The following is a 57,671-nucleotide window of genomic DNA, read 5'->3' on the forward strand; positions in this document are numbered from 1 at the left end:
TGATGCCCGGCGTTTTACGCTCGCTGCGGCTGAGGGTGTAGCTCACCCAACCTGTCGTTTTGCCCGCTTCTTTTTTAGCGTACAGTTCCAAACCATAAGCGCGGCCGGTAGAAGATAACAGGTCGGCTTCAATATACTTATTCAGCTCCAGGCTGGCGTTATCGATATAATCCAGCTGGTTGTCCATGTTTTTGTAGAATGCCTCGGCCGATACTTCAAACGTACCACCCGGTGCGTTGTAGAAGTAACCTAACGCAAACTGGTCAGCGATCTGCGGCTTCACGTTGTTCGACGATGGCGTCCATATGTCCAGCGGGGTAGGAGAAGCGGTGTTAGACAACTGGTGCATGTACTGGGTGGTACGTGCATACGATGCCTTGATCGCACTGGTGCTGTTCAGTTTATATTTGGCAGATACACGCGGTTCCAGGTTGTAGTAATCTTTGATCGTTTCACCTGCGCCAAAGTGTTTTTCTGACACCAACCGTCTGCGGATATTCGGTGTCGTATCATTATAGTAGTAAGCAGTACCCTCGCCCATGAAGTTAAAGCCGGATACACGCAGCCCGTACTGTATGCCAAACGCATCGCCCAGCTTCAGCTCGTGATCGAGATATACAGCGCTTTCCAGTGCATGTTTATTGTCGACTACGATGGAGCTTTTGTTTTCTCCCTCAGCGCTGATACCGGTGCCTGGTTTAAAGGTGTAATAGATGCCCTGCACACCAAAGTGTAAGGTACTGTTGCTGTTCAAATACCAGGTGAACGAAGGTTTCACGCCGTAGTTAATGATGTTGGATTTCCAGCTAAATAGTTGACTTTCTTCATTTTCTTCGTTGCTCGTAAACTTCAGGCTGTAGTCGTATTTGCTGTAGTAGGTGGAAAGGTTCATGAACAACTTGCTGTTAAACACATGGTTCCAGCGGATGGACGTAGTCGTGTTGCCCCAGTTGATATTGGCTTCTTTTCCGAAACCGAATACATCCCGGCCAAAGTAACCGCTGGCGAACAGGGTGTTTTTTGCATTCAGTTTAAAGTTCACTTTCGCAGTAAGATCGTAGAAGTATACTTTACTTTCTTTCATATCCCCTTTCAGGAAAGGTTTCATCAGTACGTCGATATAAGAGCGGCGACCGGCTACGATGAACGAAGATTTGTCTTTCTGAATAGGCGCTTCAATAGAGAGGCGGCTGAAGATGTTGCTGATGCCACCGTTCAGCTGTAGTTTCTGGTTGTTACCATCTTTCATGCGGATGTCGAGTACAGAAGCGGTACGACCACCGTATTCAGCCGGAAAACTACCTTTATAGAGATTGATGTTCTTCACTGCGTCGGGGTTAAATACGGAGAAGAAACCCATGAGGTGCGTAGAGTTATAAACAGGCGCCTCGTCCATCAGGATAAGGTTTTCGTCGCTGTTGCCGCCGCGTACGTTAAAGCCGGATGCGCCTTCGCCTACGGTGGTCACGCCTGGCAGGGTTTGGATAGCTCGTAACACATCAACTTCACCCATTAATGTCGGCAGTTTCTTCAGCTCCTGGATGTCCATTTTGGCTACGCTGGTGCTGATGGTATTGATGCTTTTCTGTTGCTCTTTACCGGTAATCACTACTTCACTCAACTGGCTGTCCGTACGTTTCATTTTTACGTCGATCGTCTTGTTGGAAGTGAGGTTGACGGTGATTTTGTTCATGGTGTAACCCATGTAGGAGTACTGTAATTCATGGGTGCCGGCGGGCAACGTCAATGAATAAAATCCATATTCGTTAGTCACGGTGCCGATGCTGGTTCCGGGTTTACCTATAGAAATGCCTATCAGGGTTTCGCCCGACTGATCGTCTTTAACATAGCCACTTACCGTGTAGCGCTGTTGCTGTGCGTTTACAAACTGTACCTGCAATAACAGCAGGGTAAAGATCGCAAGCAGAACTGCTTTCGTTTTCATTGATTCCAGGTTTAACTAATTTTCTTGTCTGAATATAGGACGTATGGAAAAACATTTCCCCCTATCGGAGGTTAAATATTTTGAAAGAAGGGAGCGGGGCCGGGGTTAATCAAGATAATTGAGTGGGGTACGATAAACGGAGCCGACGGGTCATTACTCCAACGGCGAGCAATGAAAGCCAAGCTGTTGCACGAAATCGGCGATATGGCTTTCCGGCATCGGCAGGCATTCTATACGTAATACTTTGTCACAATCTTCGAGGTCCACCGTGCAGGCAGTAGCATTAAACTTAGCGGTTAACGCCTGCAATACCTGATTTTTATCATGTGGTGAATCGATATTTGTTTTGAATATGCCAATCATGTGATATTTGTTTAGTGATTTCAGGATACTTTTGCAAAGTTGATTGCTTTCCTTTTGGGATACTTATATTTAAGGGAGTAATTTTTATATAAAACGGATTATTATGGCGATCGTCATCCGCAATACCGCCTACGATGTAATTTATGAGGACCATAAGCCTTTTATGTCCCGCCAGCCTGGGCTCCAGCTGATAGAAGAGGATATTACGGTGAACGAGTCCTTTGGAAGGGCTTCCATTAAAGATATCCAGTTCGATGGTATGACCTTCGGTTATGGCAATATCGATGTGTTGCAGGATATACATGTTGAATCCGAAGACATTCATGCGGCGGTGGCGCTATTCTATACACTTAAAGGCGATTTCGACATGTACCTTAAAACGGGGGAAAAGATGTCGCTGCCATTGTATAGCAATAACCTGATGTTCAACCCCTCCACGGCCGAAACCATTACTCTGCGTAAGATGCAGGGCATTGAAGTGATCGGGATCAATTTTGATACGGATAAGTTTGTGGAACTGGCAGCTAACAGCAGCCGGGCTATGGACCGGTATGTGAATGCCGTATTAAACCGGCAGGCGATATTCCAGAAGCGTCCCGGAAGATTGACGCCGCAAATGTTACAGGTCATCCAGGAGATCAAACACTGCCGGTTTACAGGTGGTACCAAAAAGCTGTTCCTGCAATCTAAAGGGATTGAGTTGCTTGCCCTGCAAAGTGAGCAGATGGAACAGGCGGCGGGCCGCGATGTAAAGACGAGTAAACTGACTGCTGCCGACCGTGACCGCATCCAGTATGCGCGCCAGGTGTTGTTGCAGCATGCCCAAAACCCCTTATCGCTGTACGAATTGGCGAAGGCGGCAGGCATTAACGAGTTCAAACTAAAAACAGGATTTAAAGAGATGTTCGATAACACGGTGTTCGGCTACCTGAACGACCATCGTTTAACACAGGCCCAGCAAATGCTCCGGCAGGATGTATCGCTCAGCCACATTGCCGACGAGCTGGGATATTCGTCACTGCAGCACTTCAGCCAGGCGTTCCGTAAGAAGTTTGGCTTAAGTCCTATGCAGATGCGCAAAGCCTAGCGCAGTAGGGCTTACTTCAGTGAAGCGTATGAAGGTAAAATGGTCATCACGTTTGCTTTCTCCGGGCATATTTGCAGGCACAGGCTCCCGACCTGATCGAAAGCCCGTCGAATGGCGCTCCCTCTAAAGATATTCAAACATAAGGCTCACGTGTAAGCCGAAAATTAACTAAAAAAGCCCCCGAACTTCGGGGGCTTTTTTAGTTATTTAGCAGAGCGCACCTGCGCTACCTGTTCTGTCGGAGCTTTCTTTTTAGCCGATGATTTATGATCTGAATTACCATGTAATCCCGCCAGGGTAGGCGCAATTACCAGCGATACGATCGACATCAGTTTGATGAGGATGTTCATCGAAGGACCAGAAGTATCTTTAAACGGATCACCTACTGTATCGCCTGTTACAGACGCCTTGTGTGGTTCCGATTTTTTGTAGTATACTTCTCCATTGATCTCTACACCCTTTTCGAACGACTTTTTCGCGTTATCCCAGGCGCCACCGGCGTTGTTCTGGAACATACCCATTAACACACCCGAAACCGTAGCACCGGCCAGGAAACCGCCCAATACTTCCGGACCGAGCAGGAAACCGATAATAATAGGGGACAGGATCGCAATGGCACCGGGCACCATCATTTTACGGATAGAAGCCTCAGTAGATATTGCCACACACTTGTCGTACTCAGGTTTGCCTGTACCTTCCATAATGCCTGGAATAGTGCGGAACTGGCGGCGTACTTCCTCCACCATGGCCATCGCTGCTTCACCTACTGCACGAATGGCGAGGGAGGAGAAGATGAACGGGATCATACCGCCGATAAAGAGGCCTGCCAGTACATCTGCTTTATAAATGTTGATACCGTCCATATCGTAACCATTCGCGCCAACTACGCCTACGTACGCTGCAAACAGCGCCAGCGCCGTCAGTGCTGCAGAAGCGATCGCGAAACCTTTACCCGTGGCCGCCGTGGTGTTGCCTACTGCATCCAGGATGTCAGTTTTCTCACGTACGTCTTTAGGCAGCTCGCTCATTTCGGCAATGCCTCCTGCGTTATCCGCAATTGGTCCGAACGCGTCGATTGCCAGCTGCATGGCTGTTGTGGCCATCATACCTGCGGCAGCAATCGCCACGCCGTACAGGCCTGCAAAGGCGTAAGAACCATAAATACCACCTGCCAGTACAATGGTAGGTAACAGGGTCGATTCCATGCCTACTGCAAGACCACCAATGATATTGGTCGCGTGCCCGGTGGCAGACTGGCGGATGATGCTCATCACCGGGCGTTTGCCCATCGCTGTATAATATTCAGTAATGATACTCATAAGTGTACCCACGATAAGGCCCACGATGATCGCGCCGAATACGCCACCTTTTGTGAACTCGTAGCCGCGCAGCACCAATGTTTCAGGCAGTATCCAGTTTACCAGAAACCAGGCCACCACGGCGGTGAGTACGATAGAGCCCCAGTTACCGAGGTTCAATGCTTTTTGTACAGCCGCTGTGCTTAAACCTGCGTTCTCGCTGATGCGTACGAAAAAGGTACCGATGATGGACAATACGATACCAATACCCGCGATGAGCATAGGCAGTAACACAGGAGCGAGGCCACCGAAGTTATCGTTGGCGCTCACGGTTTCCACACCTAATACCATCGTTGCTAATACGGTAGCCACGTACGATCCGAACAGGTCGGCACCCATACCGGCTACGTCGCCTACGTTATCGCCTACGTTATCGGCAATGGTGGCGGGGTTACGCGGATCATCCTCCGGGATGCCCGCTTCTACCTTACCTACCAGGTCCGCACCTACGTCGGCTGCTTTGGTATAAATACCGCCTCCCACACGGGCGAACAGCGCAATGCTTTCCGCACCCAGTGAGAAACCGGTGAGTACTTCAATGGTTTTGATCATTTCATCTGTACCTGCTTCGGCACCAAAGTAGGCCTTAAGTACGATGAACAGTCCGCCCAAACCCAGTACGGCCAGTCCCGCTACGCCCATGCCCATCACAGAGCCGCCCGTAAACGATACTTTCAGTGCTTTGGACAGGCTGGTACGCGCCGCCTGTGCGGTACGTACATTCGCTTTGGTCGCGATGCGCATCCCGATAAACCCTGCCAGCGCCGAAAAGATAGCGCCAATCACAAACGCAACGGCGATGGTCCAGTCCGAGTTTTCGTGGCTGGCACCCATATACCCCAGCAGCAAGGCTGCAATAATCACGAAGTAAGTGAGGATCTTGTATTCAGCTTTCAGAAAGGCCATGGCGCCTTCGGCAATGTGCCGGGCTATCTCAGTCATTTTTTCATTTCCGGCGTCCTGGCGGCTTACCCAGGCGCTTTGTACCGCGGTAAATAACAGTGCAATCAGTCCAAATAGTGGAATCAGGTAGACAATACTCATTTTGGTTCTTTTATTAAAAATTAGGGTATCGACTAAAAATAATGTATTAAAATTATTTTTACTAGTGAACGAATATATTGATTTTAAATGGGATTTTCTGCCTGATTTGCAAGGCTTTGTAGAGGGGTATATAAACGTCTTAAATACGCTTATCTGGGCTTAAACGGATAAATACCTGTCCGAGGCTGTCTATGATGTCTTCCGGCAACAGGGCTTCTTCAGACAAACGGGCCGCTGCCTGGTCGCCGGCCGAACCGTGCAGCCAGACCCCGAAAACTATAGCCGCCTTGGGGCTGTAACCCTGTGCCAGCAAAGAGGTCAGGATGCCCGTCAGCACATCGCCGCTACCACCCGTGGCCATACCGGGGTTGCCGGTCGTATTGAAATAGACAGCCCCGTCCGGACAGGCGATCGCGGTATAGCGCCCTTTGAGCAGGATGTACAACTGTAATTCCACCGCCTTTTTACCTAATAATGACAGCCGTTCGAAGTCATCGCTCGTAGCACCGAACAGCCGCTCGAACTCTTTCGGATGTGGCGTTAGCAGGGAGTTTTTAGGCACCTTTTGCAGTAACGCCGGGTAAGTGCCTATGATATTCAGCGCGTCCGCATCCAGCACCATGGGTGCTTTTACGGCTTCGAGCAGCCGCTCCAGGGAGCGGGCAGTGGCGGTTTCGGTACCTATACCGGGGCCAACGCCAATGCATTTGTACGCGGGGTTTAATCCCTCGTGAAAGTGAATGCTGTATTGCTCCTCCACTTCCGCCACACACATAGCTGCCGGCACGGTGCTCTGGATGATCTCATACCCGCAACGTGGCACGTGCAGTGTGAGCAGCCCTACACCTGCACGCAAACAGGCTTTTGCAGCCAGTACTGCCGCCCCCATCTTCCCGAAACTGCCTGCAATGAGTAACGCATGCCCGAATGTTCCTTTATGTGAAAACGGCTTGCGTGGCTGGTAAATGGTGCGTATCGTCTGCTCGTCGATGATGTGGTAAGGCGTTGTGGTTTGCGCGATATAGGTGGGGTGCAGACCGATGGGTAAAATGTGCAACTCGCCCACCCGTTCTGCGTTCTCTGGTAGCAGGAAGGCCAGTTTGTAAAACTCAAAACTGAGTGTATAACGCGCATGCACACACGGTGCATGTAAGGAGCTGCCATCGGCCATGACGCCCGAAGGCATGTCGATCGCCACAATAGTATGTCGGTCCTTTAGTTCGCTGATGCTGTGCAGGATGCCCGCCACCCAGCCATCCACCGGCCGTGATAGCCCCGTACCGAATATAGCGTCGATCACCAGTGCGCCGGGTGCTAATGTGGGAAAGTCATGCCGGGCATGGATGTGATGTAGCAGGTGGGGATGTTCTTTTTCGAGCAACGTGTAGTTAGCGGCACGGTCGGCCGATGTTTTATCGCTGTTGTGCACGACATATACTTCCACATTGTACCCCCGCAACAATAGCAGCCGTGCGATCACGAGTCCATCGCCGCCGTTGTTGCCTTTGCCGCAGAAGATGTACAGCGGCGTATCGGCCATAAATCTTGCCCGCAGCCAGCCTGCACAGGCAGCGGCGGCCCGCTCCATCAGCATCGCGCTGCTCACAGGTTCGTGCGCAATGGTGTAGGCATCTGCCTCGCGTATTTGTGCGGCGGAAAAGATTTTCATGGAAATGAATTTAGCCAATTCCAGCAAATATGATGCAAAGCGGTGGTAACTGGTAATATCCTACCAACATCCTCCGTAGATCCTTGCTGCTTCTTAGGTTCATCCTAGGCTCAACCTTCGTTCAACCTTCGTTCAACCTACGTTCATGTGCCTAGGATGAACCTAAGATGAACGTAACTTAAACCTAAGATGAACCTAGGCAGTAGCAAGGATGCAGCATGGATGCAGCTTCTCAGTCATAAGGTTGCTTGTATGATGGGTTAGGGACGTTTAAATTTGAAATAGATGGGTGGTGTTATTTTAACAGTTTCCGGGAGGAGGAGGGTGTTGTGGCTGAAGTGAGTGACACAACGGGGGCTGAAGAGGGGAGAGAAAGATGGTTAACAAAAAAAATCCCGGCCATGCTGACCGGGATGAAAGATATAATCGGAACGACGACTATTTGAAGGTGTAGCGAACGGACATGCCGCCGATTTGCCTGCCGAAGAAGTCGTTGTCGCCATTAAAATGGAAGTAAGGTTTGAGGTCGGCGCTCAGGTTCAGCGGGATCTTGGAGAAGGTATACTCCAGGCCGAAGATGCCGTCCAGACCGGGCATTGCATCAGAACCATCGTTGTGCCAGCGGCCGTTATCGTAGTAGCGGCGTTCCCATATCGCGAGGTGCGCACCACCGCCTGCATACATGTTAAATTCAGAAACACCGAAAACGTTCCAGTGGTATTCGTAAAGTCCGGTAATGGTTACGTTGTTAATGTTGTCGCCACCGTTGAAATAGTGATGTACAATGCCTTCCAGCGCATGCGGACCTTTCAGGAAACCTTTAGCGGTGAAGCCTACGATCCACGGGTTAAATCTAACACCCAGGCCTACTTTGTAATCTGCGGGATTACTCATTCTCTGCGCATTTGCTCCGAGTGACAGCGCTGCAAGCATGCCACAGAGTAACACGATTTTTTTCATAATACTTGTTATTGGTTAGAAAAACTTAATCTCTCTTTTTGCCGCCGAACCGGTATCGTGCGGAAAGGCCAAAGTCCGCAAGTTCGGAGGAGGTGGTGAAGTGAATCGCGGGTTTCCAGTCGAGACTGATGTTTAGCGGAATAGTGGGGAAGTTATAATTCGCTCCTGCAATTCCGTCGATACCCGCGAGAAACTTGTTGCGCCCGTCAATTTGCCTGTTACCCAGGTGAGCGCCGCCCCCGGCATACCAGCCAAAACCTTCTGTAGTAAGTGCGGAAAGATCGAAGTGGAACTCGCCTAAAGCAGTAAGGGAAACCGTGCGGTTATAAAGCCCTACGATCGCTTCTGCTGCAAACTTATCGCTGATATAGTACCTGGCCGTTGGTCCTAATGGCAAACCTATTCTCACACCTGCTTCCAACTGACCTGCTGATTGTCCCTTCGCTTTAATTGCCAAACTACTGATGATTGCTACCAGTATGATGCGATACTTCATGGAGGAGGAATTTACAATAACAATGCCAAACAGGATTGTTTAGCTCCTTATGAAACGCAAATAAGCAAATCCAAGTATGCCGGAGATGAGAGAAGCGGCAATTACAGAAATGATAGCGATAACTTGTATGTGCTGATGACTGGCATCAAGATAAGCAAGAGAGGCGATGAAGATCGACATGGTGAAGCCAATACCGGCCACCATGCCTACGCCCAGCAATTGCGACCACCTGGTACCAGCGGGCAATGCAGCCAGTTTTAGTTTCGTGGCTAAAAAAGAAAAGCCAAATATGCCGAGCGGTTTGCCGATCACTAACCCGGCGATAATGCCGTAACTCACCGTGCTTGTAAGCGCCTGTTGTATGTTCGCCGGAAATATGATTGCCGTATTTGCCAGTGCGAATAGTGGCATGATGAGGAAGTTGACAGGCATGTGCAGCTTATGTTCCAGGCTGCTCACTTTATCGAGCGGGATGCAGAAGGCGAGCAGCACACCTGCGATCGTTGCATGAATGCCTGAATTGAAGATGCAGTACCATAATGCGATGCCCGGTATCAAATACCACCATAAGCCTTTAACACCAAGTCGGTTGAACAGGGCGAGCATTAACAGGATGCCGCCGCCGGCTAACAGGTAATTGATGCTGAGGTGATCGGTGTAAAATACGGCGATTACCAGTATGGCACCAAGATCGTCGATGATGGCGAGGGCTGTAAGAAATATCTTGAGCGGGAGAGGAACGCGGCTGCCTAAAAGGGATAGTACGCCTAATGAAAACGCAATATCGGTCGCCATAGGAATGCCCCAGCCATGCAGGTATTCGCTGCTGTGGTTAAAGCTGTAAAAGATAAGTGCGGGCACCAGCATGCCTCCTAACGCAGCCAATACGGGTAATAAAGATTTTTTTACAGAGGATAACTCACCGATCGTGAGTTCGCGTTTGATTTCCATCCCTACGAGAAAGAAGAACAGCACCATCAGCACGTCGTTGATCCATAACAGGGGAGAATTGGGAAGATGTAAGCCCGCTGCATTAAAATGATGTTCGCCATGCGGATCAAAAAGGTGATTCCAACCCGCTGTGTAAGATGCGCCTGCGCCGCTGTTAGCGATCAGCATGGATACTAAAGTACAGGCGATGAGGATGATACCGATCGACCGACTGTCAGGAACGCCAATATGGGAGAAAGCAGTTTTTTTTTCAGCACAGATGCGGCCATTCTCTAAGACATTTAGTTACCAATAAGCGAGTACCTGGATTTAGGCCTGCGGTTACCTTCCCATTTGAAGTTGGATAAAGTGCGCTGATCGATCGGGAATTGCGTAAACGGATAAATGCCGCCTTCGTGGTCCTTGATGTTCACGATGTATTCCAGTTCGCCATCCACGAAGTGCATGTCGATAATCGCGCAGGTAGAGCGTTGTACGTTGGTAAATGCGCTGTCCTGGTCCTGCTGGAACACGATGCTTTCGGCATTGCCGTAAATGCGCATGTAATACAACTTGCTTTCCCTGAAATACCCGGTGATGGTGTTGCCTTTGATCTGGTTATAGAAGCCGGGCGTTACTTCGCTGGCGAGCAGGCCGGATTGGTCGAGCAGCATCCTGTCGGCCTTTTTATCCTTCGTAAACAGGTATACCGTGTCGCCGGACATCTGCAGTTCCTTTACCCAGATCACGGGTTCTTTGAACATGCGGAATACGGAGTCCACGCTGCTGTAATACGCGCTGTCGCATACGGCCTGTAAAGAGTCGGAGAAGATGCGTACGTTATGATAAGCTTTGATGTATCGCTTTTCAGTAGTGTCTTTAGGCGTGGCGGCCGAGTCGGAGGGAAGCGAATCTGTTTTGAAAGTGATCGCCCCTGGCATGTCCATCGTGCGTTTCAGCGGCAGCGAATCGCGTTGCGGGCGCATTGCCGTAACTTTTGGCAACGAGTCTTTTCGCACAGCTATTGTTGCATCCACCCGTTGCCGGATGGAATCCCTGGCGGCATCTATCTGTTTGGGGATAGCATCACTGGCTGCCGCTATTTGTTTGGGTATGGAATCTCTCGCGGCGTCTATCCGTTTGGCGACGGAATCCATGCCCGCATTCACCCGTCGCGGGATGGAATCCCTGCCTGCTATGGCTGCATCCGCACGTTGGCGGAAGGCGTTAGGTACGGAGTCGATTGCTGCATCTGCCCGGTCGCGGAAGGCATCCGCAGCGGAGTCGGTTGACTGTACCAGCGAGTCTGCCTCCATATCCGGCGCATGTACGCTGAGTAGTGAGTCCTTCGGAAATACCTTCGCTGTATCCGGCAAAATTACGCCGGAGAACATGGTGTCGCCAGTCATGAAGAGTGAATCTTTCTCACTATAAGTGATGGCTACCGGCCTTTGGGTAGCTAGTACGGAGCGGTCGGTCTGGTTTACCTGGCCGTAGTTGCCCAGCAAAATGATCTTGTTCACCGTGTCGCGCCACACCATGTTACCGATGGCGATTGCTACACCGTTCATTTTATCGACGTTGATGCGATCAGCGGTGAAGTCGCCTGTGCTGTCGGTGATGAGCGGCCTGCCTTCAAAGTCGCCTTGCCCTGTATTTGTATTGTAGTAGCCGGAGGTCACGTAGGTAATACGTTTCCCATCGTTGATGGTGGTAGGGGCTACGATGGTGGCTATTTTAGTTTCGGTATTGTATAACAGCGTATCGGTGGAAAGTGTGTAATCGGGATTTACGAGAACTACATTCCCCCGGAAATAAACGTCCCTGGGCTCTGTATAATAAAAAGCTTCGCGGCTGGTAAGCGTCGAGCCCTCGTTCACCAGCTTACCACCGTTAATGTAGCTGCCTATCTTGGCATTCATGTCATAGATCATTTCGGGGCTGGTAATGACTACCCCGCCCTGCACCAGTCTGGCGTTGCCTCTGAGCGTTGCTATCTTGGTATTACCATCGAAATTTACAATATCGGAGTAAGTATGTACACTGTCATTGTTGTTGATATGTACATGACCATATGCGTCTATCTTGTTTTCGTTATTGCTACGGATGGCGCTGTCGGCATAAAGGAGCGTAGTACCATGCGAAAACTCTGCCTGTATAATTTTTCCGTTTACGGTATCGCTGTACACCCGGGTCAGACCTTCTCTCACCAGCACGTTCAATCTGCCGGAGCGTACGAGGTTGATGGTATCCTGGGCGTTGGCATAGAGATGACCGGCCATTCCTATCAACGTAATAAGAATAAACCTGTATAGAAAACGGATGTGCATAGTGTTGTTTATTGTGCCGTATCAGAAGGGATCGCCTTCACCTTGTCTTTTTTGCCGAAGAGCGAGAAGTGCACATACCTTTTCGGGTTATAGCGCAGATCTTCCAGCAGTTTATTCAGGCTGGCCAGGGTAGACTGAAGGTTGTTATATACTTTTTTATCGTTCAGGAGCAGGCCGGCGGTGCCGTCGGTCGTGTTCAGCTTCGCAATAGTGGTATTGAGGCTGGATGACATTTCCTGCAGGGATTTAAGTGTTTGTTCCAGTTCGCCGTTCGCCAGGGTGCCCATAGTTTTGTCGGCATTATCGAGGATACCTGCGATTTTTTCGTTGTTAGCTTTCAGGTTAGCCGTAACAGCTTCCAGGTTTTTGAAAGTACCGTTTACAGAGCCATTCCTGTCCAGCATACCGGTAAGTGAATTGGTAGCGGTAGATAAATGTCCCATGGTGCCATTCAGGTGGTTGATGGCAGAACGCAGGTTGCTTTTGGCCGTGGTGTCAAATACAGAGTTTACGGTCATCAGCAGGGAGTCTACCTGTCCGAGAGTACCTTCCAGTTTGGATACCAGTGGGTTGAGCTGCTCTTTCAGGGCATCGGTGATGGAACCATCTACCGCTGCATAGATCGTGTCGCCGTTACCGAGATAGTCGGTGGCATCGCCGAAGTCAAGTTCCACTTTTTTGGTGCCCAGCAGTTCGCTGCTGATGCGGGCCACGGAGTTTCGTGGTATTTCTATGTCTTTTGAAATGGAAAGCGTTACGAGGATGCGGCCGGCGTGTTTGTCCATTACCTTGAGGTCGGTCACATTACCTACAATGAGGCCGTTTACCTGTACGCTGTTAGATGGCTGCAAGCCGTTTACTTGTGTGTAAACAGCATAAATCTCTTTCTTTGAGGAAAACAGGCTGTTGCCCTTCAGGAAGTTAAATCCCAGGACCAATAAAGCAATTCCTGCGGCAGACAGTATGCCTACTTTAGTTTCGTTAGATATTTTCATCCAGTTTTATTGTGTATATGGTTTTGCCAGTCAGCAAAAATAACAAAATACAAAAGTGAGCAGTTGCAGGAAGGTATTATGCGGGTAAAGATAGGATATTATCTTACATGAGCGAATTAACCCTTACTCCATTTTTATAGGGTACCAGGAATGCATCCGGGAAACCCTGCTTCTGCGCTTTGTACATCGCCGCATGGGCTTCGGCTTCCGAACGGAAGGGGCCCATGAGGTATTTGTATTTTTTCTTTCTGTCTATCAAAACCTGTTCCCTTTCTATTTTGCTGGACCCAAGTTTCTTAAAGATGGATGAACTTTCCGTATATACTTTATCGGTAATGCAAAGCTGAACCCTGTATTCCTCGCCGGTTACAGGCACTGGCGGGAGGGGTTGCTCGTTCCGCACGCTGGCAGGTGTACCCTGTACCGGTTTTTCCACAGGAGCGGGCGCCGGGGCCGGGGTGTTGTCTGAAGCATCGGTGTTTTCACCATACTTTTCCAGGTGATCTTTATAACGTTTGGTGGCTTTGAAGATAGACATGGCCGTTTCGTTCTGGCCGGCAGCGGAGTTGAGGTATTCTTCTTCCTCAGGATTACTGATAAACCCAAGTTCGATCAGCACACTCGGCATGGCTGTGGCCTGCAGTACCCAAATCCCTTTTTCATTACGCTGACGGGCGCCACGGTTAATACGACCTACCTGTTCAAACTCATCCTGCACGAAGTTAGACAGGCGAACGCTGTTTTCGAAAAACACGTTTTGCATCGTATTACGCATAATCATGGTCGCCGGGTCATTGGCACCTATCATCTGTTTGCTTTCTTCGGAATTAGCATCCAGTACGATTACCGAGTTGCTGCGAAGTGATTCGCTCTTGGCCTCGTTTCTGTCGGTTGCCCAAATGTAAGTTTCGGTGCCCTTTGCAGCGCTGGGCACATTCTTATAGATAGGAATTTTCTTTTTGCCTTTGCCTTTACGGTACCCCACCACTTTACGGCCATAAGCCGCATTACAGTGGATAGATATGAACAGGTCGCCGGAAGCATCGTTGGCGATACGTGCTTTCTCCCTCGGATCGTCGAAACGGTCCGTTTTGCGCGTATACACTACTTTTACATCGGGCATTTTTTCTTCGATCAGTTTACCCAGCTTAAGGGCAACGGCCAGGGATATTTCTTTCTCGGTGGAAAAGGTACCTTTTGCACCACTGTCATGACCACCATGGCCAGCATCAATCACAATCACCTTAATCGGCTTGTCCTGCTGCAGGGGAGCCACTTTAGCCCTTATGAATAAAATCGAAACTAACGCAATACCCAGTCCTGTTGTCAACGGTCTTGTCCAACGCATGTTGCTTATCTATTTTGTTTTAATGGGTTAGTTTATCTTAAAATATTTGTAAAGTTTTCTATCTTCTCGCAATGATAGTGCCTGTTTACATGGCTTTTCACACAATCGTGTAGGCCTGTCCCGGGAACCATCATGTCGTAATTTGTATAAAAACTTGTAGGTTTGTGCCCGCTTGACACATGTACCCTTTCTGCAAAAATAGTTATAAAAAGTTTTTCAGGCAGTCGCAATTGCCTTTGATAGCAGTTTTGTTGCTGTCATCGCCTGTCATATTAGACGGTATTGCCCGTGCGTCCGGTGCGGCGCTTCCCTCTTTTAACAAAAAATTAGCACAGCAAACCCTGCCGGGACTGGATACGGTGCCCGATACTGTACCCAATCAAAAAAGTCCTTTACAGGATTCGCTGATACGCCAGCGTATTAAAATGGCGCAGGCGGATAGCGCGGCTATTGTCGACAGCATCCCGTCGATCGACTCCCTCGGCCCCCGCCCGAACGACACGCTGAACCTGGCCAAGATCTCCAACGACTCCCTGGAGGCCCCGATCTTCTTTAAGGTAAAGGACTCCTCTGTAACGTATATTAAGCGGAAGGAAGTATACATGTACGGCTCCGCCGATGTAAAATATAAAGAGATTGCCGTTACGGGCGACCGTATGCAGATCGATCAGGAAAGGGGATTGCTGAAAGTGACGCCTTCTATTGACTCCGCCGGTAAAAAGACAGGCCTTCCCGTATTCAGCGACGGCTCCCAAACCACTGACCAGGATAGCATCGTTTACAGCATTACTTCTCAGAAAGCATTGATCTACAATACCCGCGCGCAATATGGCGAGGGCTACATCGTGAGCCAGAAGGTGAAAAAGGCGCCCGATAATACGGTGTTCGGCTTTAAGAATGGATATACTACCTGTAACCTCGATACGCCGCACTTCGCCTTTCGCGCCCGTAAAATCAAGGTGATTCCCAACAAACTGATCATATCCGGTCCGGCTAACCTGGAGATCCAGGGGATTCCGACACCATTATATATTCCTTTTGCCATTTTCCCGATTACAAGTGGACAGCGCTCAGGTATCCTGGTGCCGCAGTACACGGTGAACCAGCAAAAGGGGATAGGCCTGGAAAATGGCGGTTATTATATTGGTTTGGGTGAATACCTCGACCTTACCGTGCGAGGCAACGTGTATTCTTACGGTAGCTGGGGTACTACTTTTAGTCCCACCTACCGGAAACGGTACCGCTATAACGGGGGGCTGAACATCTCCCTGGCCAACACCCGCTTCGGCGACCCGGAAGTGAAAGAGGATTTTTCCGTATCGCGCGACTTTAACGTCACCTGGAACCATAGTATGGACAGTAAAGCGCGGCCGGGAACGAACTTTAGCGCGAACGTACACTTTGGTACATCTAACTATAACTCTTACAACGTAACAGATTATCAAACCAGGCTGAATAACATCCTCACCTCGTCTATCGCCTACAGCAAAAGCTGGCAGGGTAAGCCTTACAACCTGACGCTTTCCCTCAACCACTCGCAGAATAACGCCACGCGCGATGTAACGATCACTGCGCCGGAGGCGGCATTCACCGTGAATACGATATATCCTTTCCAGCGCGACGGTGGTTCGGGCATGGGCAAATGGTACGAGAAGATCGGTATCAGCTACACCGGTAACCTTCGCAATACCACGACCTTTAAAGACAGCACTTTCGGCAAGCCCGCCATGTGGGAACGCCTGCAAACGGGCATGCAACACCAGATACCGCTCAGCTTTTCCATCCCCCTGGGTAAAAACTTTACCCTGTCGCCCAGTGTAAGTTATTCGGAGAAGTGGTACACAAAACGGTTGAACCGTACCTGGAACGAAGACGAGTATAAGATAGATACTGTATATGAAAACGGTTTCTATTCCATGCGCGAGGTGAGCACGGGTATGTCTGTCGCCACGGCATTGTATGGTATGTACACCTTCAAAAAAGGGTCTAAGGTAGATGCGATCCGTCACGTGATACGGCCGACGGCGAGCATTAGCTACAAACCTGATCTGGCTGAACAATTTTATTATAACCTGCGATATGATACCGGCATGAACGCCATCCAGCGCGTGTCTTACTTCGATGGCTCCGTGTTTGGTCCACCCTCCGCGGGTACCTTTGGTGGTGTTAGCTTTAGCATCGATAACAACCTGGAGATGCGGATGAAGTCCAAGAAAGACAGTACCGGGTTCAAGAAGGTGAAGCTGCTCGACGGTTTCGGTATCAATGGTAGTTACAACCTGGTAGCCGATTCGTTTAACCTGTCGACGTTCAGCATTTACGCCCGTACCAACCTGTTCGATAAAGTGAACATCTCCGCCAACGGTACTATCGATCCTTACCAGCTTGACTCCATCGGCCGGCGGTTGGATAAGTACGCCTGGCAGGGGATGGGCACGACCAAACTGGGACGATTAACCAGTATGAACGTGGCCATCAGTACCTCGTTCCAATCGCAGGACAAAAAGAGTAAAGAAAAAGAGCAGCAGAAAGATAACATCATCGAGAACGAAACCACCGTGCCCAGCTGGAAGCGCAGCGCCGCCAACTGGAAATGACCCGTGCGAACCCGGGTGAGTATGTGGATTTCGATATTCCGTGGCGTATTGATCTTTCGTACAGCTTAAACTTCTCGAAGACCCGTACTGCCGATTACAGGCGCGATACCACCGTATTTACCCAGTACCTCAGCTTCAACGGCGACTTTAGCCTTACGCCCAACTGGAAGATTGGTATGAGCAGCGGTTACGACTTCCGTTTGAACCAGATCTCGTATACCACCATGTACGTATCGCGCGATCTGCACTGTTGGCAGATGTCGATCAATCTGGTGCCATTCGGTTCCTACCGATCTTTCAGCATCACCATCAGCCCGAAAGCCGGTATTCTGCGTGATTTGCGGGTGAACAGGACGCGGCAGTTCTATGATTTGTAGCGGATAGCATGTTATTTAAGGAGGGCCGTTGCGGGAGCAGCGGCTTTTTTTATGACCCGGATTGGATTAGGATCGATGACCCACTGCTTAGAAGGCAGTAGATCTGTAACTCCGTTCAGATGCAGATCCAAAGTGAAGACCTGAGGTTCGAAGCGGATTCGAACCACGTCAGGAATGTTCGCAATAATACTTCCACATCAAAGTAAACACTTTTTCCTTTAACGTCGGCAAATCCTGCCGCGTTAACCCTTCTGTCGGAATAGGCGGCAGGAAGTGAAACTCGATGGGATGTGGCCAGGCCCAAAATGAAGTGCCGGCAGCGGGCAGTATTTTACGCGTGTTGAACAGCAGCGCCGGGATCATTGGCTTTTGCGTATCGATAGCCAGCGCAAAGGCGCCATCATAAAAGCTTTTTATCGGAAAGTCCGTTTTATTACGCGTGCCTTCGGGGTATAACAATACATGCATGCCTTTGGCGAGGGCCTCTTTCATTTGCACCACGCTGTTTTTACGGCTTTGCTCGTCTTTACGGTCCACCATGATACCAGGAATGCGGTACATGATCCCGAATAGGGGAATCTTACCCATTTCCGCCTTAGCGAGCGTTTTGCTCACCCCAGGAATAGCAGAAGTGGTGACAGGTACATCTATCATTGAATTGTGATTGCACACCACTACATAGGATTCGCTTTTTTTGAAGTAATGCACCCCTTTGCGTTTTACCGGGCAGCCGATTAACGGCATATAGAAAAACATCCAAACGCGGCCCATCTGCTGGAATAAGCGTGTGCCCGCCGGGTCTTTCAGCCGCGAGGCCACCAGCACGATAGGGAACACAATAAGCATGGTGAGTACGAACAGGAGTAGTCCGTACACCGCATATATACGCCCCAAAACATTGCGGAACCAATTCATGCAACAATCAATTAGCGGGTTTACAGTCGCCAGTCGATAGGCTCCAGGCCCTCTTTTACCAGCAGTTCGTTTGTTTTGGAAAAATGCCTGCAACCGAAGAAGCCTTTGTCAGCACTGAACGGCGAAGGATGCGCCGCCTTTAAGATATGATGTTTGGTGGCGTCGATGAGAATTTGTTTCTCCTGGGCAAAGCGTCCCCAGAGTATAAATACTACCCCCTGCTTTTTATCCGAGATTTTCTGGATGACTGCATCCGTGAAGTTTTCCCAACCGATTTTGCTGTGGGAAGCCGGTTCGTTGGCGCGTACCGTGAGCATCGCATTCAGCATAAGCACACCATTTTGCGCCCAGGGAGTCAGGTCGCCCGTTTCGGGAATAGGCAGTCCCAGGTCTTTATTGATTTCTTTGTAAATATTCACGAGCGATGGCGGCGGTTTTACCCCTTTCTGCACCGAGAAGCACAGTCCGTGCGCTTGTCCGGGATTATGGTATGGGTCCTGCCCAAGTAAAACCACCTTTAATTTATCGAATGGAGTTTGATCAAATGCGTTGAAAATGAGGCCGCCCGGCGGATAGATCGTTTTGCCGGAAGCCTTTTCCAGCTTCAGGTGCATGGCAATCTGTTCGAAATAGGCTTTATGAAATTCGTCTTTAAGTATTTCCTTCCAGCTGTCTTCTATTTTAACCTCCATAGTATCTTTTCTTTGCTTTTAAACAACAGAATTTGATTTATTGAATGAAAATTGTATAAATTTGCACTCCCAAAAGATAAATGTAATTATTTATTTTTGAATGGGAGATGACTCGGTAGCTCAGCTGGATAGAGCAACTGCCTTCTAAGCAGTAGGTCATTGGTTCGAATCCAATCCGGGTCACTTAGAGCCCTCGCAATTGCGGGGGCTTCCTTATTTAGGTGCTGCCTGCGCATTAAAAAAGGCGCGTCGTGAGACGCGCCTTTTTTATCTTTTTGCAAGTAGATATTACCATTTAAAGGACTTCACCTTTTGCAGGTAAGCCTTGGCTAGTTCATGTCTTTTAGGAAAAAGTACCCTGTCTTTCAGTTTTTCAGAAACGTAAGCCAGCAATTCTTTTTCTGACATTTTTGCCACTTTTTCGTTGCTTTTTTCGTTATGTTCCATAATACGAATTTACTTATTTTTTTTTACAAAAGATGGTATCGTAAGTTTTTCCTGGTCGATATCGTTCCACGTCAATTTCCCCGGCAGCGTCTGTTACACCGCCATAGAAGACATAATCCAGCTTCAGGTCCTCGAAGTTTTTGTTAACAAAACCCAGGTAGGTAGCAATACGTCGCCCGACGTTCTTACATAGTATGTCACATTTTTTGCGGCAGGTTTGCCTGCATATCGCGGGGTATTCCGGATCCGAGTCGCTGCCCTGCACCATAATCAACGCATCTGCCTTTTCTTTGAAAAATTCGGGTACCGTACTTAATACTGTGTGGAACACGGTGTAGGTATCGCCGTTTCCGCTCATGACCATGTCTGACAACGTGGCCGTATCCACATCGTATTCGCCGAAGGCGAGGTTATACACCGGGGTGCCGAACATTTGCTGAATGTACTTGTACTCTATCGCTTTCTGGATTGTTCGAGGCCCGTTACTGGAGAAGATGAATTTTAACGAATCCGGCCGGATCGTGGCAGTCGTTTCATAAGTGTTTTTGTAAGCCATTCGGTTGGTTGATGCATAAGATGGCCGCTATAATGTGGTTAACAGCAATGCCGGCCAAGTGAAAAGATTAGTTAACAAACTATAGTTTGTTAAACCCACTCACTTGGGTGAATCAAGCTAAATATTTTTTCCTCACCCCACCACATACCCATCATCTTCCTCTTCCGCCGGTAAACTCACCAAAAATATCGTTCCTTCGCCTTCTACGCTGCTCACCACCAACTCGCCGCCGTTCTGCTCGGCAAATTCCCTGCAAAGCATCAGTCCGAGGCCTGTACCGCGTTCGCCGCGGGTGCCGTAGCCAGGTTCGGAGCGGATGGAGAACAGGCTGCCCAGTTGCTCAACGCTCATGCCTACACCCTCGTCTTGCACTTCGATATATACCAGGTTTTCCTGCTGGTAGGAGCGTAGCCCGATGCGGCCGCCGGGGTGACTAAACTTTAAGGCATTGCTGATCAGGTTGCGGAGGATAACAGCTACCTGGTCGCGGTCGGCGTACACACTGCTGGCGATATCGGTCTTGTCGTCGATGACGAGATTTTTTTGCTTGAGCGCGGGGTCGAGCAGGTCAAGAACTTCCTGCAATACGGGTGTGAGATCAAACTCGACGGGGTTGCTGCGAATGCCTTTCATCTGGCTGATGCTCCAGCGTAGCAGGTTATCGAGGGTGCTGCTGAGCGGACCAATTTTTTTACGCAGCACTTCTGCTCCTTCGCGCATCTCTGCTTCCGTATATTCGCCTACGTTAAACATGTCGAGTAGGCCTTCGAGGGTGGCAAGCGGACTGCGGATATCGTGGGCAACAATGGAGAACATTTTTTCTTTATCGCGATTCATGGAGGCCAGGGTTTTGCGCTGGTTCTCGGTGATCTGTTGGTAATCGGTATGCAGCTGTTTGAAGTAGCTGAGGGCAATGGGGATGAATATCAACGCCATGCCCACATTTGCCCATTGTCGGCGAACCGGTACGGCCACATAGGCATCCTGCGGTAAAAAGTGAATCACCATAAAGCAGGTCAGCGTCAGTAACGCGATTGACCAGCGTATCCAGGTGGTGTCGTATACCAGCAGGGTAATAATGAGGATATTCAGTAGAAAGAACTCCGCACCGTTATGGAAGTAAGCGCCCGAAAAGGTGTACAATACAATACTGTACAGGATGATAAATAACCGCGCGCTCAGGTAGCGATGCGCCCTGTGCAGGAACAACACGGCGAAATTACCGGCCAGTGTCAACAGGTTTACCGTGGCCAGTACGTACCTGTCCTGGCTAAAGTTCACGGTCGCGAAAAATACCATGAAAGGGATGGTGGGCAGGGCAATAAGATTGAGTAGCCGGGTACGCCGGGCCTCAATAAAGGACATTCCGGGCCGTACGCCCATTCCAAGAATGGTGTGCCACCAGGTTAAGAACTTCCCGTAAAGCTGCATTACTAGCCCATCAGACATAGGTACTCAAATATAAACACGACTTTTCAGCGGTGCAAATTAAAAGGACGGTAGCGCACTACCTACATAATTTTCGTTCATATATGTCTCAATTATGATACCAGCTATGGTTGGGATATTAAGGGCCTTTGGCAGGGGAAGTTAAAAAATAGTGATAATTTTAGGGTTGAATTGGCCTTTGGAGTATGACGGTAGTCCCGCTTGTTAATGAGAATGCATTATTTCGGCAGATCGCTGCCGGGGACGAAGAAGCATTCCGGGAAATTTATTACCACTACTACCCGAAACTGTACGGATTTATCAACAGTCTGACCAAAGTGACCGCCACTACTGAGGAAATTCTCCAGGAAACGTTTACCCGCCTTTGGGAGCATCGCGAAAGTGTGGCGGGTAAAGGGTATTCGGCACCCTGGTTATTCCGCGTGGCCTCCAACTTAGCTTACGACCATCTGAAAAACAGCGCCAGCCGCTTACGCTTGTACGAGCGCATCCAGCGGGAACAGGCTGCCCCCTCATCCAATAATGTAACCGACCATATTAACGAAAGGCAGCACGCGGGTTTGTTAGAAGAAGCCATCCGCCAATTGCCTGAGCAACGGCAAATCATCTTCCGCCTGTCGCGGGAGGAGGGTTTGAGCCACCAGGAGATTGCCGACCGGTTACAGATTTCGCCTAATACCGTGAAAAACCAGATGGTAAAGGCCTTAAAATCAGTGCGATCGTTTATGGAAAGCGCCTCCCGTATTTTGCTTACTATCCTGTGGTGATTCCCGTGACGGGCCGTTGAAAGCGCCTCCCGCATTTTGCTTACTATCCTGGGGTGATTCCCGTGACAGGACGTTGAAAGCGCCTCCCGCATTTTGCTTACTATCCTCAACTAAAATTTTTTTTCAGCCGGATAGTCCTATCTCCTTATTCAATCGTTACTACCTGTAGAGGGCTATGCCGGCCCGCCATGATATTATTTATATGACCGACAATACACCAGCGCAGCGCATCGCCTATCTGCTGGAACAATATAGCAAAAGTCTTTCCTCCGAAGCAGAAGCTGCGGAGCTGGAAGCCGTATTGCAGGACGATCAGCGCCGCAACCTGGTGATAGATGTCCTTACTGATATGGCCGGCCGTACGGAAACGCACGCGCCACTGTCGCCCGCGCAGCTGGAAACAGGACTGCAAAGTATCCTGAACAAGCCCCGTCTGAGGGTCGCCAGCCGCAAATGGTTAGTTGCCGCCAGCATCGCACTGCTGCTCACCGCCGGCGGCGCCACTTACTTTTTAGTAAACCGTTCAACACCGACAGCACCGCCTGTAGTCAAAGCCCACCAGATCGTACCAGGCCACAACGGGGCGGTATTAACACTCGCGAATGGCGAACAGGTGGTGCTGGACAGCCTGGGCAACGGGGTAGTGGCCATGCAGGGTAACTCGGCTATCAACAAACAGAACGGACAACTGGTATATGGCGAAGGCGGCGACGTTAAAGCGCTTAATACCATCAGCACGCCCAGGGGCCGCCGTTTTAGCATTGTATTGCCCGATGGCACCAAGGTGTGGCTGAACGCCGCATCCTCTCTTCGTTTCCCGACAGCATTCGCAGCAGGGGGTAGGGAAGTGGATGTAACGGGTGAAGCGTACTTCGAAGTGGCGAAGCAGGCTGCGTCACCGTTCAGGGTGCGCATCAACCCAAAAACAAAAGTAGAGGTACTGGGCACTGCCTTTAACATCAGCGCCTATGCCGACGACAAAGAGATTCGTACCACACTGGTACAGGGAGCTGTGAAACTAAACGATGAAGTGTTGAAACCAGGTGAGCAGGCGCGTATCAACGATGCCGGCACTGTCAACATCGTAGCCAATGCCGATATAGAAGCAGTAACCGCCTGGAAGAACGGCACTTTCCTGTTCCGCAACCGCACACCATTAACAGAAGTAATGCGCCAGCTCGCACGCTGGTATGATATAGAAGTGATTTATCCGCAGGGAGAACCGACCATGGTATTTACCGGTGAAATGCAGCAGGACCTCAGCTTTGATCAGGCGATGAAGGGACTGGCAGCCATGGGCGTCAACTTTAGTATTGAGGGAAAAAAAGTTTATGTGCATGTAAAATAGGGATACGGGTCAAAGGCCGGACATAAAAAACCGGGTGTGCTCGATACACGCCCGGAAAGTGGTTCCGGTCAATCTCATAACACAAGTAGCTGCAACGCTTACTTATTATTTCATCAACCAATAACCGTTACAAAAGTATGTTTTTTTACACTTTTCGTAACCGGAACGGCCGTGCCATGTCAGGCAGCGCCGAAGTTGTCCCGCAAGGAGAAGGGACCCGGTTTACAACCAAAATTATGCGTGTGGTGCGACTGAATGCTTTTTTTATGCTCGCCTTTTGTTTACACATCAGTGCTAAGAGCGTGTCCCAGACCGTCAACTATTCGGCCAGTAATGTGCCGCTGGAAAAGGTCTTTTCGGTGATCAAGCAGCAAACAGGGTATGTGGTGATGTACAATCCTGACCTCCTGCAAAATAGTAAACCGGTGACCGTAGCGGCACGCCAGATGCCGCTGGAAACATTCCTGAAAACGGTGCTGGACGGGCAGCTTGGTTATACGATCGAAGCTAAAACTATCTTCATAAAACCGGTATACAAAGCACCTGCCGCCCTGCAAATGGGGCAGGTGCAGGATAAACGGGTGCCCAAAATATCCGGTACGATCACCGGTCCGGACGGAGCACCGCTGCCCGTCGTGAACATCGCTGTCAAAGGCAGCGGACGCGGTGCCATTTCTGACGAAGACGGCAAATTCGTACTCTCGAACGTACCGCAGGATGCCATGCTGCTCATACAACTCATGGGCTTTAAACCGATAGAAGTATCTGTAGCCGCCTGCTGCATGCGTATGCCTGGCCTGCAACACGTGGCCAGTGCGATGAACGAAGACGGCTCCCTGCAACTCTACATCCGTATGGAGCCAACAATACAGGCGCTGGAAGGAGTGTCGGTGATGAACACAGGTTTCCAGACGTTGTCGAAAGAACGTGCAACCGGTGCATTTACCAAGGTAGATAGTGCCGACCTTAATGCACACCTGAACGTAAACCTCGTTGCTGCACTGGAAGGTAAAGTAGCCGGCCTAAGCATGTATCGCGGGGAACCGATCGTACGCGGTGTGGGCACGTTCTCCGCCAACGTAACCACCAGGCCGCTGCTGGTCATCGACGGACTTATTACCGAAGGTGCACTGGAAGATGTAAACCCTTACGATATCGAATCTGTAACGGTGTTGAAAGATGCGGCTGCCTCGTCTATTTACGGTGCCCGCGCGGCTAACGGTGTAATCGTACTCACCACCAAAGAAGGTAAGAAAGGGCAGACGACGGTGACGGCTAACGTAGATTATTTCATCAACACCAAACCCGACCTGAATAAAATGAACTACGCGTCCACCAGCGATATGATCGACTACGAAACGGACGTGTTCAATTACCAGCGCAGCAGGTATACGAGTAATACCGATTTCTATAATTACTATGGAGATATCGGCAATGCCATTACCCGTTACTACTCACCGCTGTACCAGCTGTACCGCGATCAGGCCGATGGCAAGGTGTCTGCCGACCAGGTAGCGACTACCCTCAATCAATGGCGCAACAATAACTATTACAACCAATACCGCGATCACGTTTGGCAAAACGAGGTGCGCAACCGTTACAACCTGTCTATTGCAGGTGGTGGCGATAAGGTAAGCACGTATATGTCGATCAATTACGACAAAAACCAGATGCGTGTAAAAGAAAACAGCAGCGACAACCTGAACCTGTACTTCAAATCTACCTTCAAACACCAGGACTGGTTTACGTTTACGGTAGGCGGTAACATGGGTTATGCGAAAGAAGTAAGCACGGCCAGCGAATACGGCGATTACCTGAATATGCCGGTGTACACGAACATAGTGGACGACAACGGAAATAAGGTATACCAGGACTGGGTAAACATCCAGGACGGTTATAGCACTTCCGACGCAATCAACGGTCAGATGGCTGCAAAGATTGCGGCGAACAGCACATACAAGTCGTTAAAATTTAATATCCTCGATGAGCTGGGTTATGGTCATACCACTACCGAACAGATGCGCCTGCGTGGTTTTACCGATATGGGTATTAAGCTGATGAAGGGCCTGAAATACAGTATGAAGTTCCAGTACGAAACAACTAACAATGGACGTAAAACGTACGATGAAGCGGCTTCTTACAAAATGCGTTACCTGTACAATGCAATGACTTCCATTAATAGCACCAGCGGTGTGATTACGCGCTACGTACCGGAAGGCGACCGTTTGTTCCAGCTTAATGCGAAGACCAACAACTACTCTTTCCGTAACCAGGTAGATTATGATAACATCTTCCATTGGGGCGGCAAATCGCATAACATCACTGCACTCGCAGGTTTCGAAATCCGCGAGATCTTTACACCGGTGGCCAATCCTTCTTTGAAGTATGGATTTAACCCGGTTACCTTAACGGACGTATTGCCTAACTGGAATACACTCACGGAATCCGGTATCATCAGTTCCCTGTTCGGTAATACAACACTGAGCTACACGCCAGGCACGCGTTCTTCGGAAGTGCGCCACCGCTTTGCTTCTGCTTATGCGAACTTTGGCTATACCTATGAAGGCAAATACAATTTGTCCGGTAGTGTACGTGTAGACCAGGCCGACCTGTTCGGATCCGATCCCAAATATCGTTACCGTCCGTTATGGTCTATCGGTGGCGGCTGGAACGTGATGAGCGAAAACTTTATGAAGGACATCATGTGGCTCGATTACCTGAAAGTACGCGCCACATACGGTATCGGTGGTAACGTGGATCAAAGTTCATCTCCTTTTATCACCGCTTTGCTGAAGTCAGACAACCTGTATACGAACCTGCAGTACATCGACATCAGCACGATGCCTAACCCGAAACTGCGCTGGGAAAAAACAGCTACGCTCAACTTCGGTATCGACTTCGTATTGCTGAAAGGTTTGTTGCGTGGCAGCCTCGATCACTATCGTAAAAACAGTACCGACCTGCTGGTGCAGACAGACCTCGATCCGACAGTGGGCGCCAGCTCGCAAACGATTAACAATGGTGCAATGAGCAACCGTGGTATTGAATTAAGCCTGAGCAGCGACTGGTTAAAAAAGAAAGACTTCTCCGCAACTACTGCCATCACATTGGCATATAATAAAAACCAGATCGGGAAGGTGACCAGGATGCCCACAAGCGCCTATTCTATGATCTCTTCACCAGAATACTATTTCTTATCCAACACGCCTTATAACTCTATGTACGCTTACAGGTATGGTGGTATGACAAATGGTTATCCTTATGTGATCGATCAAACGGGTAAGGCCAATGTGACTTTTGATGCCAACGGTGTTCCAATCGCAGTAGCACAGGTAAATGGTACTGAAGCTATCTATCGCGTAGGCACGCTTATTCCACCGGTAAGCGGCTCGTTCCGCCAGTCCTTTAGCTATAAAGGCATCCAGCTGAGTGCATTATTCGCCTTCTATGCAGGTCATAAACTGCGTAAAGATGCAATGGACTTCAGCGGTGTGACGCAGATAGATGAAGACATTACCAAACGTTACCGCGATGGTTTTACCAGCACAACGGTGCCGCGCCTGGAGATCGATTACCCGGCGAGCCTATTGTCGCACGTAGGTACACTGAGCACGTTGTATCGTTATTCAGATATAAACGTGGCAGATGCATCTTCTGTAAGATTGCGCAACCTCTCGCTGTCGTATGCCCTGCCTGCATCGGCTACGCGTTTCTTACATATGCGTGGATTGAAACTGACGGCCCAGGCCAATAACTTGTGGATGTGGACGGCGGCCGGCGATAATATCGACCCGGAAACGTTCAATCTCAAGTCCGGTACCCGGAACCTGCCAGCACCGAAGTCGTTCCTATTCGGCGCAGCGCTTAATTTCTAATCGACCAAAAAACAGTAACAGATCATGAAGACATCAAGCATATATACACTCGGACTGTCGCTTTTATTGGGCCTTACGTCCTGCGACAAGTTCCTGGACCTTACGCCGAAAGGGCAGATCGTGGTGGAGAAAACGGAGGATTTCTACTCCCTGGTAAGCTACCCGAACCGGGGATACCCGATCAATAACTTCCAGTACCTGGTCGATGATCAGTGGATCAAAGAGTCTAACATCATAGGTGTTTCGAAACGGATCGACGTCATTAACTTTTATTTTGACGATAGCGAAAGCCGCGTGAATTACATGACCTCGTCCACGCTGTACAATCGTACCTACACGTACATCAATCGCTGGAACATGATCATCACCTTAATTGATGAAAGTAAAGGCGCCGATTCACTGAAAGTATTAGGCAAAGCTGAAGCGAAAGTATACCGTGCATACGATCACTTCCTGCTGGTGAATACCTTCGCTAAAAGCTACGTGAAAGAAACTGCCAACACAGACGGCGGCATCTGTATCATGGATAAGTACGACCTGGAAGCCAAGCCCACCAAAGCTACCGTGGAAGAGGTGTACAACTTCATCCTGAAAGATCTCGATGAAGCCATACCAGACTTGCAGACTACCCCCATCGATGTATACCATCCTTCATTGGCCTTTGCCCTGGCGTTTAAAGCGAAAGTGCTGCTCTTTAAAAAAGAATATGCACTGGCGGAAGAAGCGGCCAGGCAGTCACTGGCACTGAACGATTTTATATTTGATATGGTGACTTACACCACGCAGGGCGGACCTACAAGGGTACCTATGCCGGCGGGTGCGAACAAAGAGGTGATGAGTTATATGTATATGACCGGCCGTAATGAGCTCAACTTCGGGTACAGCTACATCATCAGCCCGGAACTGGTGCAGCTGTTCGGCAAGAACGACGCCCGTTACAACCTGTTCTTCAATTCTACCAACGCCTCTTTCCTGGACATTGGCTCGGGTACCGCTTACTGGGTGACCAGGTTTACCGACTACTTTTACCCGACCGTGGGTATGCGCAGCCCGGAAACACATCTTATCCTGGCCGAATGCCTGGCCCGCCAGAACAGCATTGGTCCCGCGATGGACGTGATCAATAATCTCCGCCGCAAACGTATTACCCTGGCCTCTGAAGCGACGTTGCCCACACCGGCGACGATCAAAGAAACCATGGATATTATTATTGCAGAACGCAGGAAAGAACTGCTCTTCGGATTCAACCGCTTCTTCGATCTGAAGCGTTATAACACCGAGCCGGAATATGCCAAAACGATTGTACGTAAATTCCCGCTGGTGCGCACCACGGTGCCACAGCAAACGTACACGCTGCCGCCGGATTCCAAATTATACATTATACCTTTTGCACAGGACGTGCTGAAGCTAAATACAACATTAACGGTCAACTCGGGCGAAACACTTCCATGGTAAGGAAAGTACCAACCATTACACCGTGTAGCGCATCTGCGCTGCGCGGTTGCCCTTTTTTTAAACAGCTTTATTTCGATCAATGAGGAAACATGTTATGTTGGCCCTCGCCGTACTCGCAGCATTGCAGGCGACAGGCCAGGAAAAGAAGGATTCAACAGAAAAGAAGGATTCGACAGAAAAGACGAAACAGGTGGCGTACGAAAAGGTCATCACGAAAAACGCCGTATCCCGCCGGGGAATGTTCACCGTGCATGTGGTGGACAACAAGTACTATTTCGAGATCCCGGATTCGCTGTATGGCCGCGATATACTGGCCGTTACACGCTACGTGGCCACGCCCGAAAATGTGCGTGTATACGGTGGCGAACGGGCGAACGAAACAACGATCTACTTCGAAAAAGGTCCGCAGCAAAAGGTGTTCGTGCGCCAGAATGTAGTAAAGGCAGAAGCGAAAGACGAAACGCAGGCCTTGTACAAAGCAGTGCAAAATACAACCGTTCGCCCGATCGCAGCGGTGTTCGATATTAAGACGACTAACCCGGCTAACGGCCAGGTGGTAATCGATGTAACGGACTTCTTTCGCAAAGAAAACCCAGTAGTATCGATGGCGCAGTCCTCCAAAACGGAACTGAAGCTGGGCGGACTGGCGGACGATCGTACGTTCATCACGAGCATCAGGACCTACCCGATCAATATAGAAGTAAAAACATTGAAGACCTACACCGTACAGGCAGCACCAGCCGGTGCTTCCACACTGGAAATGAATACTTCCCTGGTGTTACTGCCCAAAGAACCGATGCGCCGCCGCCTGTTCGACGAAAGGGTAGGGTACTTCGCGAACAGCTATGTACTGTTCGACGACAATAAGCAATCCACCGAAAACTATTCCATCATCCAGCGCTACCGCCTGGAGCCGAAAGACGAGGACATCGCTAAATACAAAAAAGGCAAGCTGGTAGAGCCGAAAAAACAGATCGTTTATTACATTGATCCTGCTACCCCGAAAAAGTGGCGCCCTTACCTGATGGCCGGTATTAATGACTGGCAGAAGGCCTTTGAGCAAGCCGGTTTCAAAAACGCCATCATTGCAAAAGAATGGCCGGAAAACGACACCACCATGAGTATGGAAGACGCCCGTTTCTCCGTGGTGCGTTACTTCGCTTCCGACATCCCGAATGCTTACGGTCCGCGCATCAGCGACCCCCGCAGCGGTGAAATTATCGAAAGCCATGTTGGCTGGTATCATAACGTGATGAAACTGGTACACGACTGGTACATGATCCAGGTAGGTCCCAACGATCCCCGCGCCCGTAAAATGGAGTTTGATGATGAACTGATGGGCGACCTTATCCGCTTCGTATCCTCTCATGAAATCGGCCACACGCTGGGCCTGCGCCACAACATGGGCTCCAGCAGCCAGACGCCGGTGGAACTATTGCGTAACAAAAAGTGGGTAGAGGCAAACGGTCATACCGCTTCCATCATGGACTATGCCCGCTTTAACTACGTGGCGCAGCCGGAAGATAAGATCGGTAAAGACGGTCTGTACCCGCGCATCGGCATCTATGATAAATGGGCCATCCAATGGGGTTACAAACAGATCTTCGACACAAAAGATGAATATGAAGACCGTAAGATCCTGAACAAATGGGTGATCGACAGCCTGAACGCTAACCCACGCCTGTGGTTTGGCGGCGAAGGCAAAGACGATGATCCCCGCAGCCAGACCGAAGACCTGGGGGACGATAACATAAAAGCCAATGATTACGGCATCGCTAACCTGAAAAGGGTAGTGCCGCAGCTGATCAACTGGACCAAAGAGGAAGGCGATATGTACGACAACCTGAAGCGTATGCACAAGGCCGCCGTGAGCCAGTACAACCGTTATCTCTATCATGTGATGAAGAATACCAACCAGTATTACACCACCTTCAAAAGCAGTGACCAGAAAGGAGATGTGTACACAGAGGTGCCTAAGGCCCGTATCAGGTCGGCTATCGACTATGTGGGCCGCCAGTTAATGGAGCCACCTTTATGGCTGTATCCTGATGAGCTGACAGGCAAACTGCGCTTTAACACCATGACCGAGATTTCGGACATGCAGCAGAACATCCTGAACACCCTGCTCAGCCCGGGTATGCTGTACAACATCGCCCAGCGTAGTTATGATTATCCTGTATCAGCTTACCTGCTGGATATTAAGAATGCCGCCTGGAAGCCCCTGGCCGGCAATAAAACGCTGGATGTTTACTACCGCAACACCCACCGCATGTACATCGAGCGCATCCGTATGATCCTGAAACAGCCGAAAGATAAGATGCTAACCAACGCCGAGCGCAGCGACGCCCGCCTGTACGTGCAGCAACACCTGCTGGCCCTGAAAAAAGAATTGCAGTCTACTACGGACAGCAATGCCCTTAACCAACTGCACTACGCCGAGCTCGTAAAAGAAATCGACAAAGTGTTGAAGGGCGATGAAGAATAAACTATAGATGGCGAAATAGACCCTCTTTGCCCTTCCGGGAACGCGAAAGCGGAAACGGAGGGGCAATTTGATTATCAACACATTATGCAGGATTTTCCCCTTGGGTCCTACCGACCCGTCCCATTTTTTTCCGCATTGCGTAAGTCTTTTTCCCGATTACATAAACCGGTCCGTCCACCCGCCCCGTACCTTTGCGGCCTGTTTTAACATTTATTTAATACTCCCATGCGTACTCAACTTAACCGAGTTGCCAGGTTTATAGCCCTCAGCCTTTCTGCTATAGCCTTTATATTACCTGCCCTCGCGGCAGACGTGGAACCGCTTTCTGCCATCAGGGGAAAGGTGGTGACCAGCGACGGATCACCCGCAGCTTTCGTTAGCGTGCAGTTGAAAGAAAAGAACCGCGGTACTACCACGAACGAAAAGGGAGAGTTTGTATTCCGCAGGCTCCAGGCCGGCCGTTATACGGTACAGGTGTACCTGATCGGTTATAAAATGACTGCCCAGGAAGTGGAAGTGAAGCAGGATGAAGTAACCGCCGTGAGCATCCAGCTGGAAGCGACCGACGCCCAGCTGAAAGAAGTGGTAATCAATGGCGAAAAGAATAAATATAAAATGGACAACGTTTCTGGCTCCCTTCGCCTGCAAACGCCTATCCTGAACGTACCCCAGAACATCCAGGTGGTGTCTGCCGAGTTGCTGGCCGACCAGCAGGTGTTCGACATCGTGGACGGTATCACCCGTAACGTGAGCGGCGCTACCCGTGTAGGTCACTGGGATAACCAATATGCCCAGATCCGTATGAGGGGTTCTAAGATCCCGGCTTTCCGTAATGGAATGAACATCGAAGCCAGCTGGGGACCTACGAAAGAGGACGCGGCGGTGATCGACCGTATCGAGTTCGTAAAAGGTCCTGCAGGCTTTATGCTGGCTGCCGGCGAACCTGGCGGTTCTTACAACGTAGTGACCAAAAAGCCAACCGGACAAACGCGCCAGTCTGCCAGCCTGAGCATGGGTAGCTTCTCTACCTACCGCGCTGCGCTCGACTTCGACGGTAAACTGAGCAAAGATGCCAAATGGCTCTACCGCCTCAACGTTGCGCTGCAAGACAACGACTACTACACCAAATACAACTACAGCAAACGTTTTATGATCGCCCCGGTATTAAAATACCTGGTGGACGACCGCACATCTGTTACACTTGAATATACTTACCAAACCTCTACCTACCTCGGTAACGGTAACTACCAGTTCTCTAATAAAGGGCTGCTCGACGAGGGTATCGGCAACGATTTCTTCTACCAGGACCCTGCTTTGGAGCCAAGCTGGCTGAAAGACCACAGCGTTTACGTTTATCTCGATCATCAGATCAACGACAAATGGAAAGCACACGCACAGGTAGCTTACTTCAACTTCGCCATGGAAGGTAACAGCATGTGGGCACCTGCCAAAGGCGTATCTGCCAACGGCGACATGCTCCGCTACTACAGCCTCGGCGACGAAGCCGGTGAAAACACTTTCGGCCAGGTTTCCCTATCTGGCGAAGAGTTTACCGGTGGTATCCGTCACCGCATCCTGGGTGGTGTGGATATGGGCACCAAGAAGTTCTGGGGCGATTTCCGTACCCTGGCTAATGACGTAAGACTGGCGGGTGGCGCGATCTTTAACGTGTACAACCCACAGTACGGCATTCCTTTCGAAAACCTGCCTACGTTAGATCGTACCAGAAGCGTTCGTCAGCGTGCTGCTAACTCTAACTACATTTCTTCTGTCAATTACTTCTCTTTCTACCTGCAGGATGAGCTGGCCTTTTTCAACGACGCATTGCGCCTGACATTGGCAGGTCGTTACACGAAAGCCCAGGTTACTTCCAGGACCAAAGCTGCTGATAAAAATGATGACGTAGTAACTCCCCGCGTTGGTCTGAGCTACTCTATCACCAAAAACACCAGCATCTACGGTTTGTATGATCAGTCTTTCGTTCCGGTTACCGGCCTGGATTCCAGCCTGAAACCATTCGATCCGCTGAAAGGTAATAACCTCGAGTTCGGTGTGAAAAGAGAGTGGCTGAGTGGCCGTGTTACTACAACCTTCGCAGCATACCGCATTAAACGTGTAGGCGACAAAGTGAACATGAACATCAAAGACAGCCGTGGTGCAGATGTATTCGAGCAGCTGGGTGAAACTACTTCTAAAGGTCTGGAGCTGGACATTACTGGTCAGATAGTGAAAGGTCTGAACGTAACCGTGAACGGTGCGATCACTGATTCCAAAATCACGAAGGAATCGCCTAACGTGGTAGCTGGTAAAGAAACCGTAGGTAACATTACACCTAACACCGCCAAGTACCTCATGAACAGCTGGGTAAACTACAATGTACAACAAGGCTTCCTGAAAAACTTCGGTATACAGGCTGGTACACAATGGCAGGCAGAACGTTCAGTTGGTGCTACCAAAACGTCTAACATCCCGAACTACTTCCGTGTAGATGGTGGTCTGAACTACCACACCGGCAAGATGAGCATCGGCTTCCTGGTGAACAACCTGCTGGATAACCGCAAACTGCTGACTGCAGCATCAATGGCGGCTACTCCTACAGACTTTTACTCTTACATCGTAGAAGCCCGTCGCAACTTCCGTATGACGGTTACTTACCGCTTCTAGGCGATTATTGATACAGATATTGAAAACCGGCGGGTCGAGAGATCAGCCGGTTTTTTTTATGCAGTTATTGCTTGCAAAATGGTGACGCCCGATCACCTATATTAGGGCCTTACTCACGCGCCGGTATGCTTTGATATACTTATTAAAACGCGCCACGTCCTTTTCCTTCATCTCCGGTATACGTCTTACATCCATATTATCGGTAAGGTCATTGAGCTTAATCGCACAGGCAAGGCGGTTAGGCAGGATGCGATCGATGAAGTGATCGTAATCTTCGTCATCGGATAGTTTTGTTACACAACGCAGCGCCTCAATAATCGTGGTGCTGAATCCTTCGGCGGCCAGTTGCTCAAATGTCCAGGGGGTATCTTCTACGACATCATGTAGGGCACCACCGATCTTCTCTTCCTCAGTATTACCCATATTGGCTACGCGCATCACGTGCAGGATGTAAGGGGCGCCATACTTATCGGTTTGCTGTGCATGAGCGGAAATAGCGATTTCTATTGCTTTCTGGAGTGTCATGTATCAAATGTAAGATTTTCTGTAACGCTGCCGTTAGTAACGATGGTTTCATCGGTCAAATAGTCTTGTTAGCAGAAATTAACCCGTTTCTGGTGCCGAAAGGTAAAATCTGCATATAAATGGTTAATTTATTTTGGCTGAGTCAGGCTAAATAAAAATAGTTTTGATGGAGAGTAAATGAGTGTAAGGTTGACAAGTAACAACATGAGAAAAGAAACAAGGTGAACAGGCGTTATGATATGTAATAATCTATGCAAACATTAGATCTACCGTATCTGTAAAAGGTTTTGTTAAAAAATGAGAAAAGCGCTGTTAAAGCAAGTATTCAACCAGTAATCAAATAAAAAACGAGCGTAATTCCGCGGTGAAGGCCACGCGGCGGAAAACTGCAACCGTAATCTTCCAAACATACGATCCGACGTTATCAAATACGGGCGCCCATGCGCCGGTCGGGCCGAACTATTCTTTACTCAAAACACAATTGCAATGCAACTGTCTCCAAACTCGCAGACATTACGAAAATACGCGCCGTGTTTTTTAATGTTGTTTATGATGTGCTGTTCCGTCGCGGCTATGGCGCAACAAAAGGCCATCCGGGGTAAAATTACAGATACGAACGGCAGTCCTGTACCCGGTGTAACGATCCGTGAAAAAGGGGGCACCACCGCAACGGTGTCCGCCGCCGATGGTACGTTCCAGATCAATGTGACAGAAAACACGATACTGCTTTTGTCCAGCGTTGGCTTCGACAGCCAGGAAGTGGCGGTAGCGGGCAGAACGGATTTCAATATCAGCTTAACGGGTAGCGCGGTAGCACTTACAGATGTAGTGGTAACGGCATTAGGTGTGAAGCGCGAAAAACGTACCCTTACCTACAGCACGCAGCAACTCAGCGGGGTAGAGATCGCCAAAACGAAGGAACCTAACCTGGTGAACACGCTGGCAGGTAAAATACCGGGTGTGCAGATCACCAGTTCTTCCGGTACGGCCGGTGCTTCCGCAGCGATCGTGATCAGGGGTATGACGTCTGTAAACGGTAGCAACCAGGCGCTGTTTGTGGTAGACGGGGTGCCTATCAATAATGATGAAACGGGCCAGATAGCCGCCGGTTCCGGTAGCAACCGCGTGGTCGACATCGACCCCGCTACCATCGAAAGTGTGAACGTATTAAAAGGAGCCGCAGCTACTACGCTGTACGGCTCCGCAGGCGCCAGGGGCGTGGTGTTCATCACGACCAAGAACGGCGGACATAAAGATCCGACTGTCACTTTATCTTCCGAACTTTCTTTTGAAAAGCCCTGGCTGCCGGAAAGACAAACGAAATACGCACAAGGTACGAACGGTATTTACTTCGATGGCGAAACGAATAAAAGCAGCCTGTCATGGGGGCCACTCATGGACACCTTGTTCGTGAATGGCGTGAAGGCAAAGAAGTATGACCCGTACGACTTTTTCCGTACCGGTGTCACCACGAACAGTAATATTTCGGTAGATGGTGGCAATTCAAATTCCAGCTACTTTGCCAGCTATTCTTATTTCGATCAGAAAAGTGTGATGCCGGAGAACTTCTTCAAACGCCACTCGTTTTTCGTGAAATACAATACGAAGATGGGACAATATTTCAACTCCACCTTCCAGTTCAACTACGCCAACTCCGAACAAAACAGGCTGCCGGAAGGCGCCAGTAACGGACCTTTGTTCGTTATGTTAGGTCAGCCCATCTCCTGGAACCCTTTCCCGGTGCTGAATCCAGACGGTACGCAGCGAGGCTACCGCTTGTCGCGTAACATGCCTTACTGGACGATCGACAACATCAGTAACAACACAAGAGTGAATCGTTTCATTCCTGTGTACACGTTAAACGTTACGCCTACGAAGTGGCTCACCATCACCGAAAGGCTGGGAGCGGATCTTTACATGGAAGAAGTAAAGTACACGGAACGTCCCAGTCCGCAGATCGGTCTTACCGGGCAGATCCACCACATCAACACGAACTTCCGCCAGTTCAACAACGACCTGATGATCAACACACATCACTCGTTTGGCGACTTTAATCTGGATGTGCTGTTCGGCAATAATATTTACTCGCAGTACTCCGAAGCGATGAACACGACGGGTACAGGGCTTACGATCGATGAGTTCAACAACATCTCTGGCGCCAGTGCCTTCAGTTCCGCCCAATACCAATACCTTACGCGTAAGGTGGGTTTCTACGCACAGGCGAACTTAGAATATAACCGTTTTATCAGTCTCGCCCTTACCGGCCGTTATGATGGGAGCTCGGTGCTGGCTGCTGAGAAACAATTTTATCCATATGGTTCTGTGGCCACCAGTTTTGTGTTCTCAGAGCTGTTCGGCGAAGGCTTCCGCAGGACCATGAACTTCGGTAAACTACGGTTGTCGTATGCCACGGTGGGTAACGACGGTGTAGGTCCGTATGCGTTAAACACGCCCTACGTAAGGGCCGGCAGGAATACGAATGCAGGTTATTTCGAGTTTCCTTTCCAGGGCCAATCAGGCTTCCTGCTGAGCACGACACTCGGTAACCCGAACCTCACGAATGAGCGCCTGAATGAGTATGAAGCAGGGTTGGAAATGAACTTCTTCAAAGACAGGTTGACGTTTGAAGGCTCGTATTTCTATCGTAAATCCGTGAATGGTATCATCCCTGGCGCGCTTATTTCCAGTGCTACCGGCTTTACCGGCACCACGATCAACAGCGCGGAAATAGAGAACAAGGGTATTGAATTACTGGTAGGTGCAACGCCTGTTAAAACGAGCAACTTCACCTGGAGAGCGACTGCAAACTTCAGCCGTATCAGGAATAAAGTGTTGGCACTGGCTCCCGGCATCGACCAGCTGGGCCGCCTGATCGTTGGGCAACCCTACAACATTTTCTATGGCAATCGTTACGAGCGCACTCCAGACGGGCAACTGCTCATCGGCGCTAACGGCCTGCCTATCGTAGCTTCTACACAAGGCATCGTCGGCAACGCCAATCCCGATTTTATGATGGGGCTCAATAACGCGTTCAGCTACAAACAGTTTTCACTCAGCTTCTTCTTCGACTGGAAACGTGGGGGAGATGTGCAGAATGATGTAAATGCATATGGCTACACGTATGGAACGGTGAAAGCAACGGAAGACCGCGGCCAGCTGGTGATTCCGGGCATCAGTGATGTGGATGACAAGCCGAACACGGTGCCTGTGGCGGGACAAACTTACTGGCAGTCCAGGCAGTACGAAAGCACGATACAAGACGGTACATTTATCAAGTTGCGTAACGTTTCGCTGAGCTATGATCTGAATCGTTCGTTGTTGAACAGAACGCCATTTAAATCGGCTTCTTTATCGGTAACGGGCCGCAACCTTTGGATCTATGCACCGCACTTCGACGGTGGTGATCCGGAAGTGAGTTCTTATGGTACAGGCAACGGCGTACAGTCAGTTTATGCCTTTACTACGCCTACTTCCCGTTCGTTCAACGTAGCGCTTAAGATCGGATTCTAGTTGTACCCTTCAAATCAAATCAACATGAAAAAAGTAATTTCCATCATATCATTATCCGCGCTGCTGTTAGGTGGTTGCAAGAAGTTCCTGGATGTAAACAAGGACCCGAACAATCCTACAGATGTACAGGAATCGTTGCTGCTGGCGCCGATAGAAATGAATATTTCTGATAACATTGCAGGCGGGTTTGGAGCACTGCTCGTACAAAACTACCTGCAGAACATCGCGCCGAACCAGGCTAATCCCGGCATTGCGAACTACCAGTTGTTTAGCGTAGACGTGAATGGCGACTGGACGATGTACTACGTAAACTGCCTGAACAACCTGAAAATACTCAATCAGAAAGCGGAATCGGAAAACCACTGGAACTACGCTGCCATTGCGAAAATACTGTCGGCCTATGTGTTGGGCAACGCCACCGATTTGTGGGGCGATATTCCGTACTCACAGGCGTTTAACAGGAACAGTTTCCTGGTGCCTTACGACAAGCAGGAGGATATTTATAAATCCATCCAATCGCTGTTGAACAATGCCATTGCCGACATCAGCAAAGGCGATGCGTTAAAGCCCAAAGGCGACGATTACTATTACAAAGGCAATATGGATGCCTGGCGCAAAGTGGCGTATTCATTAAAAGCGCGTTACTTCATGCATCTGACCAAGGCGCCTGGCTACACAGCAGCCGTGCAGGCCGATAGCGCATTGCTGGCATTGCAGAACGGTATGACCGCGAATGCTGACGATTGGAAGTTCGTTTACGAAGGAGCGGCATCCACCGAAAATATCTGGTATTATACCTTTCTGCCGGTAACGACTTATGTGTTAAACGAAACGATCATAGAAACGCTGAAAGGCCGTAATGATCCCCGTTTACCGGTGATCGCAAAACCGGCTGTATTGTCGGGTAACTATGTGGGCAGGAGAGTGGGTACATTGCCTGCGGGCAACCTGGCTGCATATTCTTATCTGAATAACTTCTACGGTGCTGCGGCATCGTCCAACTACATCTATAATTATTCAGAAGCCGTGTTCCTGAAAGCGGAAGCCGTGTTGCTGAAGTCGGGCTTTGCGGCAGCGCAGCCCGTATACAGGCATGGCATCAATTCTCACTTATTTAAATTGGGGATTGATACAACTTCCGTTGCAGCGACGACGTACGTAAACAGTCGCGCACTAACCGCCGGTAACGCTTTGCAGCGCATTATGGAAGAAAAGGCAGTAGCGAACTTCCTGAACCTGGAAACGTTTAATGACTGGCGGCGTACGGGCTTCCCTGCGTTGACGCCTGTAGACGGTGCCCTGTCTGCTATTCCACGCAGGCTGCTATATCCTGAAAGCGAATTACAGAGTAACGAACAGCCGCAGCAATCCGGCGTCACCTTAACAAGCAGGGTTTGGTGGGATGTGCAGTAAGCATGTCCTACACCCGCATATAATCACCCTGCCAGTCTTTGATCGCCTTCTTAATATCGGTAGGCGACATCCGCTCCTTAATAGCGCGGGTTACAAGGGCTGGCAGTTCTAAATCAGATGCAAAACGTAAGGCCAGTATCTGCGGCAGGGAGAGTTGTGGTTCCAGTATCTCGAAGCGCGTTTGCGTGAGGGTATAATAACGGAAGCGTACTTCCTGCCGCACGATGCGGTCTTGCAGGGTGAGCGCATAATGTTGGCGCATCATGAAACCCAGCCAGCCGGCGAGTACGAACAACAAACATACAAATAGCCATTCCAGCGCGCCCTGGCGGGTATACGCGATAATGCTTAATACGATGCCTGCCAGTACAACAGGATAAAATACGAAGTGATGAGGGGGATAATAGCGAACGTGATTTTTGAAGTGTTGTGCCTGCATTTTTTTTAGTTGAAGTTCTTACATGAATAATGCCATGCGCCACCGAATGTAAGTCTTTTTTACGCCCGCCTGCCCGCTTTATCCGTAGGTGTTGATAGCCAGAGATTTACTGTTTCTCGGGCAGCAGCAAATAGAAGCTGGCCCCTTTACCCGATTCACTCTCCGCCCATATATCGCCGCCGTGCGACAATACGATCTTGCGGCATAAAGCCAGACCAATACCCGTTCCCTCATACTGTTCCCGGGTATTTAACCGCTGAAAGATCGTAAAGATCTTCTCCTTCAGGAAGTCGTCAAACCCAATACCATTGTCGGTTACCGTGATCAGGTGCCAGGTTTTGCCGGTGGATTTATGGTGCGCTGTCAGCAGTGCGTCATCGGCCTGCCGGCAACTGATGCCGATTTCAGGCGCTTTACCCGGTGGGGTGAACTTGAGGGCATTACCCATCAGGTTGTAGAACAATTGGTTCATCTGCAGCGGTATGGCAGCAATCGTCGGTAATGGCTCGCTGGTAATGATGGCCTGCTTCTGTTCTATCAGCAGTTCAAAATCGTGGATCACATTGGCCAGTACATAGTCCAGCTGCACCGTGGTAAACAGTTCTTCTTTTGCAGATACGCGGGAGAAGTCCAGCAAATCTTTGATCAGCAGGCTCATTCGAGCTGCCGAAGCGCTGATCTTATCGATATAGGTCTGGATCGTTACCAGTCCGCTCAGCTCCTTGTTATCCTTCAACATGCTGGAGAACATGCGGATCTTCCGCAGCGGCTCCTGTAAGTCATGGGAGGCTACATAGGCGTATTGCTCCAGTTCTTCGTTCGTTTGTTTCAGCTGGATGTTGGCCAGCTGTAATTCACGGGTACGTTGTTGCACCCGGTCCTCCATCTCCTGGGCTTGCATCTTTTGCCGGGTAATGTCGCGCACAACACCGGTAAGCATCAACGGCTCCTGCTGCTCTCCAAATATCACTTTAGCCGATGGCCGCACGATGCGCACCTCGCCGGTTTGTAAACTGATTACGCGGTATTCGTCCTCATAGTTGCCTCCGGACTCGAAGGTGAGGGCCTTTTCCATCGCAGCGATTGCACGTTCACGATCTTCTTCATGAATGGCTTTAAATCCATCGTGCATATTGATGTTGGCGCCGGTAAAGCCGTACCACTCACGGGCACGCGCCGAAAAGTTGACCTCCCCGGTCTGCAGGTTGATGTTCCAGGTAGCGATTTCCGCGGATTCGACAGCCAACCTTAGCCGTTCTTCTGCCTCTGTCAATTGCTTGCGGGCCAGTACCAGGTCGGTTACGTCCGTGGCGGTATTGATTACACCGTATACATCGCCATTGCCGTCGAACAACGGTTTATAAGTAAAGTTGAAGTAATGGGTTTTAAGGCTGCCATGCACGAACAGGTCAACCTTCGCCTCGTTGGCCGTATAAGGAACGCCTGTAGTATATACATCGTCCAGTAATTGGTGAAAGTGCAGGCCTTCCAGTTCCGGCAAGGCCTCGCGGAAGGTTTTACCCACAACGGAGGCGTCGCGGTCCCAGGTTTTGAGAATGGCCTCGTTCACAGTTTGGATGCGCATTTCGCGACCAATGTACACGCCAATAGGGGTGGGTGCGTTGGTCACAAAATTGCGGAAGCGCTCCTCGCTTGCTTCCAGTTCTTTTTTGATCTTTACCTGGCCGGTTACTTCGGATGCGAGTATCTGCACGCCGGTGATTTTACCTGCTTCGCGGAACGGCGCGTAGATGAAGTTGAAGTACTTCGTGATCAGCGCACCTTCGGGGCCCAGATTTGCCGGGGTTTCAAACCCGTAATGAGCAAGGCCTGTAGTATATACCTGTTCGATCAGTGCGAGGAACGGCTGGTCGCGCAGTTCAGGCAAAGCTTCTGCAAGCGGGAGGTTCATAACACTGCGGTCCCGGCCCCACAGGCCCAACAGGGCATCGTTGGCCGTTTCCACGATCATTTGTTCGCCCCGGAGCACACCAATAGCTACGGGCGCCTGTTCCACCATGGAACGGAACCGTTGCTCACTTTCCTTCAGGGCTTTGTTGAAGGCTTTTTCCTGCCGCAGGTCGCGGGAGATGGTCGCGCGGCCGAATGGTGCGCCGGTTATTTCGTCGTATACCAGCATGGTATGACCATACACAGGGATCTCTTCCCCTGTTTTAAAATGCCTGTACAGTATTTCGCCCATCCAGCGGCCGTTCTCAAATAGCCCTTTATTCACCTCGTTTTTCAGCCGCTCAATTTCACTGGCCGGAAGGTAATTACTGTTATGTACTTCCAGTTCCTCCTGGCTCTCGATGCCCAGCATGCGCCGGCCGGCTTCGTTTACATAGTTCACGTTGCCTTCCAGGTCGGAGAGGCTTACGAAGTCGGAGCTCTTTTCCAAGAGGGCGATAAGTTTCTGTTGTTCCTTCTGCGCCTTCAGTTCCGGGCGCAGGTCGCGCATCACGGCACCAATGGCCATAGGCACGCCGGTTAGCGGGTGGTCGATACGCGTCGTGTTGTTGTACACCGGTATCCGCTCGCCAGTGACCAGGTTGCGTATCATTATGGTACCTGACCATCGGCCTTCTTTCATGATGACGGGTATTACTTCCCGGCTTACCTTCTCGTAGTCTTCCGGTGTATGCAGGTCTGCGATCGGTGTGTTCAGTACCTGTTCCTGGTCTTCGAATCCAAGCATATCCATACCGGCCTTATTGATGTAGGTATTTTTGCCGTTCAGGCCAAGTATGGCCATCATGTCCACGCTATTGTCTACCAGCTTACGCAGTTTCTGTTGTTCCTGCTTCCATTCGATCTGCGGAGTAATATCTTCAGAGATGATAATTATATTGGCTGGCTTACCGGCTTCGTCGTACAGCAACGATACGTTGTTACGCGCCCACACCGGGTGCCCGTCCTTATGAATATATCTTTTTTCTATCTCGAACTCGCTGCGCTGCGCATCGAACAGGAGAGAGAGCATGGCTTTCTTCCGTTCCCAGTCACCGGCGTAACTCACTGCCTGCATGTTCAGCTCGTACAGTTCATCTTCCGTATAGCCCACAATGCGGGTATAGGCCGGATTTACCAGCGTATAACGCCCTTCCAGATCGGTGAGTGCGATGCCGAGCGATACATGCTGGAAGATGGATTGCAGGCGGCTTTGGATGACCTGCATTTCAGCATTCTTCAGCCTTTCCTCTGTAATATCTGATACGGTGCCCGAGAAGGTGACCGCTTCGCCTGCCTTGTTATAGCGGTAACTGCCCAACGCTTCTACCCAATGAATGGAGCCGTCGTTCCAGATGAAACGGGCTGCGTAGGAGAGTTTACCAGTGAGTTGTGCCTGTTTGTATGCGTTCAGGCGAATATCCGCATCCTCCGGGTGTACATGGCGGATAAAGATGTCGCGGTCTACATTTTCCATCACTTCTCCTGTCAGAATGTAAGAAAGGAGGGGGAATAACGGATATGGTCTGTAGCAAGGTCAATCAGGAACGTGCCTGTACGCGATCCTTCGGCTGCAACCTCTGCCAGTTCTTCTGCGGATGCGGCTTTCTGTTCGGCCTGTCGTTGTAAGTCCAGCAGGCGCTGACGTTCCGCATCGGCCTGCATGTATTCGATTGCCAGCACAGTGGTGCTGCTTAACATATGTACCACTTCCTCGTCGCGCTGCGAGGGTCTGCCGGTTTGTTTGTAATAAATGGCGAAAGTGCCCAGCAGTTGGCCCGAGCGGGAGAGGAGCGGTTTGCTCCAGCAGGCTTTCAGGCCAAAGCGTTCGGCCACGTCCCGGTACGCAGCGATGCGAGGATCGGTGGCAGTATTTTCTACAATGATGGTGGTTTTGAGAAATGCGGCAGTGCCGCAGCTGCCCTGGTTGTCACCTACCGGCAAGCCGTTAATGATCTGGCAGAAGGCTTCCGGCATGCCCGGAGCGGCGCCATGTAACAGGCGGTCTCCTTCCGGCGCAGCCAGCAGGATGGATGCGTAACACTCATTGTCACTGTGTTGCTCTACGAGAGAAGCGATTGTTCCCAAAACCTGGTGCAATTCGTCCCCCCTGGTAATCATCTCAATAATGTCCGACTGTCCCTTTATAATGGCGTTAAACCATGCCGATGACGGTTGCTGGCTATAGGTATCAGGGTCGGAATTGCCCGGAATATGCATAAATATTGTTTGTAGGTGCGCCGCTTACGCTCACCGGTACCAAGATAGCTAATAAATTGCCACCGGCACGTCAGCGCAACGTAGATAATGTACAAAAAGCAGGCCCATGCTGTAGGGGCCGGTAACAGCGTATATTCCTGAGCGATAACTGGGGCGTTTTTTCCACGGGCGGGGTATCAGCCGGCTGGCTCCAGTTCGCGGCTGGGTAAAAAGGGGAGGGTTACCCGAAATTCGTTGGAAGCTGCAGGCTCCTGGATGCTTACACCCTCCATTGCCATAAGGGCGAAACGTTTTTTCAGGTGTTGCAATCCTTTGCCGCTAGGGGCGGTCGTTTGTTTGGGTTGCAGGTTGTTCGTGACCGTAATCCTCTGGCGGATAGCATCGATGCTGATCCGGATATGCAGCGGGCGGCTACAGGTAATCACATTATGTTTGATGGCGTTTTCAAGCAGCAATTGAAGGCTGAGTGGCGGTATGCGGTAGTTGTCCAACCCGGGGGTGTCTTCAATATGCAGGTGTAACCCGTTCTCAAAGCGGGTTTGCAGCAGGTAGAAGTAAGTGCGGGCAAAACGCAGTTCCTCTTCCAGCGAGATCATTTCGCGCTCGCTGGCTTCCAGGAAGTAGCGGTAAGTGCTGCTTAGTTTTTCAGTAAACACCTTTGCCCTGGGCGGATCTACGGTGATCAGGCTGATAAGGGTGCTGAAGGTATTAAACAGGAAGTGCGGCTGAATCTGCAGTTTCAGCGCATCGAACTGCATCTGGAAGTGCAGTCTTTTCAGGTCTTCCGCCTCTTTACGCGCCTTGTTCCATTCATGGAAGAAGTAAAGTCCCTCGTAGACGGCTATCTGCAACAATACAAACAACAGGCTGATGCCGGAGGATACGGAATAGTTGGTGATCGTGCCCACATGTACGCCCCATAAATTGCTGCTGTCCTCAATCCAGATGCGGGTTACGCCTACAAAGATGGAGTAAGGCACCAGTATACACATGGCGGTAAAGGTGCGCCGTTTCACTTGTTTCAGGCTGCGGTAACGCTTGCGGAGGGCGAGTATGACGTAGCGGGTCACTTCCCAGATGGCCAGGCTCCACACAACCGTGATGCCCGTCGTTTTCAGCAGCATGTATTCATCCTGCCAGGAGAAAAACATCTCCAGCATAAAGAACAGGAAGAAGGTACAGGCCACGATAAAGTAACCTGCGATTCGGATGCGTTGCTCTCGTATGGCCATTCCAGACAGATTTAGGGGTGCTGTAATGTAGTAAACCCTGTCTGGCCGTGGGCATCCGCCCGGCCGAAATGTCGATTTAGCGGATTGAAGTGTAGCTTCCGTCTAAAATAAAAAGCCGCCCTTGCGAGGCGGCTTTTTTTATGGTTTCAGTTTCTTCTCAAACACTTTTTTGAATTTGTCCAGCTTCGGGCGAATCACATAATAACAGTAAGGCTGCGATCCGTTTTGACTGTAGTAGTCCTGGTGGTAATTTTCCGCCTTATAGAACGGTCCTTCTTTGGCGATTTCCGTTACGATCGGGTCCTTGTACGCGCCGGAGGCGGCCAGTTCCTTCTTGTAATGCTCGGCATCCTTCAGCTGGGCCTCATTATGGTAAAAGATCACGGAGCGGTACTGCGTACCTACGTCATTACCCTGGCGGTTCAGCGTGGTGGGATCGTGGCTCACCCAAAATGCCTGTAACAGCGTCGGGTAATCGATCTTACGCGGATCGTACGTTACGCGGATCACTTCCGCATGGCCGGTAGTACCCGTGCACACCTGTTCGTAGGTGGGATTAGCCACCTCGCCGCCCATGTAGCCGGATTCAACCTTTAACACGCCATCGAGGTATTGAAACTGCGCTTCTGTACACCAGAAGCAGCCGCCGCCGAAAGTGGCGATGGCGGTGGAGTCTGTGTCTTTCACTTCCATATCTGCCGGAACTTTTACTTTTTTGTCTTTCTTTTGCGCGCAGGCTGCCAGCGATAATGCGAACAGGCAACCCAGCAATAGATACTTTTTCATGTGTCTTCCCTCCTTAAATCCCGCGGGCTTTTTCAAAGTTACTATACAATAATTTAACCCGCTGTTTACTCAAATTACGGGGAATATGGTGGTTTAGATGGGGAAGTTAAGTAACTTTAACATTCTTTTTGGCGGCCCCGGTCGGATGGTGCGCCCGTAACCCGGCCGCAAAAGACTTAATTATCAAGATTTAAACAGACAGAAAAATTGAAATATTTTCCAGATTCGGCGCTGGTGCAACTGGAGTTCGACAAGATCCGGAATTTGTTGGAAGAACATTGTAAAACGGAGCTGGGCAAGCAAATGGCCGGCGATTTAAGGTTACATACCCATATAGATTACGTTAAGGCCGCACTTCAACAGGCACACGAATACAAACAATTATTATTACTGCAGGAGCACTTTCCGAACGATTACATCCTTAATCTGAAGAGTGAACTCAGGCTCCTGAACATACAGGGCGCGGTGCTTACGGGCGATCAGTTTATGCTGCTGCGTAAACTGGCCGAAAGTATGCACAGCATCGTACGTTTCTTCGACCACGACCGCAGGGTGACTTACAGCGCGCTGTTCGAGGTGATCAAAGACACGTATTACGAGAAGAAAATCACGGCGCTTATCGACGAGGTGCTGGACGAGAACGGGCAGGTACGAGATAACGCTACCCCCGAGCTGGCCAAAATCCGTATGTCGCTGTACCGCAAACGCAACGAGGTGCGCCGCGCCTTTGACCGCATCCTGCAAAAGCTCACGAAATTGGGCTACCTGGCCGATATTGAGGAGGCTTTCCTCAACGGGCGTAGGGTAGTGGCCATCTTTGCCGAGAATAAACGTATGGTGAAAGGCATCCTGCATGGCGAAAGCGATACCCGTCGCACCGCCTTCCTGGAGCCGGAAGAAACCATCGAGCTGAATAACGACGTGTTTGCGCTGGAGCGGGAAGAGAACAAGGAGATATATAAAATCCTCCGTACCCTCACCGCGGCCGTGTCTAAACACTCCGTGCTGCTCGAAGGTTATCATAACATCCTCGGAACGTTCGATTTTATCCGCGCAAAGGCACGCCTGGCGCTGGATATCAACGGTAACTTCCCGATGCTCGTACCCCACGCGCAGCTGCACCTGGTAGAAGCTTATCACCCGCTATTGTTGTTGTATAACCGCAGGAACAGTAAGCCCACGGTGCCAATCAGCGTAACGCTCGATAAAAATCACCACATCCTGGTAATCAGCGGACCTAACGCGGGCGGTAAAACGGTGACTTTAAAAACGGTGGGACTGATACAGCTGATGCTGCAGGCGGGCCTGCTCATACCGGTACATCCCACTTCGCAGATAGGCATCTTTAAACAACTGATGATCCACATCGGCGATACGCAGTCCATCGAGTTTGAACTGAGTACTTACAGCTCTCACCTCAAAAACATGAAACACTTCATGGAGGAGGCGAACGGTAAAACACTGTTCTTCATCGACGAATTGGGTTCCGGCTCCGACCCCAACCTGGGCGGCGCTTTCGCCGAAGTGATCATGGAGGAACTGGCGCGTAAACATGCTTTCGGCATTGTAACCACGCACTACCTCAACCTGAAAGTGATGGCCAACAAGGTAAAAGGCATCATGAACGCCGCGATGGGCTTTGATGAAGAAACCTTGTTGCCGCTGTATAAACTGCTGGTAGGAAAGCCGGGCAGCTCGTACACCTTCGCCATCGCACAACGCATTGGTTTGCCTAAGCCGTTGATCGAACGCGCGCGTAAGCTGGTAGACGAAGACCATTTCCGCCTGGATAAACTGCTGAATAAGGCTGAACAAGACCTGCAGAAGGTAGAAGCCAAGGAAAAGGAACTACAAAAACTGCTGCGCGAAAACGAGCGACTGAAGCGGGAATACGAGACCCTGGCCGATAAAGAACGAAAACATCAACAAGTAACGCTGCTCAAATTGCAAAATAAGATCCGGGAAGATGAGATCAATTATCTGAAGGATATGGAGCGTAAGATGAAGCAGATCGTGATCGAATGGAAACGCACCGACGATAAACAGAAAGTCGTTAAACAGGCCGAAGCCCTGCTCTTTAAAAAGAAGGAAAAGGCCATTAATGAGAAGATGGAGAAAAAAGTGCAGGACCGTTTCCAGGAAATTGGTGGTGCCGCAAAACTGGGCGACCAGGTGAAGATTATCAGCAACGGACAGGTAGGCAAACTAATCGAGATCAGAGACAAAAGAGCGATCGTGCAGCTAGGCAAGATCCCGATAAATGTGAAGCTAAATGATCTGGTGGTAGTAAAAGAAAAGCCAAAAGAAAAGGCGGAAGCAAAATAAATTGTATTTTTACAGGGCCGGTAAATCCGGCCCTGTGTCTTAAAAAGTACAATCCATGCAAAACGTAGCGATCGAAGAAAGAAAGGAGCAGAAGCTGCTGGTGAAAGATAAATTAGCCGTATGCAAGGCTGATACCGACTTCTATATCAAACGTTTAAGCGGTGAAGCGCTCGCGAATATCGCAGGAGAGGTGCCGTTCCGCCATGACGGTTTCTGCATCTCCATTCTCATTAGCGGGGAGATGGAGCAGTACGTGGACTTTGACCGACAGATGGTGACCGGACCGGCCATCACGATGCTGGAAAGGGGTCAGATACACCAGCAGATCTTTGGAGAAGGTTGTGAGTTAATTCATATATATTTTAAGCCCGACTTCCTGATGACCGAAACCCAGTGTCTTTTAAACTGCTGGAGCTGTATGTTCCGCTCGGCAGTGATCAAGATGGACGAGGAGCAGCTGAAGGAAGTATTGTCGTATTGTCGCATGTTAATCAATGAGTTCCGGCAGAACCGGCCCCGTAAGGATGCCGTACTCCGTAACCTGCTTAGCGCCCTCATTATCGCCTGCGGCCGTATTGTGGCCCCCGAACCCGTGCATCTCAAAAATGAAGAAACGCAACCCCAGGGTATTGTACTGCAATTTAAAATGCTGGTCGATAAACACTTCCGTGATAAAGTACAAGTGTCTGACTACGCCGAAATGCTGTATATCACCGCCGGCCACCTGAATGATTCGGTAAAGGCCGTGTTTGGGCGAAATGCGAAAAACCTGATCGATGAAAAGCGTATTATGGAGGCGAAACGCTTGCTGTACCTGCGTCACCACTCGGTTAAGGAGATCGCGTACGAACTATCTTTTGAAGATGATGCGTACTTTAACCGGTTCTTTAAAAAGCATACAGGTCTCACACCAGTGTTCTTTCAAAAGCAAATCCGTGAAAAGTACAATTAATCCCCCAATAATGTAAATGACGATTACGTCAATTCATGTTTACTTTGCATTGTATTTACGCATAAACTCAACGACTGATGAAGCTCATGTAATTTTAGCAGCACTCGTTTCACTTTAACAATATTTCTCTCTCAGGAAGAGTCTACATACTTTTTATTGAAACGGATGCCGTGAGCATGCGCCGCCGCCCAAAATGCGGGCATGCCCTCTCTTGTATTTTTTATCTTGATCCATGTTGTGAGATACCGAACAGTACTGCCACAGCCGGCATTCGGCTTTGTGCGCACATGACTGTCTGTGGCTCGCATGGAATTGTCTAATCGCTTAAAGCCTAATTAATGAAACCATTTGTAACTTTTAAACACACACCTAAGTTGTCTGCAGCACTTATCGCCGTAGCACTTACGATCATAGCATATAGCTGCGGCACGTCCTCAGCAGCAGAAACTCCCGCAGGAACCGAAGCGCCGGCCCTACCGGTAGTACAGCTGAAAGCCATGCCAGCCAGCAGTTTCCGCGAATATACCTCGGCCATCGAAGGCAAGGTGAACGTGGAGATCCGCCCACAGGTAGACGGCTATCTTGACAAGATCTTTGTAGATGAAGGCGCCTATGTGAAACAGGGACAACCTTTATTCCGCATCAACGATCGTCCGTACCAGGAACAATACAGCAACGCCAAAGCGAACCTGGAAGCCTCTAAAGCGAACCTGGAAAAAGCGAAGTTGGAAGTTGACCGCCTTACACCGCTGGTAGAAAACAACGTGGTAAGTGACGTGCAGCTTAAAACCGCTCAGGCAGCCTATTCTGCCGCCAAAGCCGCAGTGGCGCAGGCACAGAGCAGCGTAGGTAATGCAGGTATCAATGTAGGTTATACGCTGATTTCCGCTCCTGTAAGCGGTTATATTGGTCGTATACCATTGAAGATCGGCAGCCTGGTGGGCAGAGGAGAAACACAAGCCCTGACTGTGATCTCCGATGTGAAAGAAGTATATGCGTACTTCTCTATGAGCGAAGTAGATTTCCTGCACTTCAAAAACGATATCGCCGGCGAAACCATTGCTGAAAAAATTAAACACCTGCCGCCGGTAGAACTCGTGCTGGCCGACGGTTCGGTATATACCGCGAAAGGTAAGATCGAGACAGTGGAAGGCCAGTTCGATAAAACCATGGGCGCGATCAGCTTCCGTGCGGCTTTCCCGAACGAGCAGGGTTTACTGCGCTCCGGTTCTACCGGCAAGGTGCGTATTCCGCAGGAGTTTCCGTCTACTGTAGTAGTACCACAGGAAGCGACGTTTGAACTGCAGGATAAAGTGTTTGTGTTCGCCGTGGGCGACAGCAACAAGGTTGTGAGCAAACCTTTATCTATCGCAGGTAAAACCACTGGTTACTACTTCGTCAATAACAGCCTGAAAGATGGCGAGCGTATCGTGTTCAGCGGATTGGGCCGCCTGCGCGATGGTGCTGTCATCACGCCACAACCTGTACAATTAGATAGCCTGCTGAAGTCCAAACCGCTTTAAGCAAACCGGGTTATCACTATTTGCCTTACACTGACGGCTATCACAGTCGCCAGCCTTAAAAACTATTGCCAAAATGTTAAGAAAATTCATAGAACGGCCAGTGCTTGCGACAGTAGTATCCATCATCCTGGTACTACTCGGCACCCTGTCTCTCATATCACTGCCCGTGGCGCAGTTCCCGGATATTGCCCCGCCCAGCGTGGCAGTTACGGCCCTGTACCCCGGTGCAAACGCCGAAGTAGTGGCCCGCTCCGTGGCTACCCCGCTGGAAGAAGCGGTAAACGGGGTGGAGAACATGACTTACATGACCTCCACTTCCAATAATGACGGCACCATGTCGCTCAACGTATACTTTAAGCTGGGCACCGATCCCGACCTGGCTGCGGTAAACGTGCAGAACCGCGTCGCGAAGGCGACCAACCTGATGCCCATCGAGGTGGTACAGGCGGGTATATCCACGCAGAAGCAGCAGAACAGTATGATCATGGTGGTGAACCTGATGGCGAAAGACAGCAGCTACGACGAAACGTTTTTGCAGAACTACGCCAAGATCAACATCATTCCTGAGCTGCAACGTGTGCCCGGTGTAGGACAGGTGCAGGTGTTTGGTGGTAAAGATTACTCCATGCGCATCTGGCTGAACCCTGATAGGTTATCTGCCAACAGCATGTCGCCCCAGGAAGTATTGGCCGCCATCCGCGATCAGAACCTGGAAGCTGCGCCTGGCCGTTTCGGTGAGAGCAGTGGTGAGTCCTTCGAGTACATCATCAAATACAAAGGAAAACTCAATAAGAACGATCAATACGAAAACATCATCCTGAAAGCGAATGCCGACGGATCGGTGCTACGCCTGAAAGATGTGGCGCGTGTGGAACTGGGCTCATTCAGCTACGGTACGCAAACCCACATCAACCAGAAAGAAGGTATTGGTATCGCGATCTTCCAGACCGCAGGCTCAAATGCAAACGACATCCAGACCGAGATACAGCGCCTGATGGAGAAAGCGAAAACGCAGCTGCCTAACGGTGTGGAGCAGGCGATCATCTATTCTACCAAAGAATACCTCGATCAGTCTATCGACCAGGTAAAACACACCCTGGTAGAGGCTTTCATCCTCGTGTTTATCGTAGTGTTCATCTTCCTGCAAGACTTCCGTTCCACGCTCATCCCGGCGATAGCCGTGCCTGTGGCGATTATCGGTACGTTCTTTTTTATGCAGGTGTTTGGCTTCTCGATCAACCTGCTTACCCTCTTCGCACTCGTACTGGCTATTGGTATCGTGGTGGATGATGCGATCGTGGTGGTGGAGGCCGTGCACTCGAAGATGGAGCGCGTTAATATGAGTGCGAAAGATGCGACGATCGAATCGATGAGTGAAATATCCGGTGCGATCATATCCATCACCCTCGTAATGTCTGCGGTGTTCCTGCCGGTAGGCTTTATGCAAGGCCCCGTGGGCGTGTTCTACCGCCAGTTCGCCTTCACCCTGGCCATCGCGATCCTGATCTCGGCCCTGAACGCATTGACGCTGAGCCCTGCCCTGTGTGCACTGTTCCTCAAGAACCCGCATCACGAAGAAGAAGGTAAAACCCATGCGAAGAACGGCAAAGTACACCTGGTAACGCAAGGATTCGGCGCCCGTTTCTTCAAATACTTTAACGCCGCCTTTAACGCGATGACCGCGAAATACATGCGCAGTGTGCAATTCCTGGTGAGAAGGAAATGGATCGCTATTTCCGGCCTCGTACTCATTACCCTGGCTACCGCCTGGATGGTGAAGAATACACCTACTGGTTTTATACCATCTGAAGACCAAAGCTTCTTCGTATACGCCGTGAACATGCCTCCCGGCTCTTCCCTGGACCGTACGAAAGAAGTGATTCACCAGGTGGATAGCATCGTGCAGAAAAAGCAGGGTGTTTACCTGAACCTGAGCGTGGCCGGCCTGAACCTGCTCACCAACTCGAACAGCTCTGCCTACGCAGTAGGTTTTGCGAAAATGAAACCGCATGCCGAGCGTGGCGATATTAAAGATATGGACGCTATTCTCGCACACATGAACGGGGAATTGGCGAAAGTGAGCAAAGCAAGCATCTTCCTGTTCACCATGCCTACCGTACCAGGTTTCAGTAACGTAGATGGTTTTGAAGTGATCCTGCAGGACCGTACCGCTGGTGAACTGGGTAAACTGGGCGAAACCGCCTACGGCTTCATTGGGGAACTGATGAAACGTCCGGAGATCGCGTTTGCCTTTACCACTTTCAATACCGGCAACCCGCAATACTCCGTGGAAGTTGACGAGCAGAAGGCAAAACAATTAGGCGTGTCCGTGAGCGAATTGCTCTCCACCTTACAGGTGTATTACGGTAGCACCTTTGCTTCTGACTTCAACCGCTTTGGTAAATACTACCGCGTAATCATGCAGGCCGACGTGATGTACCGCGCCGAACCTTCTTCGATGGATAACATCTTTGTAAAGAACAATCTCGGTGAAATGGTGCCTGCAAACGCACTGGTAACGCTGAAGAAAGTATATGGTCCGGAAACCGTAACCCGTAACAACCTGTTTAACGCCGTTACGATCAACGGTCAGCCCAAACCAGGCTACAGTACCGGTGATGCGATCAAAGCCGTGAACGAAGTAGCAGCGCAATATCTGCCACGTGGTTACACCCATGAGTGGGTGGGTATGACCAAAGGGGAAATTGATGCGGGCGGACAAGCGACCGTGATCTTCCTGCTGTGTCTTGTGTTCGTATACTTCCTGCTGGCAGCGCAGTATGAGAGCTACATCCTGCCATTCTCTGTGATCCTTACCATTCCTACCGGTATCTTCGGCGTGTTTGCCTTTATCCGCATGGCTGGTATTGAGAACAACATTTATGTGCAGGTAGGTTTGATCATGCTGATAGGTTTGCTGGCCAAGAACGCCATCCTGATCGTGGAGTATGCCGTACAAAGGCGCCGCCAGGGGATGGGACTGCTGAACGCAGCGTTACAGGCAGCGCAGTTACGTCTGCGGCCGATCATCATGACCTCGCTCGCCTTCATCGTGGGTTTGATCCCTTTGATGCGTGCCACCGGGGCCTCCGCGAAAGGTAACCAGAGCATCAGTATCGGTGCGGCCGGCGGTATGTTGTCGGGCGTTATCCTGGGACTGTTTATCATCCCGGTATTGTATATCATCTTCCAGTATTTACAGGAGAAAGTGAGTGGAAAGAAACCCGTGCCGACGAACCTCCAAAATGTTTAAACGAAACGCAAAATGACAAAGTATATTCATTTGATATTGCTGGCAGCGGGACTATCCGCCTGTACCGTAGGTCGCAACTACCAGCGGCCGGAAGTGGCGCTGCCGGCAACTTTTGCGCAGCAGCCGGCAACAGATACCACCATCGGTAACGCCGCCTGGAAACAATTCTTCCAGGACCCGGCCCTGCAGCAATTACTCGAAGCTACTGTAAAAGGCAACTTCGATCTGCAGATCGCACTCACCCGCATCGACGAAGCCCAGGCTTACCTGAAGCAGTCGAAAGCCGCGTTCTTCCCCTCGGTGGGCCTTAATGCCACGGCAAATACATCGATCCCCTCCAAGAACAGCCTGAACGGCGTGAGCCTGGAGAACTTCCTTAAAACCACCCACATCGAAGATTTCACATTGGGCGTGGGTTTAAGCTGGGAGATAGATGTGTGGGGCCGTTTGAGAAGGCAAAAAGAAGCCGCACTGGCCACCTATCTGCAATCGTACGAGGGTGCTAAAGCCGTACAAACCGGCCTGGTAGCCAGTGTTGCCAGCGGTTATTTTAACCTCTTAATGCTGGATGCGCAGCTGCGAGTGGCCAACCGCAACGTAGCGCTCAGCGATACCATCGTAAGGATGATCAGCATGCAGAAAACCGCCGGGCAAGTAACAGAACTGGCCGTACAGCAGGCCATCTCGCAGAAGCAGTCTGCCGAATCTTTGGTGCCCCAGTTGCAACAGGCCATCACCATCCAGGAGAATGCCTTACACATGCTGGCTGGCGAACTGCCTGGCGGCGTAATTGCCCGTAGCGCTTCGCTGGAGCAGGTGCAGTTGTGGGATAGTTTGTACACCGGCATTCCTGCCAGCGTAACCGCCAACAGGCCCGACGTAAAAGCGACGGAGCTGGCGTTACAGGCGGCCAATGCGAACGTAGGCGTGGCCCAGGCGAGCATGTACCCGAAGCTGAGCATCACGGCCAGCGGTGGCCTCAATGCCCTTAAGGCCAGTGATTGGTTCAGCGTACCAAGTTCTTTGTTCGGTACCGTGGCAGGCAACATTGCCCAGCCCATCTTCCAGCAAAGACAGCTGAAAACCCAGTACGAAGTGGCTAAGGTGCAGCGCGAACAGGCGGTGATCAGCTTCAGGCAGTCGGTGGTAAACGCCGTGCGTGAAGTGAGCGACGCCCTGGTAAGTGCCGATAAATTGAAAGAACAACAGCGCATCGCCGATGCCCAGGTGCAGACCACCAACAAGTCTGTATCCCAGGCCCGCATGCTGTTCCAGAGCGGTCTCGCGAATTACCTGGAAGTGATTACTGCGCAGGGCAACACCCTGCAGGCGGAATTGAACCAGGCAGACGTGAAACGCAGGCAGCTGGCAGCTACGGTAGAACTTTACCGCGCACTCGGTGGCGGCTGGAAATAATAAAAGTCGCTAACCATCCGCAGTACTGACGTATAGCGGATTGTTAATAGTGTAACAGTTGTAGGTTAACTATATAGCCGGGGTATTCTTATCCCGGCTTTCCTATCTTTGGGACAAACTAACTAAGATGAAAAGGATCACTGTGTTTTGCGCGTCCAGCCCGGGTTTTAAGGAAGTATATATGCAAGCTGCCCGTTCCGTAGGACATACATTGGCATCACGTGGCACAGGCCTTGTGTACGGCGGCGCAAAGGTAGGACTGATGGGTGCCGTAGCCGATGGTGCCCTGGAAGCAGGAGGGGAGGTGATCGGCGTAATCCCCGATTTTTTGCGCAGCAAAGAGATTGCTCATACCGGTTTAACAGAGCTGATCATCGTTGAAAGTATGCATGCACGAAAAACAAAAATGAACGATCTGTGTGACGGAGTGATCGCATTACCTGGTGGTTTTGGTACACTCGAAGAGTTGTTCGAGATATTAACCTGGGGGCAACTCGGCCTGCATCAAAAGCCCATCGGCCTGTTGAATACCGCTGGTTTCTACGATCATCTTATTGGTTTGTTAGATCATATGACTACGGAAGGATTGTTGAAAGCAGCCAATCGCGATATGTTATTAGTGAGTGAAAATGTGGAGGAGCTGTTAAGCCTGATGTCGGCCTACGTGCCGCCTGTTACGGGCAAATGGATTAGTCGTGACGAGGTGTGATGAAAAAATATTTCCCTGTATTCCTTTGCTATGGCGGGTTTTACGCGTTTGATTTATTTTAGGATAAATATTTTTTTTAAAATTGAATCCGTTTTATACTTTTGCGGCGGAGGAATGGCAGAGCGGTCGATTGCGGCAGTCTTGAAAACTGTTGACTGTAACAGGTCCGGGGGTTCGAATCCCTCTTCCTCCGCTGAGAATGTCCGGTGTTATGCACCGGACATTTTGCGTTTTGGGGAGCGGCAGTCTTTGCACAAATGATGTTGACTGTAACAGGTCCGGGGGTTCGAATCCCTCTTCCTCCGCTGGGAATGTCCGGTGTTATGCGCCGGACATTTTGCGTTTTGGGGGGCGCTGAGAATGTCCGGTGTTATGCACCGGACATTTTGCGTTTATATCCCCACACTTGCATTATATTAAAATTTGTATATATTTGTCCCCGAAACAAAACCCAACAACCAAGGAATTACCACCATGCAAAACCCAAGGCTTCCCTCGTTGATGCCATGCGGCTAAAACCTATACACCTATGAAACAACTTTCCCTACTGCTGATAGCTGCTATGGTAGCTTTCGCCGCGTGTTCAAAGTCAGAAAATCCACCACAGGAAAGCCTGTATACGAAAGTGCTCGGTAAATGGTCGCTCAACGGTGTATCGCTTCAAACGCAATCAAACGGTAAAAAGGCAGATGCAAAAGACGGCTTCATCGAATTTCTTAGCGACAGTACTTTCTATATCTACGATGCAGGCGGACAATTCTTTACAGGTAAATTTTCCATTCAGGATGGCGCAAGCATATCGCTGGAAAACTTCGCAACGATCCGAAGCCTCACGTTTAGCAATACAGCGCTGAATTTCATACTGATGTACAACGGGAAGGAAATAACAATCGCTGCAACGAAGGCGCCAACGATCGCACTCACGGATTCGACTACACTGATCTGTAAGAACTGGCATCTCACCAGGGAGGGAACGGGCGGGCAGCTATACGAGGCAGCACGTGGATTGTTCGATGCAGAGGGTAATCCTATAGGTAGTTTCGTGCCGGATAGCGTCACATTCCGGTTCACCACTTCGGGTACTTACCTGGTACAGATGTTCAAAGAGAAGCAATTAAAATCGGTAGATGTGTTTAACTGGAAATGGCATTCCTCCCTCGCGAACCATTACGTTTGCTGGGACAACAGTCTCGAATTTGATGAGGAAAAAGACAAAGTGGAGGTGCTGGAGCTTAATAAGAATGCATTCAGGTCTTCGCAATCGCC

General features: G+C 50.1%; 39 protein-coding genes and 2 tRNA genes (2 of these 41 cut by a window edge). 20 read left to right on the forward strand and 21 right to left on the reverse strand.

Features of this window, described 5'->3' with window-relative positions; all coding sequences use genetic code 11:
- Both MKQ68_RS04170 and MKQ68_RS04175 read right to left on the reverse strand, forming a co-directional pair.
- A protein-coding gene (locus tag MKQ68_RS04170; protein ID WP_264282207.1) for a TonB-dependent receptor crosses the window boundary here: on the reverse strand, positions 1-1,945 show its 5' portion. Its footprint begins 428 nt before the window's first position; 1,945 of the gene's 2,373 nt are visible here — the first part of the coding sequence; its start codon is at positions 1,943-1,945; its stop codon lies off the left edge, out of view.
- Positions 1,946-2,098: 153 nt separating this feature from the next.
- Positions 2,099-2,308 (reverse strand): hypothetical protein, encoded by a 210-nt coding sequence (locus MKQ68_RS04175; protein ID WP_244841477.1) that lies wholly within the window; start codon positions 2,306-2,308, stop codon positions 2,099-2,101.
- A 103-nt stretch (positions 2,309-2,411) separates the two neighbouring features.
- Here MKQ68_RS04175 and MKQ68_RS04180 point away from each other — a divergent pair, with 103 nt between their 5' ends.
- On the forward strand, positions 2,412-3,395 hold the full coding sequence (locus MKQ68_RS04180) for a helix-turn-helix domain-containing protein (RefSeq protein ID WP_264282208.1): 984 nt from the start codon (positions 2,412-2,414) through the stop codon (positions 3,393-3,395).
- 203 nt (positions 3,396-3,598) lie between these two features.
- Here MKQ68_RS04180 and MKQ68_RS04185 read toward each other — a convergent pair whose 3' ends face one another.
- The 8 genes from MKQ68_RS04185 to MKQ68_RS04220 form a co-directional block, all read right to left on the reverse strand.
- On the reverse strand, positions 3,599-5,797 hold the full coding sequence (locus MKQ68_RS04185; RefSeq protein WP_264282209.1) for a sodium-translocating pyrophosphatase: 2,199 nt from the start codon (positions 5,795-5,797) through the stop codon (positions 3,599-3,601).
- A gap of 139 nt (positions 5,798-5,936) precedes the next feature.
- Positions 5,937-7,466 carry an NAD(P)H-hydrate dehydratase gene (locus MKQ68_RS04190; protein WP_264282210.1) on the reverse strand — a complete coding sequence of 510 codons (1,530 nt, stop codon included), beginning with the start codon at positions 7,464-7,466 and terminating at the stop codon, positions 5,937-5,939.
- A 438-nt stretch (positions 7,467-7,904) separates the two neighbouring features.
- Positions 7,905-8,426 carry a hypothetical protein gene (locus MKQ68_RS04195; protein WP_264282211.1) on the reverse strand — a complete coding sequence of 174 codons (522 nt, stop codon included), beginning with the start codon at positions 8,424-8,426 and terminating at the stop codon, positions 7,905-7,907.
- 25 nt (positions 8,427-8,451) lie between these two features.
- On the reverse strand, positions 8,452-8,922 hold the full coding sequence (locus MKQ68_RS04200) for a hypothetical protein (RefSeq protein ID WP_244841473.1): 471 nt from the start codon (positions 8,920-8,922) through the stop codon (positions 8,452-8,454).
- A 39-nt stretch (positions 8,923-8,961) separates the two neighbouring features.
- Positions 8,962-10,041, reverse strand: coding sequence for a Na+/H+ antiporter NhaA (gene nhaA / locus MKQ68_RS04205; RefSeq protein ID WP_264282212.1), 1,080 nt, complete (start codon positions 10,039-10,041; stop codon positions 8,962-8,964).
- 113 nt (positions 10,042-10,154) lie between these two features.
- A complete protein-coding gene (locus tag MKQ68_RS04210) occupies positions 10,155-12,182 on the reverse strand; it encodes an OstA-like protein (protein WP_264282213.1) in 2,028 nt (675 codons plus the stop codon).
- Between the two features lie 8 nt (positions 12,183-12,190).
- Positions 12,191-13,177, reverse strand: coding sequence for an MlaD family protein (locus MKQ68_RS04215; RefSeq protein WP_264282214.1), 987 nt, complete (start codon positions 13,175-13,177; stop codon positions 12,191-12,193).
- A 103-nt stretch (positions 13,178-13,280) separates the two neighbouring features.
- On the reverse strand, positions 13,281-14,525 hold the full coding sequence (locus MKQ68_RS04220) for an N-acetylmuramoyl-L-alanine amidase (protein ID WP_264282215.1): 1,245 nt from the start codon (positions 14,523-14,525) through the stop codon (positions 13,281-13,283).
- 236 nt (positions 14,526-14,761) lie between these two features.
- On the opposite strand from MKQ68_RS04220, the gene MKQ68_RS04225 reads away from it, so the two are divergent.
- Positions 14,762-17,122: a putative LPS assembly protein LptD gene (locus MKQ68_RS04225; protein WP_264282216.1), complete on the forward strand. Its 2,361-nt coding sequence runs from the start codon at positions 14,762-14,764 to the stop codon at positions 17,120-17,122.
- Positions 17,119-17,499: a hypothetical protein gene (locus tag MKQ68_RS04230; RefSeq protein WP_264282217.1), complete on the forward strand. Its 381-nt coding sequence runs from the start codon at positions 17,119-17,121 to the stop codon at positions 17,497-17,499. The genes MKQ68_RS04225 and MKQ68_RS04230 overlap by 4 nt, the downstream gene beginning before the upstream one ends.
- A gap of 168 nt (positions 17,500-17,667) precedes the next feature.
- Here MKQ68_RS04230 and MKQ68_RS04235 read toward each other — a convergent pair whose 3' ends face one another.
- Both MKQ68_RS04235 and ung read right to left on the reverse strand, forming a co-directional pair.
- Positions 17,668-18,414: a lysophospholipid acyltransferase family protein gene (locus MKQ68_RS04235; RefSeq protein WP_264282218.1), complete on the reverse strand. Its 747-nt coding sequence runs from the start codon at positions 18,412-18,414 to the stop codon at positions 17,668-17,670.
- 20 nt (positions 18,415-18,434) lie between these two features.
- The gene (ung, locus tag MKQ68_RS04240; RefSeq protein WP_264282219.1) at positions 18,435-19,106 is read right to left on the reverse strand and encodes a uracil-DNA glycosylase; all 672 of its coding nucleotides are present in this window, start codon (positions 19,104-19,106) and stop codon (positions 18,435-18,437) included.
- 109 nt (positions 19,107-19,215) lie between these two features.
- On the opposite strand from ung, the gene MKQ68_RS04245 reads away from it, so the two are divergent.
- A tRNA-Arg gene (locus tag MKQ68_RS04245) sits at positions 19,216-19,289 on the forward strand.
- 105 nt (positions 19,290-19,394) lie between these two features.
- Here the strand turns inward: MKQ68_RS04245 and MKQ68_RS04250 are convergent.
- The 3 genes from MKQ68_RS04250 to MKQ68_RS04260 form a co-directional block, all read right to left on the reverse strand.
- Positions 19,395-19,553 carry a hypothetical protein gene (locus MKQ68_RS04250; protein ID WP_264282220.1) on the reverse strand — a complete coding sequence of 53 codons (159 nt, stop codon included), beginning with the start codon at positions 19,551-19,553 and terminating at the stop codon, positions 19,395-19,397.
- Positions 19,554-19,566: 13 nt separating this feature from the next.
- Positions 19,567-20,109: a DUF6934 family protein gene (locus tag MKQ68_RS04255; RefSeq protein WP_264282221.1), complete on the reverse strand. Its 543-nt coding sequence runs from the start codon at positions 20,107-20,109 to the stop codon at positions 19,567-19,569.
- A gap of 132 nt (positions 20,110-20,241) precedes the next feature.
- Positions 20,242-21,558, reverse strand: coding sequence for a sensor histidine kinase (locus MKQ68_RS04260; RefSeq protein ID WP_264282222.1), 1,317 nt, complete (start codon positions 21,556-21,558; stop codon positions 20,242-20,244).
- Between the two features lie 185 nt (positions 21,559-21,743).
- On the opposite strand from MKQ68_RS04260, the gene MKQ68_RS04265 reads away from it, so the two are divergent.
- From MKQ68_RS04265 to MKQ68_RS04290, 6 genes are all read left to right on the forward strand, one after another.
- Positions 21,744-22,325, forward strand: a complete 582-nt coding sequence (locus tag MKQ68_RS04265; RefSeq protein WP_264282223.1) for an RNA polymerase sigma factor — start codon at positions 21,744-21,746, stop codon at positions 22,323-22,325.
- Between the two features lie 202 nt (positions 22,326-22,527).
- Entirely contained in the window at positions 22,528-23,673 is a 1,146-nt protein-coding gene (locus MKQ68_RS04270; RefSeq protein WP_264282224.1) for a FecR family protein, read from the forward strand.
- Positions 23,674-23,909: 236 nt separating this feature from the next.
- Entirely contained in the window at positions 23,910-27,548 is a 3,639-nt protein-coding gene (locus MKQ68_RS04275; RefSeq protein WP_264282225.1) for a SusC/RagA family TonB-linked outer membrane protein, read from the forward strand.
- A gap of 24 nt (positions 27,549-27,572) precedes the next feature.
- Entirely contained in the window at positions 27,573-29,003 is a 1,431-nt protein-coding gene (locus MKQ68_RS04280; RefSeq protein WP_264282226.1) for a RagB/SusD family nutrient uptake outer membrane protein, read from the forward strand.
- Between the two features lie 79 nt (positions 29,004-29,082).
- Positions 29,083-31,488 carry a zinc-dependent metalloprotease gene (locus MKQ68_RS04285; RefSeq protein ID WP_264282227.1) on the forward strand — a complete coding sequence of 802 codons (2,406 nt, stop codon included), beginning with the start codon at positions 29,083-29,085 and terminating at the stop codon, positions 31,486-31,488.
- A 225-nt stretch (positions 31,489-31,713) separates the two neighbouring features.
- The gene (locus MKQ68_RS04290; protein ID WP_264282228.1) at positions 31,714-34,152 is read left to right on the forward strand and encodes a TonB-dependent receptor; all 2,439 of its coding nucleotides are present in this window, start codon (positions 31,714-31,716) and stop codon (positions 34,150-34,152) included.
- 96 nt (positions 34,153-34,248) lie between these two features.
- On the opposite strand, the gene MKQ68_RS04295 is transcribed toward MKQ68_RS04290, so the two are convergent.
- Complete coding sequence (locus tag MKQ68_RS04295) at positions 34,249-34,677, reverse strand: phosphohydrolase (RefSeq protein ID WP_264282229.1); 429 nt, start codon at positions 34,675-34,677, stop codon at positions 34,249-34,251.
- Positions 34,678-35,226: 549 nt separating this feature from the next.
- Between MKQ68_RS04295 and MKQ68_RS04300 the strand changes: the two genes are divergently transcribed.
- Together MKQ68_RS04300 and MKQ68_RS04305 are read left to right on the forward strand one after the other, a co-directional pair.
- A complete protein-coding gene (locus tag MKQ68_RS04300) occupies positions 35,227-38,187 on the forward strand; it encodes a SusC/RagA family TonB-linked outer membrane protein (protein ID WP_264282230.1) in 2,961 nt (986 codons plus the stop codon).
- 24 nt (positions 38,188-38,211) lie between these two features.
- A complete protein-coding gene (locus MKQ68_RS04305; protein WP_264282231.1) occupies positions 38,212-39,600 on the forward strand; it encodes a SusD/RagB family nutrient-binding outer membrane lipoprotein in 1,389 nt (462 codons plus the stop codon).
- A 7-nt stretch (positions 39,601-39,607) separates the two neighbouring features.
- On the opposite strand, the gene MKQ68_RS04310 is transcribed toward MKQ68_RS04305, so the two are convergent.
- The 5 genes from MKQ68_RS04310 to msrA all read right to left on the reverse strand — a co-directional run bounded on the left by MKQ68_RS04310 (position 39,608) and on the right by msrA (position 46,227).
- Positions 39,608-40,039 (reverse strand): DUF6526 family protein, encoded by a 432-nt coding sequence (locus MKQ68_RS04310; protein WP_264282232.1) that lies wholly within the window; start codon positions 40,037-40,039, stop codon positions 39,608-39,610.
- Positions 40,040-40,145: 106 nt separating this feature from the next.
- On the reverse strand, positions 40,146-43,466 hold the full coding sequence (locus MKQ68_RS04315; protein ID WP_264282233.1) for a PAS domain S-box protein: 3,321 nt from the start codon (positions 43,464-43,466) through the stop codon (positions 40,146-40,148).
- Between the two features lie 11 nt (positions 43,467-43,477).
- Positions 43,478-44,209 (reverse strand): GAF domain-containing protein, encoded by a 732-nt coding sequence (locus MKQ68_RS04320; protein WP_264282234.1) that lies wholly within the window; start codon positions 44,207-44,209, stop codon positions 43,478-43,480.
- Between the two features lie 176 nt (positions 44,210-44,385).
- Entirely contained in the window at positions 44,386-45,441 is a 1,056-nt protein-coding gene (locus tag MKQ68_RS04325) for a sensor histidine kinase (protein WP_264282235.1), read from the reverse strand.
- A 138-nt stretch (positions 45,442-45,579) separates the two neighbouring features.
- Positions 45,580-46,227 carry a peptide-methionine (S)-S-oxide reductase MsrA gene (gene msrA, locus MKQ68_RS04330; protein WP_264282236.1) on the reverse strand — a complete coding sequence of 216 codons (648 nt, stop codon included), beginning with the start codon at positions 46,225-46,227 and terminating at the stop codon, positions 45,580-45,582.
- Positions 46,228-46,434: 207 nt separating this feature from the next.
- Here msrA and MKQ68_RS04335 point away from each other — a divergent pair, with 207 nt between their 5' ends.
- From MKQ68_RS04335 to MKQ68_RS04370, 8 genes are all read left to right on the forward strand, one after another.
- Positions 46,435-48,552 (forward strand): endonuclease MutS2, encoded by a 2,118-nt coding sequence (locus MKQ68_RS04335; RefSeq protein ID WP_264282237.1) that lies wholly within the window; start codon positions 46,435-46,437, stop codon positions 48,550-48,552.
- Between the two features lie 55 nt (positions 48,553-48,607).
- Positions 48,608-49,504 (forward strand): AraC family transcriptional regulator, encoded by an 897-nt coding sequence (locus MKQ68_RS04340; protein WP_264282238.1) that lies wholly within the window; start codon positions 48,608-48,610, stop codon positions 49,502-49,504.
- Positions 49,505-49,842: 338 nt separating this feature from the next.
- The gene (locus MKQ68_RS04345; protein ID WP_264282239.1) at positions 49,843-51,027 is read left to right on the forward strand and encodes an efflux RND transporter periplasmic adaptor subunit; all 1,185 of its coding nucleotides are present in this window, start codon (positions 49,843-49,845) and stop codon (positions 51,025-51,027) included.
- Positions 51,028-51,100: 73 nt separating this feature from the next.
- Positions 51,101-54,280: an efflux RND transporter permease subunit gene (locus MKQ68_RS04350; protein ID WP_264282240.1), complete on the forward strand. Its 3,180-nt coding sequence runs from the start codon at positions 51,101-51,103 to the stop codon at positions 54,278-54,280.
- Between the two features lie 12 nt (positions 54,281-54,292).
- On the forward strand, positions 54,293-55,696 hold the full coding sequence (locus MKQ68_RS04355) for an efflux transporter outer membrane subunit (protein ID WP_264282241.1): 1,404 nt from the start codon (positions 54,293-54,295) through the stop codon (positions 55,694-55,696).
- Between the two features lie 127 nt (positions 55,697-55,823).
- Complete coding sequence (locus MKQ68_RS04360) at positions 55,824-56,405, forward strand: LOG family protein (protein WP_264282242.1); 582 nt, start codon at positions 55,824-55,826, stop codon at positions 56,403-56,405.
- Positions 56,406-56,513: 108 nt separating this feature from the next.
- Positions 56,514-56,598, forward strand: a tRNA-Ser gene (locus MKQ68_RS04365).
- Between the two features lie 336 nt (positions 56,599-56,934).
- Positions 56,935-57,671, forward strand: partial view of a hypothetical protein gene (locus MKQ68_RS04370; RefSeq protein ID WP_244841430.1) — the 5' portion only. 34 nt of this gene lie beyond the right edge of the window; the window shows 737 of its 771 coding nt (coding positions 1-737); the start codon lies at positions 56,935-56,937; the stop codon falls past the right edge of the window.

It is taken from the genome of Chitinophaga horti, from assembly GCF_022867795.2.
GTDB lineage: Bacteria > Bacteroidota > Bacteroidia > Chitinophagales > Chitinophagaceae > Chitinophaga > Chitinophaga horti.

What these genes read in the sequence shown, in the direction of transcription:
- MKQ68_RS04290 (WP_264282228.1), top strand. Translation starts at nt 31,714, where the DNA reads ATGCGTACTCAACTTAACCGAGTTGCCAGGTTTATAGCCCTCAGCCTT.
- MKQ68_RS04175 (WP_244841477.1), bottom strand. Translation starts at nt 2,308, where the DNA reads ATGATTGGCATATTCAAAACAAATATCGATTCACCACATGATAAAAAT.
- MKQ68_RS04270 (WP_264282224.1), top strand. Translation starts at nt 22,528, where the DNA reads ATGACCGACAATACACCAGCGCAGCGCATCGCCTATCTGCTGGAACAA.
- MKQ68_RS04325 (WP_264282235.1), bottom strand. Translation starts at nt 45,441, where the DNA reads ATGGCCATACGAGAGCAACGCATCCGAATCGCAGGTTACTTTATCGTG.
- MKQ68_RS04350 (WP_264282240.1), top strand. Translation starts at nt 51,101, where the DNA reads ATGTTAAGAAAATTCATAGAACGGCCAGTGCTTGCGACAGTAGTATCC.
- MKQ68_RS04260 (WP_264282222.1), bottom strand. Translation starts at nt 21,558, where the DNA reads ATGTCTGATGGGCTAGTAATGCAGCTTTACGGGAAGTTCTTAACCTGG.
- MKQ68_RS04355 (WP_264282241.1), top strand. Translation starts at nt 54,293, where the DNA reads ATGACAAAGTATATTCATTTGATATTGCTGGCAGCGGGACTATCCGCC.
- MKQ68_RS04315 (WP_264282233.1), bottom strand. Translation starts at nt 43,466, where the DNA reads ATGGAAAATGTAGACCGCGACATCTTTATCCGCCATGTACACCCGGAG.
- MKQ68_RS04195 (WP_264282211.1), bottom strand. Translation starts at nt 8,426, where the DNA reads ATGAAAAAAATCGTGTTACTCTGTGGCATGCTTGCAGCGCTGTCACTC.
- MKQ68_RS04235 (WP_264282218.1), bottom strand. Translation starts at nt 18,414, where the DNA reads ATGAATTGGTTCCGCAATGTTTTGGGGCGTATATATGCGGTGTACGGA.
- MKQ68_RS04360 (WP_264282242.1), top strand. Translation starts at nt 55,824, where the DNA reads ATGAAAAGGATCACTGTGTTTTGCGCGTCCAGCCCGGGTTTTAAGGAA.
- MKQ68_RS04190 (WP_264282210.1), bottom strand. Translation starts at nt 7,466, where the DNA reads ATGAAAATCTTTTCCGCCGCACAAATACGCGAGGCAGATGCCTACACC.
- MKQ68_RS04185 (WP_264282209.1), bottom strand. Translation starts at nt 5,797, where the DNA reads ATGAGTATTGTCTACCTGATTCCACTATTTGGACTGATTGCACTGTTA.
- nhaA (WP_264282212.1), bottom strand. Translation starts at nt 10,041, where the DNA reads ATGCTGATCGCTAACAGCGGCGCAGGCGCATCTTACACAGCGGGTTGG.
- MKQ68_RS04280 (WP_264282226.1), top strand. Translation starts at nt 27,573, where the DNA reads ATGAAGACATCAAGCATATATACACTCGGACTGTCGCTTTTATTGGGC.
- MKQ68_RS04310 (WP_264282232.1), bottom strand. Translation starts at nt 40,039, where the DNA reads ATGCAGGCACAACACTTCAAAAATCACGTTCGCTATTATCCCCCTCAT.
- MKQ68_RS04200 (WP_244841473.1), bottom strand. Translation starts at nt 8,922, where the DNA reads ATGAAGTATCGCATCATACTGGTAGCAATCATCAGTAGTTTGGCAATT.
- MKQ68_RS04340 (WP_264282238.1), top strand. Translation starts at nt 48,608, where the DNA reads ATGCAAAACGTAGCGATCGAAGAAAGAAAGGAGCAGAAGCTGCTGGTG.
- MKQ68_RS04180 (WP_264282208.1), top strand. Translation starts at nt 2,412, where the DNA reads ATGGCGATCGTCATCCGCAATACCGCCTACGATGTAATTTATGAGGAC.
- MKQ68_RS04320 (WP_264282234.1), bottom strand. Translation starts at nt 44,209, where the DNA reads ATGCATATTCCGGGCAATTCCGACCCTGATACCTATAGCCAGCAACCG.
- MKQ68_RS04215 (WP_264282214.1), bottom strand. Translation starts at nt 13,177, where the DNA reads ATGAAAATATCTAACGAAACTAAAGTAGGCATACTGTCTGCCGCAGGA.
- MKQ68_RS04300 (WP_264282230.1), top strand. Translation starts at nt 35,227, where the DNA reads ATGATGTGCTGTTCCGTCGCGGCTATGGCGCAACAAAAGGCCATCCGG.
- ung (WP_264282219.1), bottom strand. Translation starts at nt 19,106, where the DNA reads ATGGAGGTTAAAATAGAAGACAGCTGGAAGGAAATACTTAAAGACGAA.
- MKQ68_RS04305 (WP_264282231.1), top strand. Translation starts at nt 38,212, where the DNA reads ATGAAAAAAGTAATTTCCATCATATCATTATCCGCGCTGCTGTTAGGT.
- MKQ68_RS04345 (WP_264282239.1), top strand. Translation starts at nt 49,843, where the DNA reads ATGAAACCATTTGTAACTTTTAAACACACACCTAAGTTGTCTGCAGCA.
- MKQ68_RS04275 (WP_264282225.1), top strand. Translation starts at nt 23,910, where the DNA reads ATGCGTGTGGTGCGACTGAATGCTTTTTTTATGCTCGCCTTTTGTTTA.
- MKQ68_RS04230 (WP_264282217.1), top strand. Translation starts at nt 17,119, where the DNA reads ATGACCCGTGCGAACCCGGGTGAGTATGTGGATTTCGATATTCCGTGG.
- MKQ68_RS04250 (WP_264282220.1), bottom strand. Translation starts at nt 19,553, where the DNA reads ATGGAACATAACGAAAAAAGCAACGAAAAAGTGGCAAAAATGTCAGAA.
- MKQ68_RS04210 (WP_264282213.1), bottom strand. Translation starts at nt 12,182, where the DNA reads ATGCACATCCGTTTTCTATACAGGTTTATTCTTATTACGTTGATAGGA.
- MKQ68_RS04295 (WP_264282229.1), bottom strand. Translation starts at nt 34,677, where the DNA reads ATGACACTCCAGAAAGCAATAGAAATCGCTATTTCCGCTCATGCACAG.
- MKQ68_RS04285 (WP_264282227.1), top strand. Translation starts at nt 29,083, where the DNA reads ATGAGGAAACATGTTATGTTGGCCCTCGCCGTACTCGCAGCATTGCAG.
- MKQ68_RS04255 (WP_264282221.1), bottom strand. Translation starts at nt 20,109, where the DNA reads ATGGCTTACAAAAACACTTATGAAACGACTGCCACGATCCGGCCGGAT.
- msrA (WP_264282236.1), bottom strand. Translation starts at nt 46,227, where the DNA reads ATGAAAAAGTATCTATTGCTGGGTTGCCTGTTCGCATTATCGCTGGCA.
- MKQ68_RS04220 (WP_264282215.1), bottom strand. Translation starts at nt 14,525, where the DNA reads ATGCGTTGGACAAGACCGTTGACAACAGGACTGGGTATTGCGTTAGTT.
- MKQ68_RS04265 (WP_264282223.1), top strand. Translation starts at nt 21,744, where the DNA reads ATGACGGTAGTCCCGCTTGTTAATGAGAATGCATTATTTCGGCAGATC.